We start from the raw sequence: 49,693 nt of genomic DNA on the forward strand, positions 1-49,693 counted from the left end.
AGAATGGACGGCGATAGCAGCAGCAGTTCGGCGCGCGCGCCGGCGTCGTCGATGGGCACAACGAATTCGTCGAACGGCAAACCGCTGAACTTTGCGAGCAACCAGCCTCTCAACGACCACGACGAATAGTTCTTGCTGCTGATGGTGAGCGTAGCTTTCGTCATATGAAGCTCCTCGGTTCGCGCGGCCACACGCGCAAAAATGCGCGACGGGTGCAGAGACGCACCAAAAGACGGCAATTTCAGCGCGTGTTCAGGAATGTCGCAAGGGATGTGCCACTTTCAGCGACGCCTAAGCTGGCACTGCATGTTGGCATATGTATTGCGTTGTTTTACAACATTCGACAATACGCGCTCAAGCGAAAGGCGATGAATCCATTCGCATACTCCGGCTATCAGGCGATGGCAGACCTCACGCTGCCGGTACGCCACGGCGCGGCACTGATCAATCATGCGCTCGATGCATGGCCGCTTATCGCCCAAACGCCTCAGGGCCGTTCACTGCGGGCCACATGCGACCTGCTGGCGCTTTCTGCGCTGACGCATAGCCGGCGCCCGTTCGCCATCGACTCGGTGGAAATGGACGGAAAAAGCGTGCGCGTGGTCGAGGACATCACCCTTGCCACGCCGTTCTGCTCGCTGCTGCATTTTGCGAAAGAAGGGGCGCCTAAACAACCGCGCGTGCTGGTGATCGCGCCAATGTCCGGCCACTTCGCCACGCTCCTGCGCGGCACGGTGCGCACCTTGCTGCCCGACCACGACGTCTATATCACCGACTGGACCAACCCTCGCGATGTCTCGCTGATGCAGGGCCGCTTCGGCTTTGACGAATACGTCCAGCACGTCATCGACTTTATTGTCGCGCTGGGTCCCAACACCCACCTGCTTGCTGTCTGCCAGCCGACCGTCGCCGCCCTCGCGGCCGTTGCGCTGATGGCCGCCGACGATCATCCGCTGCAACCGGCGAGCATGACGCTGATGGCCGGTCCTATCGACACGCGCATCAACCCGACCTCCGTGAATGTGCTGGCTAAAAGCAAGCCGATTGAATGGTTCGAGCGGAACCTGATCAGCGCCGTACCGTGGGGTTCTGCCGGCGCGGGGCGGCGCGTTTATCCGGGCCACACGCAACTGATGGCGTTCATGTCGATGAATCCGTCGCGTCATTTCGATGCGTTCGAAGACATGGTTTATCAGCGTGCCAAGGGCGACCCCGCCAAGGCCGAGGCGATCCGCATATTCTATGAAGAATACTTTGCGACGATGGATCTGACGGCCGAGTTTTATCTCGAGACCATCGACACGGTCTTCCAGCGGCACGCGTTGCCGCTGCACGAACTCGAAGTGCGCGGGCGCACGGTCGACCCGTCGCTGATCCGGCGCACAGCGCTTTTAACAGTAGAAGGCGAACGCGACGATATCTGCGCGGTAGGCCAGACGCTCGCCGCGCAGGAGCTATGCAACAAGTTGCGCCCGTACATGAAGACCCATCACGTGCAAACGGGCGTGGGTCACTATGGCGTGTTCAACGGCAAGCGTTGGGAACGCCATATCTATCCACGCGTGCGCGCAATGATCCACGACAACGAGCCAAACCCGGTGGTTATCAACGCACGCGCGCAGCCTTTGCAGTCGCTAGCGCCACTCACGCGACCCGTCGTACCGCGCATGGATATGAATGCGCAGTCCGAAGGGTCTTGATGAATTAACCGCCTAGGCCACGTTTCACGCAGGTTGCTGGCTCTTCCATGGCGTGAACGCTGGAACCTCGCATGGCCCCTCTACGTCGATGGTCGTGAAGTTGGCAGGACCGACTATCTCCAGATACTCCATGTCCTCGGAATAATCGAAGAGGTAATGCACGATTCCCGGCGCCTGATGAACGCAGTCACCGGTCGCGACCAGGGTCTCCTTGTCGCCGTACATGAAGCGCGCCCAGCCCTTGAGCATGATCACAATGTGGAATTCGGCCTCATGACGGTGCCAACCTGTGCCTTGCTCTGGTGCATTGTTCGCCTTGACGAGTTGCGCAACCACCTTGCCTCCGGTCGCGCCTGCAATGCCTAAATCACGATAAAGAAAAAAATCGCGCAACCCCTGATCCTCATAAGGGGTGTCTTGTGGCCGGATATGCGAAAAGCGAGTGGCAAGTTCGAACGTTTCAGTTGACATGGGCGCGCTCCGGTTGGGCAAGCAAAACCGTCGAATGGAAGGGCTAGCCACTTCGCTATGCATCAAGCGTTCCATAGCGCCGGGCTTGTTCCTTAGACAAAACCTAAGGAGTGCTCGCACCTTCAAAGTAGTACTTTAAAAGCACGTTTATCGGTTAGCAATCCACGATGAAATTCTTGGAAAGACATCGCCCATAAGCAATAGTGTGTTGCTAAACTTCGCTGCATGGCGGTGCGCAGCGCGAGCCATCCCGGGTACGTTCACTGGAGAAATCGACACATGTCCTACATCAGCGTCGAGATCAGAGCCTATGATGAAGCGCGAAAAGTGGTCACCGTCGCGTTCAGTGAAAAGTGGCCCGTCAAGCTGTCCTCTGCTGTCATTGCAGAGTTGACCCTTGAAGACTGCGACACCATCGGTCGCGACGGGGAATTGGCCGAATCCGGTTTGACCGATGACGAAGCATGCGTCCTTAAGATGCTGTTCGAGGACGAGGGAACGATTGAAGACTTCTTGGCTAATCCCGCCCGGCTGATTGGTTGCGCTAGCGAACTCGACGACTGAGCGAGATAGCTTGGCAAGACCAGGGATTAGCTCATTGACGGCCCTAAGCCTAAAGCACATGGATTCATGTTTTGCACGTTCAGGCAAGAACGCGCGAGGATCGGTCTATCGTCCAGGCATCGCATCATGGTCCCATGAAGGCTCATTCAGCACAGGAGCCAATGATGCAGAAAACATGGTTTATCACGGGCGCCAGTCGCGGCCTTGGCACGACTATCGCTAAAGCTGCCCTCCAGGCGGGTGACCGGGTAGTCGCCACGGCGCGCAAGCAGGAAGATATCGTCAAGGGTCTGGGCGCGGACAACGATCAACTGCTTGGCGTTGCGCTGGACGTCACGGACGCGGCCCAGGCACAAGCCGCCGTTCAGGCCGCCGTGTCGCGATTCGGATCGATCGATGTGCTCGTCAACAACGCGGGCTACGGCCATCTGGGATTCTTCGAAGAGAACACGATCCAGGACGCGCAGGCCCAGTTCGCCACCAATCTGTTCGGCGTCTTCAACGTGACCTGGGCGGCGCTACCCGTGATGCGCGCTGCCCGTAAAGGGCGGATTTTCAACCTCTCGTCGATTGCCGGCATTCTCGGCGTGGAATCGTGCTCACTCTACAGCGCCAGCAAGTTTGCGCTCGAAGGATTCTCGGAGTCCTTGTCCAGGGAAGTCGCGCCGTTTGGTCTCTTCGTGACGATCGTCGAGCCCGGTCCTTTTCGTACCGACTTCCTCACCGGCGAATCGCTCCGCTTCGGCGACACCGTCGTGGCCGATTACGACGACCGGCGCGATCAGCGGCGAGCCTATTTCGAGCAACGCAATGGTCAGCAACCGGGTGATCCCGCGAAGCTTGCTGAAGCGCTGGTGCGTCTGGCAAACGAGGCCGAGCCGCCGATGCGTTTTATCGCGGGATCGATGGCTGTTAATGCAGCGGATGCGAAACTCGCTGGCATGCTCGCCGAACTCGATCGCTGGCGGGCGCTTTCCGTCGGTACCGACGGTCACTACGCCGCTTAGCGAGCACCCTCTATCTGGATCAGGTCAGCGCCGCATCGAACGGGCGCTGACCCGCCTGCGTGGATAATCGGAACGTCTGCTTCCGAGCCACGCTGGCGGCGGGTGAACCCGTCCCCCAGCACGGCGGGGCCGCCTTCAAAGCACCCTATTTCGGCTTTGCCGGTTGCCGACACGTCGGCATGCAGCCGCCCACACGCCTCTCTCCCCGCACGCCCTGCCCAACGCAAGATCCGCCATCGCGGACCAAATCGTGGTCTCCTGCTATCCATGTCGCAGGCGCCCGGCGTACAACGCTAGTTTTTTTCCTGCCGACCACAATATTCCCGATTGTGAAACGTCTCCCTATGTATGGAACCGCCGCCGCCCACGAACCCGATGATCGATAGAAATAGCGACATCACCGCAACCGTCTTGCGTGAGCGTACGAAACTCGGAAATTTTATCCGGCGTCGCGTGCGTGACCCGAGCGACGCTGAAGACATCCTGCAGGATGTGCTTCACGAGTTCGTGCAGGCGTACCGGCTTCCTGAGCCTATCGAACAAGTGAGCGCGTGGCTGTTTCGCGTAGCGCGCAATCGCATCATCGACCGCTTTCGCAAGAAGAAAGAACAACCCTTGGCTGAAACCGCCGCGACCGACGAGAACGGCGAGCATGCCGAGCACGCTGACGACGAATATCGGCTGGATCTCACGCTGCCTGCACAGGATGCCGGACCGGAAGCCGCCTACGCCCGCTCGGTGCTCTTGGCAGCCTTGCAGCACGCGCTGGACGAACTGCCGGACAACCAGCGTGACATCTTCATCGCCCACGAACTCGAGGGGCGCAGCTTCAAGGAACTGGCTGCCGAGAGCGGCGTGAGCCTGAACACGCTGCTCGCGCGCAAGCGCTACGCGGTGCTGCATCTGCGCGCCCGCTTGCAAGCCGTATATGACGAACTGGATATTTAAAGGAGAAAGTAGATGAATTTCAGACTGAGATTCCTCCGCAAGGCACTGCTGGTTATTGTGGGCATTGCCGTGCTGGGATGGATGGTGATGACCTTATGGAACTGGGTTGTCCCGGCGCTGTTCGTCGGGGCCCGTGCGATCGATTTTGCGCATGCCCTGGGCCTGTTGATCCTGAGCCGGATCTTGTTCGGCGGATTCCGGGGACATGGCGGCTGGCGTGGACGCCAGCAGTGGCGCCGCTGGGAACAGATGACGCCCGAAGAACGCGAAAAGTTTTCGAAGGGTTCGATGTGCGGTCGCGGCAAGCCGCAAGGGGACAGTGTATGAGCGACACGTCTGCGTCCACTTGCAAGCAGGCACCGGGCGTGATCGCGCCGGTTGTGAACTTCAATCGATGCGAGGGCAAGGCCGATTGCACGGTCGTGTGTCCCGAGGACGTTTTCGAAATCCGCCGGATCGACACGGAGGATTATCAGCGCCTGGGTCCGCTGCAGAAATTCAAGCTGCGCGTGCACGGAATGAAGGTCGCGTACACGCCGAACGCGGACGCGTGCCGGGCGTGCGGCTTGTGCGTGACAGCGTGTCCCGAGCGGGCCATTACATTGGCCCGGATGAGTTGAGAAGAGGTTACCAAGCGGATGGCAAGCGCTCCGGCCGAGGCATGGGGGGCATTTTCCTGGTCATGCCGGTGCCCGCCGTTACCAGCCATGCTCACCCGGCGCTCGGCGGCCACCACGTTTTTCTTTTGTATGACCGCACCTTCGGCCGTGACGTTGCAAGCCGCCCGCAAGCGATCCACCAAACGATCGCCCAAGCGAATTAGTCTTTTAATCCAGGCATTTACGATGCATCCGCGTGGCACTCAGAATCACCCCGCCACGCGCTTCCCACGCACAAAAAACCCGCTTTTTTCAGGTTGCGATGCGAATCGCCGGGCCGGTACAGCCCTCTTGAAAGCAAAATCAGGCAAAATTCGATGGTTAACCCCGGTTTTCGACGCAGCCGGCGGCGCCCACCCACCTTTTTTTCTCGAGATAAGCGATGAGTACCGAGCAACCCACGATCATCTACACCCTCACCGACGAGGCTCCGCTGCTGGCGACCAGCGCCTTCCTGCCCATCATCCGCACGTTCACCGCGCCGGCTGGAATTCGCGTCACCACCAGTGACATCTCGGTGGCTGGCCGCATCTTGGGTGAGTTCCCTGAATTCCTGACCGAAGATCAACGGGTGCCCGACAACCTCGCCGAACTCGGTCGCCTGACCCTGCTGCCGGACACCAACATCATCAAGCTGCCCAACATCAGCGCCTCCGTGCATCAGTTGATCGGCGCGATCAAGGAACTGCAGGGCAAGGGCTACAAGGTTCCGGATTTCCCTGAAGAACCGAAGACCGACGCCGAGAAGGCCATCCGCCAGCGTTACTCCAAGTGCCTGGGCAGCGCCGTGAACCCGGTGCTGCGCGAAGGCAACTCGGACCGCCGCGCGCCCGCCGCCGTGAAGAACTACGCCCGCAAGAACCCGCATAGCATGGGCGAGTGGAGCATGGCTTCGCGCACCCACGTGGCCCACATGAAGCATGGCGACTTCTATCACGGTGAAAAGTCCATGACCGTGGACAAGGCGCGTGACGTGAAGATGGAACTGGTCACCAAGAGCGGCAAGACCATCGTGCTGAAGCCGAAGGTGTCGCTGCTGGACGGCGAGATCATCGACAGCATGTTCATGAGCAAGAAGGCGTTGTGCGACTTCTACGAAGAGCAGATGGAAGATGCGCGCAAGACCGGCGTGATGCTGTCGCTGCACGTGAAGGCCACGATGATGAAGGTCTCGCACCCCATCGTCTTCGGCCACGCGGTCAAGATTTTCTACAAGGAAGCCTTCGCGAAGCACGGCAAGCTGTTCGACGAACTGGGCGTGAATGTCAACAACGGCCTGGTCAACCTGTACGACAAGATCGAAAGCCTGCCCACCTCCAAGCACGAAGAAATCATCCGCGACATGCACGCGTGCCATGAGCATCGCCCGGAACTGGCAATGGTGGATTCGGCCAAGGGCATCTCCAACCTGCATGCGCCGAACGACGTGATCGTGGATGCATCGATGCCGGCCATGATCCGCATCGGCGGCAAGATGTGGGGCGCCGACGGTCGTCCGAAGGACACCAAGGCCGTGATTCCGGAGAGCACGTTTGCCCGCATCTATCAGGAGATCATCAACTTCTGCAAGACCAACGGCAACTTCGATCCGGTCACCATGGGTACGGTGCCGAACGTCGGGTTGATGGCGCAGCAGGCTGAAGAATACGGCTCGCACGACAAGACCTTCGAAGTGCCCGAAGCGGGCGAGGCTCGCATTGTCGACATCGCCACCGGCGAAGTCCTGCTTACGCAGAACGTGGAAGAAGGCGATATCTGGCGCATGTGCCAGGTGAAGGACGCGCCGATCCGCGACTGGGTCAAGCTGGCCGTCACCCGTGCCCGCAACTCCGGCATGCCGGCAATCTTCTGGCTGGACCCGTACCGTCCGCACGAAGCCGAAGTGATCAAGAAAGTCGAGACCTACCTGAAGGATCACGACACCACCGGCCTGGACATCCAGATCATGTCGCAAGTGCGCGCCATGCGTTACACGCTGGAGCGCGTCATCCGCGGCCTCGACACCATCTCGGTGACCGGCAACATCCTGCGCGACTACCTGACCGACCTGTTCCCGATCATGGAACTGGGCACCAGCGCCAAGATGCTGTCCATCGTCCCGTTGATGGCCGGCGGCGGCATGTACGAAACCGGCGCGGGCGGCTCGGCTCCGAAGCACGTCAAGCAGTTGGTGGAAGAAAACCATCTGCGCTGGGACTCGCTGGGTGAATTCCTGGCGCTGGCGGTATCGCTGGAAGACTTGGGGCTGAAGACCGGCAATGCGCGCGCCAAAATCCTGGCAAAGACGCTGGATGCAGCCACCGGCCAACTGCTCGAGAACAACAAGAACCCGTCGCCCAAAACCGGGCAACTGGATAACCGCGGCAGCCAGTTCTACCTCGCGATGTACTGGGCCCAGGAACTGGCGGCGCAAACCGACGACGCAGCCCTGGCCGCACAGTTCGCACCGCTGGCCAAGCAACTGACCGCGGACGAGCAGACCATCGTGGCCGAGTTGTCGGCGGTGCAAGGAGAGGCAGCAGACATCGGCGGTTATTACAAGCCTGACTTCGACAAGCTGGAATCCGTGATGCGTCCGAGCAAGACGCTGAACGCGACGCTAGCCGCGGCTCAAGGTTGAGCGGTTTAACTGCGTTATAGCGTTCGTGGGCACGCAACCCTTCCGGCTTTGGCTAGCAGCCAAAGCCGGAAGGGAGCGTGAACAACAGGCTGGTTTTTTTCTACCGGTCCCAGTGCGGACACACCAGGGCGATTCCGGCCCGACATCGCCGATACCAACAAGCAGGCCGACGACCCGCTGGTCGCTGAAGAATCATGCGGTTCTGCTTCGCAGAAGACGCGCCGGTCAGAGGCCTTCGCCTGATCCGGACGGATGGCACAGACCCCGCTGCGCAACTTGCACGCAACGGGGCTTCCTTCTTACCCAGGTGTCACAGCGTCACGAACAGAACCCCATGCGGATCCTGCAAGGCTGAGGCAGCTCCGACGCTCGTTACTACCGGCGTGAGGTGACCGGTCGTGGTATCCAACTGCATGACCTGTCCCTGCCCTGCACTATATGCATCGCCCTGTTTGAACGGTGCGTCCACGCGGTAGGTTGTGTTGCTTGCGTCGGTGAAGAGCATGAAGGTCTTCAGCGTTGGCCCGGCTGCGGGAACCCAGCGCGTGTCGTCGACCGGATAGATCGGACCATCCTTGTCGTTGAAGAGCGTCAGCGTCAGCACGCTGACTGTCTGGCTCGCGCCCGGATTATGGATAAACACCAGCTTTCCGTCCGCCTGGCTGTCAAGCATCAGGTTGCCGGATGGGTCGATGGCTTCAGAGTCCGGGTCGGTGAGGCTAAGCGTAACCGGCTGGTTGAACGTGGGATTCGCAGCACCACCGACCGATGGCGTGAGGTCAGTGGCTTGAGCGTTGCCGGCAAGCACCGGGGCAACGTCGAACGTGGTGCCGTTCGGATTCAGCGTCAACGAGACAACGGTGGGCGCCACGCCGGGTGTGGTCGGGTTGGAAGCACTAACATAGACGGTGCCGTTCAGGAGCTGCATGTCGTCGTACCCGCCGCCGTGGACGGTCGGATTAACCGTAGCCTGATACGTCTTTTGCGCACCGGACCCGAGGTCGATGATGGTCAGCTCGGGATTGGCGTCTTCATTCGACATGGCCCACAACGTGTTCGTATCGGTACGTGCCATCAGCCCATCGACGTGTCCGGGAACGGTGTAGCTTTTTAGTACGTTGCCATTCAGATCGTACTGGACCACCGTGTTGGTCAGGCCCGGCACCGAACCGTCCTTTACATCGCCGGACATCTGATAGCCGATAAAGACCGTGTTGTTGTATTGAACAATCGAGTCCGGTTTAGCTTTCGACGAAGGCGCAGTGGCGAACACCGATAAGGAATAACCCGAAGCTGTAGCGGTATTCGGCACCTGCGCCGTATTAACCGGCGCCGACCCAGGTATACCGGGGGAGCTGCTGCTGCCGCCTCCGCATGCGGTGAGCAGCACTGCAGCAGACATTACACTTAGCAAACATTTAATTTTCATATCGTTATCCTAAAGAAACGCAGTCCGCGATCTAAATTTTTTGTGGGGGCTGTAGACGTGACAAGAAAATAAAATCCAGTCGAAGGGACTCGACGGATGAAGCACGGTTACATGACAAGCGTATGCCGCGATTGTGTCCGTGTAATGAAATGAAATATATAGGAGTGTTTAGTAAGATGCGTTTCGCCTGTATGCACGAAAGCCATTGCTATGGACATGCGTGATGTGTCCATGCGGTCCAATCATCCATAATTTTGCATTGCTAACGAGCTCTCCATTTGAATGGAACCGCTCGCCAAGTCACGGCATGATCAGGTTAAATCGATAAGCGTGCACGGACCTTTCGCTCAAGCCGCTCTATTAAGAAAGCTTAAGTCGATAGGCCGCTGCCACTGAATGCGACAGAGCAGAAACATACCCTATCCTCAGCCGCCAATCCTTATGGCAAGCTTAAGAACAGCTTTGAAACGAAAAAAATTGGCGTTCGAGAATAGCTAAGCCGCACTAAACTACTGACCGGCTTTTCCCATCGACATAACGTATGGGAATCTTTTCGGGGTCGATCCCATGAACGCAGAACACATTCACGCTAAATACGTTCTCGTCCATGCGCCGCTGATGGAAGGTGTAAATCCCACATGTCGAGCAGAAGTAGTGGCGTGCTTTACCGGTATTCCATTGATACAAACTCAACGCGTCTTCACCGGAGATCTCGCTTGACCGCCCGAAGCCATCCGGCCGCGAAGGGGCCGCGAGCTTAGGCCTAAGCTCGCGGCTCCCATGCCAACTCCATGAATACCCGGCAGAGCGCCTCCATTCCTTTGGCATCGTCCGCGTCGAAGCGATCGATTGAAGGGCTGTCCACATCCCAGACACCGACCAGGCTGCCGTCCTTCGCGACAAGCGGCACAACGATCTCGGATTGCGATGCCGAGTCGCATGCAATGTGTCCGGGGAATTCGTGAACGTCTCGCACAACCTGCGTCAGCCGGGTTTGCGCCGCAGTACCGCACACGCCTTTTCCCAGCGCGATGCGAACGCACGCCGGCTTGCCCTGGAACGGACCGACGACGAGTTCCACGCCATCGAAGAAATAAAAGCCGCTCCAGTTCAGATCGGGCAGCGCGTGATACACGAGCGCCGAGAAGTTTGCGGCATTGGCGATGTGATCGGTTTCATCGCTGAGAAGCGAGCGTGCCTGAGCGATGAGCTCGTCATATTGCGCCGCTTTCGGACCGGTTGATTGATGGACGGTGAAGGACATGATCGCGATGGTGAGCCATGAGCGCCATGACCGTCTTGGTCATGGCAATTGAAAGAACGACGTCTTTGGACCATAGCACAGCGCGTTAAATCCGGCAGGCACTACAGCATCGCCGGTGTCTGGATCGTGCCTGGCGTTAGCTTGGCGGCTTAGGTGCCTGACATGCCCGAAGGCGCCTGTTGAGCATGCTCCCGTGCCAACGCATCTTCCTTCGCTTTCTTGGCCGCCATGTGATGGCCCACGATACAACCGCCTGCGGCGCCTAGTACTGCATGGCCTTTGCCGACATAGTGGCCAGCCACGCCGCCCACGACAGCACCCTTCAGGCATCCCGCCGCCTGGACCTGTGCAGCGAAGCTCACTGTTGCGAGAGCGAGCGCCAACATTGCCAATTTCACTTTCATCGAATATCCCATTCTTGGTTAGAGCGGCCCGTGAAGACCACTCGGTTTCCTGGCTAAGGCACGGCTAGCGTTCAAGGCTATGCACCTTTTTTGCAAGCTGGCCGTTGGCGTATTAACCCGGCGACCAATCCTGTTCCATATGGAACGTAACTCACCGACTAGCGCCTGACGCATGGGATATAAATTAAGTTCGTCCCTGCGACACGCTAATCAATGGGGTCGACAATTGTGCTTTTCAAGCCGGATCAAAACACGGTTGGCCGCTCACGCCGTGCGCGGCAAGCTCAAGGGGTAACGAGAACGACGCCCGTGGAAAGCCGACCGGCTCCGGCCGGCTTTTTTGCGTCGATATTGTCAGCAACGTACAAGGCAGTCATTCGCATCGGTTTCGAACCCATTCAAACCTGCGATAACACCCACTCGCGAAATTGCTTCAAAGCCGGCCGCGTCTCAATGCGCTCCGGAAAATAGCAAAGATAATGTCCTTGCTCAACATCAATAGGAGCGCGCAACGGTTCCATCAGCTTGCCCGTGGCAAGGTTATCGCGGACCAGGAACTGCGGTACAAGCGCGAGCCCGAGACCCGCCTGCGCCGCCTGAATCAACACCGAGTATTGCTCGAACCGTGGTCCCGCCAGTGCGTTCATATTGCACACGCCATGGAAGTCCGCCCACTGTCCCCATACCAGCCCAGCTTGCCCATGCAGAAGCGGCGCCGCATCGGCCACATCCTGCAAGCAGCGCAGCGGCCGCCGCGACTGATATTCGGGCGCACATACCAGCACAAACGTGCGGCCATCGATGTAATCGCAAACCACCCCATCCCACGTGCCGTCGCCGTATCGAATCGCCGCGTCCAAATCGAGCGGAAACGAATCGCCATGCGCCAGATGCCGGCTAAAGCTGATCGTGACCCCCGGCGTACTGGACAGAAATCCGGGCAATCGCGGAATCAGCCATTTCGTCGTGAACGTCGGCACGCTTGCGATTGTCAACAAATCGCTCTGCCCGCCCGCGCTCATCATCTCGAGCGACGCATTGCCTATGTCCCGCAAAGGGCCGGCGACGCGCTCGAGATAGCGGCTGCCCGACTGCGTAAGCGCAAGATTACGGCCGTCGCGAATGAAGAGCTGCACGCCAAAGAGAGTCTCAAGCCCCGCAATTTGCCGGCTGACGGCGCTAGGCGTCAGGCCTAGCTCGCGCGCTGCCCGGGAGAAATTCAAATGCTTGGCAGCACTAGTGAAAGCAAGTAATTCCGTGACGTTCGGGTAGTGATGTTTCATCGGCGGTCCAGCGGTTTGCGTCGAAGTGTTCCGAATGCGCACAGCGCAGTGCGAGCTTTGTACGTTTTTTTCATGACGATGCCATGTCGTATCTGCACACTTGCAAGCAATCCGAAACCTCCCGCCCAGTTAATTCAAGGCCCATAGGCTTCGATTCGCTTTCAGATAAGTGCTCACATGCAAACTCCCGTCTTACCGGCTACCCAGCCAGGTGTTCCCATTCGTCGCAGCTCCCGGCGCTCCGTATCGGCCGGACGTGTCGTACTTCAGCTCGTCGCAGTGCTTTTTTCGATCTACATGCTGCTGCCGATCGCACTGTTATTGATCGGCTCCTTCGGCGAAACATGGACGAACACCGTGCTGCCAACCGGCATCACGGGACACTGGTTCGCTGATCTTGCCGCCGATACGAGCTTCCGCCGCGCCTTCGGTGTGAGCCTGATGGTCGCGCTGGCCTGTTGCTGCGCGACTGCTGTGGTAGGCCTTCCGCTCGCTTATGCCCTGCACTATCGCTCGCTGTCCGGGCGCGGTCTGACCGCGCGGCTCGTCGCGTTATTACCTGTAGGCGTGCCTGGGCTCACGCTCGGTTTTGGTTACATCGCCATATTTAGTGGTGACACCTTGCCCTGGCTCGGATCGCTGCCGCTGCTGATCGCGGCCCACACTGTGCTCACGTTGCCTTATCTGACGCAGACGCTGCTGAGCGACCTGCGTCACCTTGATATAGAACGTCTCGAAGCATGCGCCGCCACGCTCGGCGCAACACCGCTGCGGCAGTTCGTAACGATCGTACTACCCAATCTCAGGCAGAGCTTGTTCTCGGGACTCGTGATGGTAGCAGCGCTGTCTATCGGCGAATTCCAGGTCTCCAATCTTATCGCGGGCTTCCGTTACCGCAACTATCCGGTGGTGCTGCTGCAGGCGTTCTATGGTGCGACCGGTATGGCATGCGCAGCCACCGTGGTGCTCCTGTGCCTGGCGGTCATCGCGACACTCGTGTCGGTCAACACTGTTCAAAGGCTGAAGTAAAACGATGAGCCTCCATTTGGAAAACGTGAGCTTTACGTATCCCGGTGCACAGCACGGTATTGAAGCGGTCACGCTGGCGGTTGAACCCGGCGAACTGCTGGCCGTCATGGGCCGGAGCGGCTCGGGAAAATCGACCATCCTGCGGTTGACTGCCGGACTCCTAAATGGTTACGAAGGTCGCATCTCGATCAACGGCAAGGACGTGGCGGGTGTTCCCGTATGGCGCCGCGAAGTCGGCATGGTGTTCCAGCAATATGCGCTTTTTCCGCATCTGAGCGTGGTGGACAATGTGGCCTACGGGCTGCGGATGCGCGGCATGAGCGCGGCGAAACGCCGGACGCGCGCGCTCGACATGCTGGAACGGGTCGGACTTACCGAACATGCCGGACGCCGCACCACGTTGCTTTCCGGCGGCCAGCAGCAACGCGTTGCACTGGCTCGCGCACTCGCGTTCGAACCGAAGGTGCTGCTGCTCGACGAACCACTTGCAGCCCTCGATGCCGGCATCCGCCAGCAACTACGCGACGAGATTCGTTCGCTGCAACGCGCATGCGGCGCCACCACGCTTCTGGTCACGCACGATCAAGACGAAGCGCTGAGCCTTGCGGACCGGGTGGCCGTAGTCGATGGCGGCCGAGTGCTGCAAGTGGATACCCCTGAGCGCCTCTACACCCAGCCCGTATCCACGCAGGTCGCACGTTTCGTCGGTCATTCGAGCGTGATGCCGGGACGTGTCGTGGGCACCGGCGCCGTCGATGTTTCCTTCGCCATGCTCTTCGCCGATACCCGTGCGTTCCGCCCGGGCGACAAGGTCGATGTCCTCGTGCGTCCGGAACATGTGCAGCCCGATCCGCCCGAAGCTGCGATCAACCGGCTGGGCGGACGCAGGACCGAGGTGCGTTACTTCGGCGCGACGTGCCGTTACGACTTCGTCCCGGATTCAGCGCAGCAGCCGCTGTTGTGCGAAGGGCGCCAGCTCGCTGAACACGCCATTGCCATTGCGCCCGAACATCTGCGTGTATTGGCGGCATAGACCCGTCGACTTTCCTCATTCACATAGCTTCACGGAGAACCACAATGGTTGCAAGGCTTGGTCTTTTGTCGCGAGTCCGGCTGGTCGCCGGATTCGTTTGCGCGCTGTCGGCGCTGAGCGCGGCGTCGGGTGTTCATGCCGCTCCCGCCGCACCGCTTTATCCCGGCGAAGAAGCGCTGTACGCAAAAGCTGCTGACGAGGGCCTCGTGGTCTCGTTCGACACCGGTCCCGAATGGGCCAACTGGAAGTCGCTGTTCGCCGAGTTCAAGAAACGTTATCCGAAGGTCGAGATCACCTACAACGATATTGGCTCGGCCGCGACCGTGGTGGCACTCGACAAGGCCCGTCGACGCCCGCAAGCCGATACCGCGTACTACTTCGCAGCGTCTGCACTGGACGCGGTCAACAAGGACGTCGTAGCGCCATTCAAGCCGCTTAACTTCGACAAGCTGCCGCCCGTGTTTCGTGAACGCGATGGCCGCTGGTTCACGGTGCATTCGCTGAACATCGCGTTCCTCGTCAACACGAAACTGGTCAAGGACGTGCCGCACGGTTGGGCCGATCTGCTCAAGCCCGAGTATAAGAATTCTGTGGTCTATCTCGACCCGCGTTCGACCGGCCAGGGACAAGTCGCGGTCTTCGCTGCAGCTTACGCGTTCGGCGGCAGCGTCGACAACCCGAAACCAGGCGCCGACTTCTTCGGCAAGTTGCGCGAAGCGGGCAACGTGATGCGCGTGGAAGGCACTACCCCTTACGCGAAGTTCGTCAAAGGCGAAATCCCGATTTTGATCGGCTATGAAAATGACGGGCTGAAAGCGAAATACACCGACGGCATGGGCGACGCGGCCGAAGTGGTGATCCCGAAGGAAGCCACGGTGTCCGCACCGTACGCAATGAGCCTGGTCAAGAACGGACCGAACCCGGACGCCGCGCAACTCTGGATGAACCTCGTGATGAGCGACGTCGGCCAGTCGCTTTTCGCGCAAGGGTATGTGCGTCCTTCCGTGCCGGGCGTGCCGCTGTCGCCGGAGATCCGCGCGAAGATGCCCGACGTGCCGCAGGTTCATCCGCTCGACGTAGTCAAGGCGGCCGAGAAAAAGGCCGAGGTCGACCAGTTGTGGGCGCAGGCCGCGCTCGCCAAGTAAGGGGCACGCAGATGGATGTTTCGTCGATGCGCGAAGCCGGCCTCGTGCGCCGTTTCGGCGCGGTCCCGGCCGGGCTTCTCCTCGCGCTGTTCTTTGCGCTGCCGCTCGGCGCGCTGGTGGTGTCGGCGGGGGCGGATCATGGCTCCGCTTTCATGCGGCTGGCACAGGACCCGCTGGTCATCAGCGCATTCGGCCACTCGCTTGCGCTCGCGCTGGGGGCCGGCACGGTGTCGCTTGCCATAGGCCTGCCGCTCGCGATGGTGCTCGCCGCGCAGTCGCCTGAACGCCGTCGCTGGCTGCTCGCCATGCTCGGCGTGCCGCTGGCATTTTCGGGGCTGGTGATCGCATACGGATTCATCCTTGCCTTCGGCCGCGCGGGGTTTGTGACGAGTCTCCTCGCGCATATAGGCGCCGATCCGGCCAGCGTGGGTTCGTTGATCTACACGACCGCGGGCCTCGTCATGGCTTACGCGTATTACCTGATCCCCCGCGTTGCGCTGATGCTGTTTCCGGCTATCGCCAACCTGGATCGCCGGCCGCTCGAAGCGGCGCTCACGCTGGGCGCGTCGCCGCTGCGCGCGCTTATCGACGTCTCGTTGCGCGAGCTTTGGCCGTCGATTGCCGCGGCGTGGTGTCTCGTGACATCGATCGCGCTCGGCACCTATGGCACCGCGCTCGCGCTGGCCGGAACGCAGATCAATATCCTGCCGCTCCTGATGTACCTGAAGCTGTCCGACGGACAGACGGATTTCCCGCTGGCTGCCGCCCTGTCGCTGGTGCTGACCGCCGGCTGTACCTGTGTTCTTGCGTTAGGGGAATGCCTTGCACGGCAACGAAGAAATTGATTGGTCAAACGAAACTTATCTCGCGCTGCAAAGGCTGGCCGCTCGCCAGACCGGTCCGGCACGGCATGCAACACCTGTGGGACTGATCGGCCCGCGCGAAGCGACAGCGGAGCAACTGACGGCAGCCAGGGGCATCGCGTATGTGTTGGCCAGCGCCGGCATGGCGCTTCTTTGCGGCGGCAAAGGCGGAGTGATGGAGGCGGCCGCTTATGGCGCGAAGGCGGCGGGCGGCGTGGTGATCGGATTACTGCCCGAAGACGACGCAGCCGCGGCCAACGAATATCTGACCGTGGCGCTGCCGACAGGGCTGGGGATAACACGCAACGCGCTGATTGCACGCGCCTCGGTGTGTTTGATTGCGGTCGGTGGCGGGCTAGGCACGCTGTCCGAAATGGCGCTTGGCCTGCAGTGGGGCAAGCCGGTTTTTACGTTGCTCGGCGCACCGCAGGTGCCGGGTGCAGAGGGCTTCGACAATGCGGACTCGCTTGCAATCAGGGTGGCGAACTGGCTGGCATCGGAGGGGAAGTAGACAGTAACCGTTGAAGGTTGAACCGGGTCTCGGACGCTCACCGAAGACCCACAGGCCTGCATCGCGGTATCCCGGCAGGACGACTATCCGAATCACGTTTTCGATCTTTACTTAATTAATAGGTATCCTAATCATGATGAAGAAAACAGCATTTGCATTCCTGGCGCTGAACAGCGTCTTTCCTGCCGCTTTTGCGCAGGGCAGCGTCACGCTGTACGGCATTGTCGATGCAGGTCTCGGCTACACAAGCGGCCAGCGCGTCGCGCAGTCCACTGGCGCGGCAGGCAAGCCGATCGTTTATGCAAATGCCTCCAACTATTCGTTCGCGAGCGGAACCTGGTCGGGCGACCGCTGGGGCCTCAAAGGCAAGGAAGAACTGGGTGACGGTCTCGCAGCCATCTTCCAGTTGGAGAATGGTTTTAATATCGGTACCGGTCAGCTCGGTCAAGGCAGCCGTGAGTTCGGCCGTCAGGCATGGATGGGTCTGTCGAGCACAAAATTCGGCAAGGTCACGCTCGGGCGCCAGTACGATCCGATCGTGGACTTCGTCGGCCCGATCAGCGCAGGAAACTTCCTCACGGGCATGGGCGCTCATCCGGGCGATCTGGACAACATCGACAACCAGGCCCGCGAGAACAACTCGATCAAGTACACCAGCCCTTCTTTCTCAGGTCTTCAGTTAGGCGCACTGTACGGTTTCGGCAATCAGGCCGGCAGCGTCAAGAACCAGAGCACGTGGAGTCTTGGCGGCCAATACGCGAACGGCCCGCTAGCCATCGGTGCGGCGTACATGCAGGCGAACAATACCTACGGCGCCAACAGCGGCGCGTGGACCGGTTCGTACGACGGCACGTTCTCGTCGTCGATCAACGAAGGGTTTGCATCGGCCAGGAACCAGCAGATCATTGCTGCGGCCAGCACATATCAGATCGGCTTGGTGACGCTCGGGCTGGCGTATAGCAATACGCAATACACGGCCGGCAGTTTCTCGCTGTTCAAGGGCAAGGAGACGTTCAACTCGGCGGGCTTGACGGTGTCGTATCAGGCAACACCGACGGTGCGTGTCGCCGCGGGTTACGACTACACGCGCGGCAGCTCGATCAACGGCGCGTCGGCTCCCAAGTACAACCAGTTCAACCTCGCCTCGTTCTATAGCTTCTCGAAGCGGACGTCGCTCTACGCACTCGTCGGCTATCAGAAAGCGAGTGGTAAAACGCTCGACGCATACGGCAATACGGTGAACGCGACTGCATCGGTTGGCGACGTCGGCAACGGTATCTCGTCTGCGACCAATACGCAGACGCTGGTACGCGTAGGTATCCGTCAGACGTTTTGATGTTCTGATTTAGCCCGCGCGCTCGCGCTTGCCCAACACCTGGCAACAAGCGCGATGCGCCGGGCGGCAACCCACAGGAAAACAAGCACACACTTAGTTGCCTTGCTAACTATTATGTGATTTAATCGCCCCATGTTCGATCACTGCCTTTACTTCAATTCTGCTGCCCTCGCCCGTCTCGTGGAGCGAGAGTGGACAGCTGTCTATGCAGAATTTGGACTGACACCGCCGCAGGGATTTGTACTTCGGGTTGTGCTGGCTTCCCCCGGCTGCCTCAGCAGTCAGGTGGCAGAGATCCTGGGCATAGCGCGCCCCACTGCAACAAGGCTGATTGACAGTCTCTGCGAAAAGCAATTAGTCGAACGCCGTCAAGCCAAGGAAGACGGCCGGGAGTGGACAGTTCATGCGACTCCAGCCGGTTTGGCACTTGATCGGCCAATCAACAATGCCAGCGCCAAGATTGCCCGGACGTTGCGCGCGAAGATCGGCCCGGAGATGTTCGAATCTGCGGTCACTTCCATGCATGGAGTGAGAAAGGCGTTGGTGTAGATCAACGGGTCTTTTCAAACACCAATAGTTGTCTTGCTAATTATTATGGAGACGATCAGATGAATAACGAGTCCCGCCGGATGGCAGCGATTGAAAAGCGCGCGCGGTGGCGAGGTTCGTCGGCACAAGCTGTCAACGCTGCTATCGCGGTCCTTGGAATAACACTGCTGCTGGTCGCGCTTGCCTGCTCTGTCTCAAGCACTCGCGCAAATAACACACGGTGTCTTCAGGCATTCGCAAGCGACCAACACCGTACTCTCGAAGCATTTCTTCGGGATCCGGCGCTGCAGGATTCGCTCGGTTCAGCGATCGATCACTGTTCGCGGTGAATGGTGGTCGATCTTCATCTGGCGCCTGACACCGCTCAACGATACCGGCTCAGGCGCTCACCAGGAAGTCGTCACGGTTTTTGTCGGCGATCCAGTGAGGAGCCCGACCGCGTCCGGACCAGGTCGCACCGCTCTCTGCATCACGATATTTTGGTGTAGCAGCCACCGCGGCAACCGCCTTTACCTGGCTGTTGTGCCCCATCAGTTCCGCGAGCGAGATCTTATATTCGCCCATCTTCGCGACTATTTCAGCGAGGACGATTTCGGCTTGACGTTGTCGAGCGACGTTCAATTGGTCTTGAAGCGCTTCGCGTTGCGCGAGCAGTTCTTTAAGGGTGGGCATTTCAGTTTGCATTATAAAAGTCGTTCTTTGAAGTTATATGGGTGTTCGATAAACGTATTGCTCGACAGAGGTCGGCACTGGGTGATCGCTTTTTAATGGCTTGTGCACTGCTGCGTCTCGTTACGCCTGTCCAATTAGGGAGCAGGTTGCGCATGCCGCAGCGATGGTTGCCGGATTAGCGGCATTCCGGTCAGCGCCCTTCGTCGGAGTTTTAAGTAGCAGTGACGCCATGGACGCACCATGCCACGTCCGTTGGCGATTGAAGAAGTGGTGTGTGCACGCGGGAGCTTCCCGACGGACCTCTTCACTGAAACAGCAGCTAGTGTACGCGCATCAAGCCGCGCGCACCGAGAACGATCATATCGCGGGTCGGCAGAACATAAAAGTTAGCTACACCCAGGACGGAAGGAAATTGAAAGAATGGGCCCCGATCGATGGCATTAAAGCGAACGGACTAACGAATTCACACGTTCGCCAATCGCTCGATAACCAGATCAAGCAGTGCTCTCAACCTCCCGAGCCGGCGCAGGTCGCGATGGTACCCGAACCAGACGTCGCGGCCAGGCGGCGTCTCTCCAAGATCAATACGATGTATGCCTGTCGTGTTGTCCCCGAGCGCACAAGGAAGAACCGAGAGGCCGCCGCCTTCCGCACACATTCTGGCTTGTGCGCCGCGGTTGTTACTGCCGAACGCCACATGAGCCTTCGGTAACACGCGTCTCACCCAGTCGACGTCAGGCAGCGTTCCAAATACGCTGTCCATTGTGACGAGCTTGTAGCCCTCGCCGTCGCCAGCCCGCGGGGGAACCATGTCGACGGGTCCGTACAACGCGTAGTCCATGTGCATGAACTTTCGTTGAATCACGTCGGCCTCGTCAAACTGCGTAATCCGGAACAGCAGGTCTGCGTCCCGCCTTGCCAGATTAAACCGGCGAGAATCGGTAACAAGCTCGATGCTCACCCGTGGATTTGCGCGCAGGAAATCGGCGAAGACTGGCGTCAAGACATGAATGCCAAACCAGTCCGACGATGAGACCCGAAGTACGCCAGTGAGATGCGGCTCCTTGCCGGCCAACGAGCGCTCGAACGCGAGCGCATCCTCCTCCATCCGCTCCGCGTGCATCAGCACGCCAGCTCCTTCGTCCGTGAGAACAAAGCCTTCGGTGGTGCGCTGAAACAGGGTCTGCCCTACCGCTGCCTCGAGGGCTCGCAGCCGCCGACCCATTGTCGGTTGTGTTTGACCGGTCTGTTTTGCAGCCGCGCCAAGCGAACCCGTGCGGGCGATCGCCAGAAAAATTCGAACATCGCCCCAGTCCATTTTCCCTCATGCAGAAACGTTTGGCCGTCGTGCAATAACGTCGATTGTCGTAATTTCCCGCATGGACGAAGATGAATCAAGCAAATTCGCTCGATCAACGGGATAAAGATCATGAACATGCAAGCGCTGGTTCTGCACCGCTATAACGGCCCGCTCGAACTCACGGAACTCTCTCGCCCGACTGCGCAACCCGGGCAGGTACTGGTCCGTATTAAAGCGAGCGGTCTGAACCCGCTGGACACGAAGATTCGCGCAGGCAACGCCGCACACGCCAGGCATCCGCTGCCGCTAGTGCTGGGTATCGATATGGCGGGAGTAGTCGAAACGGTCGGGCAAGGCGTCACTCACTTTAAAGTTGGTGATGAGGTGTACGGAATGACTGGCGGAGTCGGCGGCGTCCAGGGATCGCTCGCGCAGTTCGCAGCGGTGGATGCCCGGCTGATTGCGTTAAAGCCTTCCAACCTGTCGATGAAAGAAGCCGCGGCGCTTCCGCTTAGCTTCATCACTTCGTACCAGGGCATTGTGGACAGGGCGCAGTTGAAAGCAGGTCAAACAGTTCTTGTGCAAGGCGGAGCAGGTGGAGTCGGACACGTGTCCGTACAACTCGCGCAAGCCTTGGGCGCTCGCGTTTTTGCAACGGTAAGCGCGGGTGACGCAGAACTCATAGCGCGTTACGGCGCGACCGCAATCGACTATCGCGCACGGTCGGTGGAGCAGTACGTGCACGACTATACGGGCGGAGAGGGTTTCGACTTAGTGGCGGATACCGTTGGCGGAGCGACGCTGGACGCGTCATTTTCAGCGGTCAAACAATTCGGACACGTTGTAAGCGCGCTAGGCTGGGGGACCCATGCACTGGCGCCATTGTCATTTCGTGAAGCAAGTTACTCGGGCGTGTTCACACTCTCGCCGCTACTGACCGGCAAGCACCGCGAGCATCATGGAGAAATACTCCAGGTAGCAACACAACTGGCCGAAGACGGGAAACTCGTGCCTAAACTCGACCCGCGTAGCTTCGATCTGACCAGCGCCGACCTGGCTTATCAGGCCATTACAGCGGGAAATGCGAAAGGGAAAATGGTCGTCGACATTCAATAGTGGCTTAAGGGATGAGCATCGGAGATGGACAGCGTTACCGCAACACCACCCCATTCGCCGGCCGCGCGAACCGCTTGGCGCCGACCACGCAAAGAACCACGGCAGTCGCAACAGCAACCATCGACCAGCCGACCGGTTCGTGCAACAACGTCGCCGCAAGCACCAGCCCGAAGAAGGGCTGCAGCAATTGCAATTGCCCCACGGCGGCGATGCCTCCCTGAGCCAGGCCGCGATACCAGAACACGAAGCCGATCAACATGCTGAACAAGGACACGTAGGCCAGTCCCATCCATGCCGATCCGCCCACGTCGGCCCAGGACGACGGCATGGTGGCGAGCGCCAGCGGCGCCATGATGGGCAGCGACAATACCAGTGCCCAGGAGATCACCTGCCAGCCGCCAAGCTTGCGCGAAAGCCTGCCGCCTTCGGCATAGCCCAGCCCGCAGACCACGATGGCAGCGAACATCAGCAAATCACCGACAGGCGATGCGCCCGTCCCTTGCGCCAACGCGAAGCCGGCGACGAGCGCGGCGCCAAAGCCGGAAAACAGCCAGAAGGCCGGCCGGGGGCGTTCACCCCCGCGCACGACGCCAAAGATCGCGGTTGTCAGCGGCAGCAAGGCAACGAACACAACAGAGTGAGCAGCGGTGATGTGTTTGAGGGCGAGGGCGGTCAACAGAGGAAAGCCGATGACCACGCCGCACGCCACCACCGCGAGCGAAATCAGATCGCCTCGTTCGGGGCGCTTTTGCCGGAACACGAGCAGGAGCGCAAGTCCCAGCAAGCCCGCGATGCCCGCGCGTGCAACCGTCAGGAAGACCGGGTCAAAGGCGGCAACTGCAACGCGCGTCGCAGGTAACGATCCGCTGAAAATCAGCATTCCGAGGAAACCGTTCATCCATCCGCTTGCAGTCTTGTCCATCGTGTACCCCTGTTTTCAGCTTGCCAGTATCGGTCTGCCGAGCATGGCTTTTCCAGAGACAGTGCACTACAGTTAAGGAAAACTGTATGGGTTAAAGATCAGTACACATGGAAGACACTACACTCCTGGAAACAGAAGCCGGCACGCTGGTCGAGCGGGTCATGCAGGTCATCCGGCAGCGGATATCCGCGCGCACGCTGGCGCCGGGCGCCAAGGTCCCGTCCATCCGGGGTTTCGCTGAAACCTTGCAGGTGTCGAAATCCACCGTAGTCGAAGCCTATGATCGCCTCGCGGCCGAAGGTGTCATCCAGTCGCGCCGCGGCTCGGGTTTTTACGTCGCCGGACATCTGCCGCCGCTGTCGCTCGCTGAACTGGGCCCTCGCCTGGACCGCGTTGTCGACCCGTTCTGGGTGTCGCGGCAATCGCTGGAAGCGAGCGAGGATGCCCTGAAACCCGGCTGCGGCTGGCTGCCCGCGTCATGGCTGCCGGAAGCGGGGCTGCGCCGCGCATTGCGATCCGCCGCGCGCACCGACTTAACGGTGCTGGCCGACTACGGCACGTCGCTCGGACTCCCGGCGCTGCGGCAATTGCTTGCCCGGCGCATGGCGGATCGCGGCATTGAAGCGGCGCCCGACCAGATCATCCTCACCGAATCGGGCACGCAAGCCATCGATCTGCTATGCCGTTTGCTGCTCGAACCGGGCGATACGGTACTCGTCGATGACCCGTGTTATTTCAATTTCCTCGCGCTGTTGCGCGCTCATCGGGCGAAGATTGTCAGCGTCCCGTACACGCCGTCCGGTCCCGATATCGACCTGTTCGCGCAGGCGCTCGTGGAGCATCGCCCTCGCCTCTACATCACCAACTCGGCGCTTCACAATCCGACGGGGGCGACGCTGTCTCCGGTCGTTGCGCATCGGCTTCTGAAGCTCGCGGACCAGTCGGGCCTCACGATTATCGAAGACGATATCTTCGGCGACTTCGAGCACGAAGCCGCGCCTCGTCTGGCAGCCTTCGACGGTCTGGAGCGAGTCGTCCATATCGGCAGCTTCTCCAAGAGCCTCTCCGCGTCGGTGCGCTGCGGTTTTATCGCGGCACGGCGCGACTGGGTCGAGCGATTGATCGATTTAAAGATTGCCACCTCGTTCGGCGGGGGACGTCTTTCTGCCGAACTCATACTCAGCGTGCTGAAAGACGGCACGTACAGAAAGCATATGGAGGGCTTGCGCGAGCGCCTGTCCCGCTCGATGGGACAAACAAGCGCGCGGCTGGAAGCACTTGGCATCGAACCATGGATCGAGCCGCGCGGCGGCATGTTTCTCTGGTGCACGCTGCCCGAAGGACTGGACGCAGCGGACATTGCCCAACGCGCACTGGCCGAAAACGTCGTCCTTGCACCGGGCAATGCGTTCAGCGTCGTGCAGTCCGCCAGCCGCTTCCTGCGTTTTAACGTTGCACAATCGACGGACCCGCGCGTTTTTACTGTGCTGCAAGCAGCCATGGGCGAGTGTGGCTGAGCCGTCTTGATGCAGCTTCAATGCCTACGTCATCCGCGCCAGCGCTTCGCTGATCAACACCCGCGTCAGTTCGCCCGCGGGCAGTTCACGTCCAAGCGGCGCGGCCTGTCCCGACCACAGGCTCGTGAAGTCGCCCTTCCCTGCCTGCTCGGCCTTGGCCTTAAGCGGCGCAAGCGCGGCGCCGGCAAGCGGAAAGGCAGGTGCCACAGTGGACAGCGGACCTAGTTCACGAATCGCATGATTGATGATGCCGCGCGCCGGCCGGCCCGTGAATATGTTCGTCAACACGGTGGAATCATCCTGGGACTCGCGCAGCGCAATACGATGCACTTCGGGTAGCTTCGCCTCTGGGCAAAACAGATACGCGGTCCCCATCTGCACAGCCGCCGCGCCCAGCGCGAACGCAGCGGCGATTCCACGCGCGTCGGTTATGCCGCCTGCGGCGATCACGGGTACAGAGACGGCATCGGCTACTTGCGGCACCAGCGCAAACGTGCCGACCTGTGCAGCATAGTCCTGCGTCAGGAAATTTCCGCGATGCCCGCCTGCTTCAAGGCCCATCGCGATCACGGCGTCACACCCATGCGCTTCGAGCCAGCGTGCTTCCGCCACGGTCGTTGCCGACGCCATGACTTTCGCACCGGTCGCCTTCACGCGATCGAATAGATTTTTATCTGGCAGTCCGAAATGAAAACTCACGACCTCGGGTTTGAATTCCTCCACGACCGCGCAGAAGTCGCTGTCGAACGGGTGACGGGTTGCGGCGGGCGGCGTCACTTCGGGATCGAGTCCATACTCGACGTAATACTCCGCCAGACGTGCGCGCCATGCCATGCCGCGCGCTGCATCCACTTGCGGCGGAACATGACAGAAGAAATTGATGTTGATTGGGGCGCGCGTTTTAGACCGGATCAACGCGATGCCGTCACGCGCTTGCTCCACGTTGAGTAGCGCGCAAGGCAGCGATCCCAGGCCGCCTGCTTCGCATACGGCTATGGCCAGTTCGGGCGTGCCGGGACCCGCCATGGGGCCTAGAACAATAGGTGCTTCAATACCAAACAAGTCGAGAATCCGACGATCGCGCCAGGTGCCCATGCTCTTTTTCTCCTCGATGATGATCGCCGCTTCACTCTGTAAAAAGCGCGCCTCGAGACAGCGCGTTATCACGCGCTGTCAGCAGCACAAAGCTTAGCAAGCTTTCGCGGAGCGAACGGCGCTTTGATGTGATAATTGCTATCACTTTTCCCGATATCGAGAGTCGATATGGACGCCGCCGATTTACGCATATTCGAGTCGGTCGCGCGAAACGGAAGCATGAATCGCGCGGCTCTGGAGCTTCATACTGTGCAGTCGAACGTGACAGCGCGAGTTCGCTTGCTGGAGGAGGAACTGGGCGCACCGCTCTTTCACCGGCATCATCGGGGCGTGGAACTGACGGCTGCGGGCCGCAGGCTATTGCCTTTCTCCAGGCAAATGGCGCGCCTGCTCGACGACGCACGCAGCGCCGTCAAGGATGACGGCGTACCGCGCGGACCGCTGATCCTTGGCACGCTCGAAACCACCGCTGCACTGCGCATGCCCACCGTGCTCGCTTCGTTTGCGCTGGCGTATCCGCAGGTAGAGCTCGTGGTGCGCACCGGGACCACGGCGAGTCTTATCGACGACGTTTTGCAGTATCGGCTCGATGGTGCATTTGTCGCGGGTCCGGTGCATCACGAAGACCTCTCCACCGAGGCCATCTTTCGTGAAGAGATGGTGCTCGTGACTGCGCGTCATATCCGTTCGATCGCGGAACTTGCGCAGTCGGGCAACGTCAAGACCATCGTGTTCCGGTTGGGATGTTCGTACCGGACACGGCTGGATATTGTGCTGGCGCGACACGGCATGCAGGCCAGCACGCCGCTCGAATTCGGCTCGCTCGCGCCATGCTCGGTTGCGTGGCGGCGGGCGTAGGCGTGACGCTGCTGCCGAAGGGCGTGGTCGCCACGGCATGGCGCGAAGGCCGCGTGGCCGTGCATGACGTGGCGCCCGAAGATGCCTGTGTCGACACACTGTTCGTGCGTCGGCACGACGTGCACGCAAGCACCGCGCTTAGTGCCTTTCTCGACATTGCGCGTCCGGTTGCCTTACCCGCGCTGGTGCCTGCCTGAACCCGCCGATGAACCACACTAAACGCCATTACCGCCCACGGTCTTGACGCTTTTCCATTGCCCCTGCTGGACGACGAACAGCGTATAGGGCGGCTTGATCAAGTCACCGTACGGATCAAACGCGATCTTTCCGGTAACACCGGTCACGGTCGCCTTCGACATGCTGTCGAGAATCTTCTGGCGATCCAGTGAATTCGCGTCATGGATGGCTTTTATCATCACGAGCGCTGCGTCATAAGCAAACGGAGCATACAGTTCGACATCCTGATTGAATCGTGCCTTGTAACGCTTGCCGAACTCCTGCGCCGCAGGCAACTTGTCAAGCGCCGGGCCGGGCTCCAGATCCTGCGTGCCTTCGCCGGACGAGCCGGCAATCTGCAGGAACGCGTTGCTCTTCAACGCGCCCGCGCCGAACAACTGCGCCTGCATGCCCAGCGAACGCATTTGCTTGACGAGCATCGCACCTTGCTCGTCAAGACCGCCAAAGAAGATCACGTCCACATTCTTGCTCTTCAGCGAAGTCAGGACCGCGCGAAGATCGACCGCTTTGTCGTTCGTGAACTCACGGTCGACAACGTTGCCGTTCGCTTCCTTGACGCCCTTCTCGAAGGCGTCGGCCAGACCCTGCCCGAACGCCGTGCGATCGTCGATAATGCCGATCCGTTTCGCCTTGATCTGCTCGACCACGAAATGACCCGCCACCACACCGCCAATGCCGTCGTGACCCATGGTGCGGAACACATTCTTGAAGCCCTGTTTCGTCAATTGCGGGTTGGTCGAACCGGGCGTGATCATCGCGACATTCGCCTGATGGTAGACCGCGGATGCCGGAATGCTGCATCCGGAGTTGTAGTGGCCGATCACGCCCACGACGCCGTCATCGACCAGTTTCTGCGCGCCCTGAATTGCCACGCGGGGGTCGGCCTGATCGTCCTGTACATCCAGGACAAACTTGACCGGCTTGCCGCCGATGATCGGATTTTTCGCATTCTCTTCATCGAGTGCAAGTTGGGCGCCGTACTGCAAATCCTTGCCCACGCGTGCAACCGGCCCCGTAAGCGGACCCGCAAAACCGATCTTGACGATCTCCGGGTCCGCACCGTATGACGGCGCATGCGCGCATAGACCCGTCAGGGCAAGCGCGATAATCAGGTTTCGACGTTTCATGATGTCAGTCCTTGTTTCGAGAGGCTGCTGCGTGGGTTAAAAACGACTTGGGCTGTAAGGATTCAGATCGACCGGCGGCGTGCGGCCCGCCACCAGGTCTGCCACGACGCTGCCCGTTACGCCGCCTAGCGTGAGTCCGAGGTGCTGATGCCCGAACGCGTAGATAACGTACGGCGACGCGCTCGATGGTCCAATCACCGGCAGGCCGTCGGGCAGGCTCGGCCTGAAGCCGAGCCACGTGCTGTCGGGTTCGCGCAGCCCCGGCAGCGCTTGCTGTGCCGAGGCCGTCAGCAGCTTCAGCAGGTCCGGATTTTTCCGCGGCCCATAACCGCCGAGTTCGACCGTGCCCGCCGCACGAATGCCGCCTGTCATCGGCGTCATGTAGAAACCGCGCTCCGCCCAGCCGCAAGGGCGCGAAAGCAGCGCCGAGGTGCCCGGAAAACGCACGTGATAACCACGTTCCGTGTCGAGCGGCACACGGTCTCCACACTGCCTTGCGAAGCGCTTCGACAACGCGCCGGTGCAAACGATGACGTGTCCGGCGGTGTACGACCGGCCGGCTTCATCGACAAGACCTGCGCCGCTGCGTTGCGGCTTTATGGTGCTTATGGCCACTCGCTCGTGCTCGAGCCCGCCCGTGGTCATCGACCCATGCAGCGCCTGCAAGAAGCCGCGCGGGTCGGTGAGGAACCAACTGTCGTCGAACATCGTGCCGTGCTCGAAGATCGGCGCGAGATTGGGTTCGATCTGGCGAATGCCCTCGCTATCGAAGGTCCTGAACTGCACGCCGAGCGAACGGCGCAAGTCGAGCGACGCCTGCGCCGCCTTGAACGATGCCGGGTTCGAGTACAGGTACAGGCACTCCCGCTGCCGCACGAAGCTCATGAGTGCATCGGTCGCAAGCATCTCCCGATAACCTTCGAATGCACGCGACAGAAGGCTCGCCAGCGCCCTTGCACTGTGTTCGTAATTACTCTGCCTCGCGCTCAGCAAAAAGCGCACGAGCCACGGAGCCAGTTGCGGCATGTGCCCCCATCGAATCCGCAAAGGGCTCGTCGACGAAAGCAGGAAGCGCGACAGATTGCGAAACACATCCGGGTTGTTGACCGGGATGCACGCATAGTTCGCAAAGGTGCCGGGGTTGCCGTACGACGCGCCTTCGCCCGGGCCCTGAGGGTCGAAAATGGTCACGCGATGCCCTTCGCGCATCAGCCAGTAAGCGCACGACAAGCCGATAAAGCCGGCACCAAGAACCGCGACCTCGGCCATCACTTTTTCCCGTTGTCTGCTGTCGTGAACGGCGAGCGTCCGCCGCTTCGCGTATCGGACGAAACACGCGCCGGCGCGGACGATTGCTGCACCGGACGAGCCGGATAAGTTGATAACGATCGATCGGCCACAAGAGTCCTCTGTTTTTCTACCGCTCTGTGTCGTACCGGCGCTTCGCCGGCACACAAACCATAGAAACATCCTCACACAAAGTTTTTTTGTGTGCAATTAGTTTATCTTTGTGTGGACTTAGGTATTTTCCCGGCCATGAAAACGGCGTCTCGGGCGTGACGTGGCATCGTTCGGACTATAGAATCGCTGTGACGATCGCAAGCGGCGAGGCGCAGACGGCCGCGTCCACTGCACCACGGCGCGCAAACACCGGATTGCATGAGACCGGACAGGCTTTTGTATGGAGGTTGAGGCTGGATGAATACCGTTAAGAACCACACAAAAAACGACGCGGCACTTCAAACAAAGAGGCGTCAGGCGACCTACCTCGAGGTGTCGGGCAAGCTCGAAGAAAAGGTCCGCAACGGGTTTTATCCACCCGGCAGCCGGTTGCCGCCGCAACGCGACCTGGCAGTGGAACTCGGTATCAACGTGTCGACCGTTTCGCGGGCCTATAAGGAACTGCAGGCGCGCGGACTGATCGTGGCAAGCAAGCGGCGCGGATCGATGGTGACCGGTGGCGCGATGCCCTTCGTACCGGCCAGCCAGATCCGCACCGCAACGGGCGACGCTGCATCGAACGCGGTGATCGATCTGACCGTCAACCGGCCCGCCACGGGCGAATTCCTCGCGCAGTTGGCCCGGACCATGACGAGCGTCGCCCGTGATCCGAGATTCGCGCAAACGCAGGAGTATCAGCCGCCCCAGGGGCCCGACTGGGCGCGGGCCGCTGGCGCGCACTGGATGGCCGCGCCGGGCTTCACGCCAGCACCGGACAATATTGTTGTCACGAGCGGCGCGCAGCACGGTCTATATGCAGTATTGAGCAGCCTGATGGGACACGACGGCGTGATCCTGTCCGACCAGTTGACTTACTACGGGCTCAAAGCACTCGCGCCGGTATTCCAGTTCGAGCTGGTCGGCATTCCGAGCGATGGCGACGGCCTGTTGCCCGATCAACTCGAAGACGCATGCCGGCGCATGCGGGTGAAAGCGATTTTCACGGTGCCGAATCTACAGAACCCGACCGTCGTGACCATGAGTCTTGCTCGACGCGTAGCGCTCGTCGAGATTGCGCGGCGGCATCACATTGCGATCATCGAGGACGACGTTTACGGGCCGCTGTTGCAAACCCGCCTGCCCACCATCGCGAGCCTCTGTCCCGAACTGACGTTCCACGTTGCCTCGACCTCCAAGATCCTTGCGCCCGGCCTGCGGGTGGGCTTCCTTCTCACGCCGCCCAACGGCGCCGCGCTGGCGGCCGAGGCCGTGCGCACCACCGCTTGGATGCCGGCGCCGCTGTCCACGCTCATCACCACGCGATGGATAGAAGACGGCACGGCCCAGACCATTCTCAACGAGCAGCGCACCGAGTTGCGCGCACGGCAGGATCTCGCGCGCGACCTGTTGCCGGCTGAGCACCTGAACAGCGATCCAGCGTGCATGTTCGTCTGGCTGCGCGTACCCGCCCCGTGGCGCTCGGATGATTTCGCCGCGAACGCGCTCGCGCGCGGCGTCAACGTCATGCCTGCGTCGGCGTTTGCGGTCGACCGATCGACAACCGAGCATGGTGTGCGCATCAATCTCGCGTGTGCGTCCTCGCGCGAGCAGCTGGTCACCGCACTGCGGATTGTTGCGCAAACCCTGCGGGATAAACCGCGTGCGTTGTTCGGTACGATTTAAAGCCCCATCGATTGGCGACAGCATTGACGCCCAGGCTATATCCGATAAAAATCGCGGAAACGCTTGACTTAGAGTGCACTCGAAGTCCTACGATGCCTAACGTCGTAACGAGAACGCAGCCATGAAAATCGGTGACATCGCACAGCGCACAGGCCTTACAGCCCACACGATTCGATACTACGAGCGCATCGGGCTGCTTCCTTTCGCACCGCGAGACAGCACAGGCCAGCGGGTGTATGACGCGTCCGTCCTCACGTGGATCGAGTTCCTGGGTCGCCTCAAGACGACCGGCATGTCGATTCAGGAGATGCTGCGTTATGCGCAATTGCGCGCGCAAGGCGAGGCTACCGAGGCTGAGCGCGCTGAACTGCTGGCGGAACATCGCGACCAAGTGCGCATCCGGGTGACTGAACTTCAAGCCTGCCTTCTCGTCCTCGACACCAAGATAGCTAACTATGCCGCCGCTCAATCGAGGACTGAAAAATGCAAAACGCAATCGAACACCAAGCGCATCAGGAAAGCCGCTTAGAACGGGGCAAACGAGTCCTGTCCGAGATCGACGGGGAAGCCGGTGAGAAGGTCATCAATTCGCTTGCGGATATCGCGCCCGACTTTGCGAAGTACTTGCTTGAATTTCCATTCGGCGATATCTATTCACGGCCGGGTCTCGATACGCGTTCCCGCGAGATCGCGACCATAGCGGCCTTAACCACGATGGGCAATGCAACACCCCAGCTTAAAGTCCATATTGCCGCCGGGCTTAACGTGGGGCTTAGCCGCGACGAGATAGTCGAAACGATCATGCAAATGGCCGTGTATGCGGGCTTTCCTGCTGCCCTTAATGGCTTGTTCGCCGCGAAGGAAGTCTTTCAAAACCATCAACTGTAATAGCGAATCGTACAACCTGCGCAAATAATGAGAACACTCACCTTGCGTCATCTTCGAACCGCTGCGGCCCTCACGCTAATGCTTGCGGCGTATGGGTGTGCCGCGGTGAGGGAAACCACTTGCGCACCCGGCCAGGAGCGCTCCGTCAACGACGTGATGTACTTCGGCACGGCCAAGTCGGTTGGCGTCGTTACGCCTGGAGAGTGGACGGAATTCTTGCGCACGTCGGTCACGCCCCGGTTTCCTCAGGGGCTGACAGTGTGGCAGGCATCGGGGCAATGGAAGGGTGCTGACGGCGCCATCGTTCACGAAGGCTCGTTTGTGCTCAGCCTCGTGCATCCTGACAACGAGCCTAGTGAAACCGCGGTCCGCGCAATCACCAGCGAATACAAATCGCGCTTTGACCAGGAGTCCGTGCTCCGGGTCAAAAGCCAGGCTTGCGTTTCTTTCTAAGCGGCGTTGTCGCTTGGATCTATAGGCGGCGTGGGATATCGCCGCTCAAGCGCCGCATGATCGACGCGGAAAACGATTTTCGCGGCGTCGAGCGTGCAGAACAGGAGCAAGCGGGATAAGGTCAGGTTTGCGACCCCATTGGGATTTCACGCATATCGATGAAACCTTCGACGAAAACGACGTCCCCAGGAAGACGACGTCTTTTGCAACTCGCGGCCGGGCTCACGTTGTTTCCCGGCGTCTGGAATGCGATGCTTGCACCGGCGCGTGCAGCAGCCTCATCCGGTACGCGTGCTCGCGTGCGTCCCGGCGATGCGGGCTGGCCATCCGAGACGCAGTGGAACGAACTCCGCAAGCAAGTAGGCGATGCACTAGTCAAAGTACAGTCGCCGCTGACGACATGCCTCAATGCACCCGATAGCGCCGACTGCCAGCAACTGTTCAAGGCGCTCAAGAATCCCTATTTTCTCGGCGACGAGGTCGGACTAACGCAATCGCTCGGCTGGGTCGATGCGTGGACATCGATGCCCAGCGTCTATGCGGTGGCCGCGCGCAATACAAACGATGTCGTCGCCGCCGTCAACTTCGCATACCGAAACAATTTGCGCCTCGTGGTGAAGGGTGGCGGTCACAGTTATCAGGGCACGTCTAATGCACCGGATTCGCTGCTGGTCTGGACGCGCAAAATGGACGACATCACCTTGCACGACGCGTTTGTCGGCGCGGGATGCGAGGGGCGTATCGCGCCGATGCGGGCAGTCACGGTTGGAGCCGGCGCAATCTGGGCGCACGTGTATGACGCCGTCACCACGCAGGCGGGCGGTTACGTGCAAGGCGGCGGCTGCATGACCGTTGGCGTGGCCGGCCTCATCCAGAGCGGCGGTTTCGGCAGCTTTTCAAAGGCGTACGGACTCGCCGCTGGAAGCCTGCTTGAAGCCGAAGTCGTCACGGCGGATGGTGTCGTGCGAATCGCCAACGCCTGCACGAATCCAGACCTCTTCTGGGGACTGAAAGGTGGCGGTGGTGGCAGTCTGGGCGTGGTCACGCGGCTTACGCTGCAGGTCCACGACTTGCCCGAAATCTTCGGCGCGGTGAACATGACAATCAACGCGACATCGGCGTCTGCATTCCGCCGGTTGATTGGCATGATCGTGGACTTCACTAGCCGGAGCCTGTTGAATCCGCATTGGGGCGAACAGATCAGCTTTCGTCACAACAACGTCCTCAAGATTTCGATGGTGTTCCAAGGGCTCAGCCGCAGTGAAGCGCAAGCGGTCTGGCAACCGTTCATGGACACGCTCGACGATGCACCAGACGATTTCAAAGTCGAGTTCTCACCACTAAAGATAGTGGCAATCTCGGCCCGTAGTTTCTGGGCTCCGACGATGTTCAAGAAACTCCTCGGTTTCATCAGTACCGACGACAGGCCGGGGGCGCCCAAGGACAATGTCTTCTGGCCGGGTAATCGGGGAGAGGCGGGACAAGTGCTGCACGGCTACGAATCGGCCTGGCTTCCGGCGGCCTTACTGCACGACGACCAGCGTCAGTCCCTCGCCGACGCGCTGTTTGCCGCGAGCCGCCAGTGGCGCGTGTCGCTGCACCTCAACAAGGGCCTAGCAGGCGCGCCGCCCGAGGCCGTCGCTGCTGCCAGGGACACTGCCATGAACCCGGCTGCGCTCGATGCCTTCGCGCTGCTTATCTGCGGGGCAGAGGGACCGCCCGCCTATTCTGGCATTCGAGGCCATGAGCCCGATACCGCAACGGCACACCGGAACTCGCAGGCCATCGGACGCGCGATGGACGAAGTGCGCAAACTGGTGCCGAACGCCGGTTCGTACGTGGCGGAAAGCAATTTCTTCGACGCGGATTGGCAGCGGTCTTTCTGGGGTTCGAACTACGGCATGCTGCTCGCCGTTAAGGACCGGTACGATCCCGATGGCTTGTTTTTCGTGCATCACGGCGTCGGGAGCGAACGCTGGAGCGCCGACGGTTTCACGAAACTGGCATAGGCGGCGAAAACCAACCGAATGACTTTCGCAGGGCGATCGGCCAAACTACCGGTGCGGGTGGTTTCGATCTTGCAATTCCCGCCTCCCCTTTAGAGAGTTATCCAACGATGCCGCCTAATACCACTCAGCCGTCATGCGGCGAAGCACAAGAGCCCAAGCCGCCGCATCGCCGGCTATCGCTCGACGAGAATCGCCACGTCGTGACGCACGGCCTCAAGACCTACTTCTGGCAAGACATTTATCACATCGCACTGACGGTCGGATGGCCCATGTTCTTTGCGGTGGCTGCGCTGCTCTTCCTGCTGCTCAACTTCGGGTTTGCATTGCTGTACCTGCTGGGGCATCACGCGATCGCGAACCAGTCGCCTGAAGGTCTGCTAGGCGCGTTTTTCTTCAGCGTGGAGACACTTGCAACGGTCGGTTACGGCGACATGCATCCGGATACGATCTACGGCCACACCATTGCCACGTTCGAGATCTTCGTGGGCATGTCGGGCATTGCACTGACAACCGGCATGATCTTCGCGCGGTTTTCGCGGCCGCACGCACGCATCCTCTTCGCAAGACGCGTGGTGGTGCGTCCTATTGACGGCCGCATGACGCTCATGGTCCGTGCCACCAATGCGCGCCAGAATGTGATTGTGGAAGCGAAGGCGCGCATGCGCCTGATGCGCTCGGAGACCAGTCCCGAAGGGTTCTTTCTTCGCAAGGTGCATGACCTCCCGCTGATCCGGGACCAGCATCCGATCTTCCTGCTGGGCTGGAGCCTCATGCACGTCATCGATGAAGAAAGCCCGCTCTTTGGCCAGACGCTCGAGTCGCTCAAAGCGAGCGGGGCCGAATTGATGTTGATGGTGGAAGGCCTGGACGAAACCACGGCGCAGCCTATGCAAGCGCGTTATGCATGGCCGCCTGAATTGATTCTTTGGCAGCATCGGTATGTCGATTTGATGTACGAGCGGGACGGCGAAACGCATCTCGACTATGGGAAGTTTCATGATGTCGTGCCGCTTTGAAGCGGGTTGGGTTCGCGGGAATTGACCCGGTGGCTCAAACAACGACTGTATATGTCCCGCCGATATCTTCGCGAATAAGCTAAGACTTTATTGTGCCAGCTGGTTGTGCCATTCAATTCATATCGTGGAAGGAACCCATGACTGCCGCTAACAGAACCGTCCGAATGTTGACCCGCTACAAAGCCTGGGCCAACGATCTCATTTTCTCCATGCTGAGGAATATGCCCTACGAAGAGGTTATCCGGCCACGGCAAACACGCTTCGGAAACATGGTTCACACGCTGAACCACATCTACGTCATAGACGCCGTGTTCCAGGCGCATCTTCAGGGACGCGAGCACGGTTATTCGGCGCGCAATACACCTAGTCATCCGCCTTTGGATGAACTGTGGAACTCAGTACGAACGCTGGACCAGTGGTACGTTGATTTCGCCGAGGGTTTGTCGGCCGAGGATCTGGACCGGTCGATCCACTTCAAGTTTATCGGTGGTGGCGAGGGTGTCATGACCTGCAACGAAATGATCCTGCATGTGGTCAATCACGGCACCTATCACCGGGGGTTCGTCGGCGACATGATGTATCAGGCAGGGGTCACGCCATTGGCAACCGATCTTCCAGTATTCCTGCGCGACGTCCCGCAAGACGCCTAGCGTCTGCTTAGCGGCTCCGGCTTAGGAACCCTCCCCCAACGCGCCGGCCGTCGCTCGCCGGTCCTGGCGCGGCGGACGTTGAAAGCGGTTCTTATAACAGCGCGCAAAATAAGAGGACGATTCGAAACCGCAAGCCAGGCTGACTTCCATCACGGAGAGGTCGGTTTGCTGCAGCAGTTGGCGCCCTCTTTCCAGCCGCAGGTTCAAATAGAATCCGGCCGGCGACTCGCCCATGCCGGTGCGAAAAAGTCGCTCGAGTTGCCGCCGGGTGATGCCGACATTCGCCGCGAGCGGATCGATGGCCAGCGGCGTTTCAATGTGCTGCTCCATCTGCGCAATAGCCGACAGCAGCTTCGTATTGTTCACGCCATAACGTTCACCGAGTGGGGAGCGCTGCAGGTTCTTCTGCGGACGGATCTGCCCTAGCACGAACTGCTCGGCCACGCGAATAGCGAGGTCCCGCCCATGACGTCGCGCGATCAACTCGAGCATCAAGTCCATCGACGCCGTGCCACCGGCAGAAGTGATCCGCCGACCGTCGATCTCGAAGATCTCATGACTGATGCGTAACGCCGGATAACGCTCGATAAACGCAGCGATCGTCTCCCAGTGAACGGTGACGCGGAACCCCTGCAGCAACCCCGCTTCCGCTAACACAAAGGCACCGGTGTCCACGCCGCCAAGCGTGATTCCAGCGTTTGCCTGCCGTTTCAGCCAGTGCTTGAGTGTCCGGTCGACACGCGCAAGCGGATCGTACGCCGCGACCACATACAGTATGGAGGCCGCTTCGAGCGTTGCCAACGGTCCGTCCACTGCCATCGACATGCCATTGCTCGCTGAAACGGGATGGCCGTCCGCGCTCAGTACCTTCCACCGATACAACTCGCCACCGAGCCGGTTGGCAGACCTCAGCGGCTCGGCTATGGCCGCGAAATCGAGCAGCGAAAAACCGGGCATCAGCAAGAAAACGATGAGTTCGCTCATGGGCTGTGAACTCCAGGGAGACAAGTGCAAGCGTTCAGAGAGGATCGCGTACAGGGTTATCGCTCGAAAGCGATTGTCGCAAAATTAGCAATTTACGTCGCATTATTCTTGTTTATCTTGGTCGAGGATCCGTAAAGTGAGCCAGGCAGTCTGGACAAGCCCACCGGCATCGCCCGGAGCACACCATGGAGATCAGATGAACGAAATCGCGAGCCCGGCCAATGACACTTTCTCCGCGGACTGGAGAAACTTTGCATCGACGCATCGACTCAAGACGGCAAACGTCCTGGCCGATAGCCTGGAGGTAAAGTGGGACGATGGCCGGATCAGCCACTACCATTTCCTATGGCTGCGAGACAATTGCCCGTGTCGCGAGTGTGTTCATCCCGGTACTCGCGAACAGATGTTCGAGGTCGTCGATGCTCCCGACGACCTGGTTGCCGCAAGCGTTTCCCTGGGCGCCATGGGTGCGCTGGATGTGCATTGGAGCGATGGACATCGCAGCGCGTATGAGCCCGGCTGGTTGCGCTCGCATGCCTACGATGAGACATCCCGAAGCGAGCGGGCGGAACGCCTGCGCAGCGTTCGGCCCTGGGAAAGCAATCTGAAGATTCCGACGTTCGACTACGCGTCCGTGATGTCGGCCGATCGCGGTTTGCTTGACTGGTTGCTTGCAGCGCGTGACGTTGGATTGACCATGCTCACCGGCATGCCTGCAACCGACGAAGCTATCGAACTGGTGGCGAGACGCATATCGTTTATCCGCGAGAGCAATTTCGGCGTCACCTTCGAAGTTCGCACGAAGGTCGAGGCGGTCGACAGCAATGCGTACACGTCCCTGCCATTACCGGCGCATACCGACCTGCCGACGAGGGAGCTGCAACCCGGTTTGCAATTCCTTCATTGCCTGATCAACGACGCGACCGGCGGCGAAAGCACCTTCGTGGACGGATTCGCGATTGCGGCGGCTCTTCGCGCGGATTCACCTGAGGACTTCCGCCTGCTGTGCGAGCACCCGGTCGAGTTCTGGAATAAATCGCCGCAGAGCGACTATCGCAGCTTCGCATCGGTCATCGGTCTCGACGCGCGTGGAGAGGTGAGTGAAATCCGGCTGGCGAACTGGCTTCGCGCGCCTTTCAATTTGCCGGCGGCGGAAATGGGCGCTTTCTATCGCGCGTACCGGCACTTTTGCGCACTCACCCGGGATTCGCGCTTTATTGTGAGTCGCCGGCTGGAGGCCGGCGAAATGTGGTGCTTCGACAATCGCCGGACGATGCATGCTCGCAAAGCCTTCGATCAAGCTAGCGGAAAGCGCTTCCTGCGAGGCTGTTATATGGATCGGGACGAACTGCTTTCGCGCATTCTCGTATTGCAACGGAGTTATCCGGAAGCGACTTTGGCTTGATCCGTTGGGAGCCGCTCGATCCACGCCGCTTAGCGAACGCTCACGGTTTCACTCAGCTTGCTTCGACGGTGCGGCGGCCCATCTGCGCTGCATCGCTTCCACAAGATGCCGCCACAGAAATTCAGCCGCGGGCGAGAGGCGGCGGCCAACGCGCCGTATTACCTGGCTGCTGAATTCGCGTGCTATCGGGTGCTCCAGTTCCAGCGCAAGCAGCCTTCCCGCTTCCAGGTATTGCCGCGCAGCATCGGTCGACATGAATGCCACGCCTAGCCCTGCGGCAGCGATAGCCTGGGCAGCGGAGAAAAGATCGCAGCGATAAGACGGCGTCAGGTTCAGCCGCTCTGCACGAATGATGGCATCGAGATATTGCTGCGCGCCGAAGCGCTCGGGCATGAAGATGAGTCGCTGATCGCGCAACTGGTCGAAGCGGATACGCCGCTCGCCCGCTAAGGGATGGTGCGGGCTGACAAGCGCGCAGAACTGCGCGGCCCGAAAGGTGCGGGCGCGTATGGCGGGGTCGCTGCCGCCGCCCGCGCATAGACCGAGATCGACGTCGTCGTTGCGAACCATCGCGATGATTTCGGATGTCGCACCGCTGCGCAATTCCACCACGATGTCAGGAAACTGCAAGCTGAAACGCTCGAGCACGGTGGCCAGCAGATTCTCGACGAAGCCCTCACCGACGCCAATCCCCAATCGTCCGCGCCGCAAGCTTCTAAAATCCTCCAATTGAGCCAGCATGTCTGCATCGCGGCGGCTACTCTCGCGATAATGTTCGACGAGGCTTAGCCCGATCTCGGTAAGCACCGCGCGCCGGCCGCGCCGCTCGAGCAGTACGACGCCGTGGTCGCGTTCGAGCTGCGCTACTTGCCGGCTGATCACGGAGCCGTTGATGGCTAGCGCGTCGGCGGCGGCACGCACGCCGCCATGCAGGTCGATTTCATGCAGATAGCGCAGGCTCCGGGCGCTAAGCAAGTTCTCTCGGGCAGGCGTATTGTCTTTGGCCATATCGTGGTCTGTTGACATGCAGGTCAACATTATCGGCTAAGGAACGTCATTGATTAGCGGATTTTGCAGCAGAATACTGCCCCCTTCCATTTCATTTCTTACGCACAGACAATAGCGATCATGGAAAATACCCAAGGCTTTTGCTCCCTCGACGACACGACAGATCTCCGCGATGAACTAAGCGAGATCCGTCATCGCCTGCATCAGAATCCGGAGCTGGCCTACAAGGAGTTCCAGACCTCCGACCTTGTTGCGCAGAACCTCGAAAGCTGGGGTTACAAGGTGACGCGCGGCCTGGGCGGGACGGGCATGGTCGCGTCGCTCACAGCGGGTACGGGATCGCGCGCCGTGGCCGTGCGTGCGGACATGGATGCACTGCCGATCGCCGAAGAAACCGGGCTGCCGTACGCCAGCCGCAACGCGGGCCTGATGCACGCCTGCGGCCACGACGGCCACACCACAATGGTCCTGGGCGCCGCGCGCCACCTTGCGCGCACACGTGCGTTCAACGGCACGGTTCATCTCGTGTTCCAGCCTGCCGAGGAGATCGGTGCGGACAGCGGCGCCATGCGAATGATCGCCGACGGCCTGTTCGAGCGTTTCCCCTGCGAGGCCATCTTCGGTTTGCACAACCATCCCGGCTATCCGACGGGTACGTTCATGTTCCGCAGCGGCCCCTTCATGGCGGCATCCGACACAGTCAACATCACCATTCACGGTCGCGGCGGCCACGCAGCGCGCCCGCATCTTGCCGTGGACCCGGTGGTGATCGGCGCGGCGCTGGTGACTGCCTTGCAAACGGTCGTCGCGCGCAGTATCGACCCGATGCAAACGGCCGTCGTAACGGTCGGCGCCTTTAACGCGGGTCATGCCGCCAACGTGATTCCCGAGTCGGCGCGTTTGCAGATCAGCGTGCGTTCGTTCGACGCCGATGTCCGCAAGCTGCTCGAAGCACGTATCCGCGCGCTCACGGACGCTCATGCTAGCGCGTATGGCGCACGGGTGGAGATCGAGTACGTCCCCGGTTATCCGGTTGTGATCAATAGTCAGGCCGAGACGGAACTGGCGCTGCAAGTAGCGCGCGAACTGGTCGGCGACGACCGCGTTGTCGATAACTTCGGCCCGATTGCAGGCAGCGAAGACTTCGCTTATTACCTGCAGAAGAAGCCGGGATGCTTCCTGCGCTTAGGCAATGGAGAAGGCGCGCCCATGCTTCATAACGCGTCCTATGACTTCAACGACGACAACCTCACCGTCGGCGCGGCCTACTGGACGCGCCTGATCGAGCGTTTCCTCGCGCAATAAGCTTTAAGCGCATTAATCGATAGAAACAGACCCTGTGCACTGTGCGATGCCCCGGCATCGCGCTTAGCCGTGCGCACGGCCCACGCATCCACGGGACTTCCATGTCAGTCATTACAGCCCAGCCCGCTAAAGCTGTTGCACAAAGCAAGATCGTGATTGCCGCGATCATCGGCAACCTGCTCGAGTTTTTCGACTTCACGGTCTATAGCTTTTTCGCGCTCACGATCGCCAAGCTTTTCTTCCCGGCGCACGACCCGGTTGTCTCGACGCTGCTCGCGCTATCGGCATTTGCAATCGGCTTTGTCTCGCGGCCGGTGGGCGGCTTCGTGCTTGGCCACTACGCGGACAAACGAGGCCGGCGTGCCGCGCTGACCCTGACCATTTTCCTGATGGCGATTGGCTCGGCCATGATCGGCCTTGCGCCGACTTACGCGAGCATTGGCTTAGCCGCTCCGGCCTTGATCATCTTTGCTCGCCTGCTGCAGGGATTCGCGCAAGGCGGCGAGTTCGGCGCCGCTACCGCGACGCTGCTCGAGACTGGTTCAGCTAAAGGCCGTGGCTTTCGCGCCAGTTGGCAACTCGCGAGCCAAGGCGCCGCTGCGCTGATGGGCTCCGGTATCGCGGCACTGCTTACTTACCACTTGAGCAGCGAGCAACTGCTCGACTGGGGATGGCGAGTGCCGTTCCTGATCGGCACGTTGATCATGCCGGTCGGCGTGTATCTGCGCCGGCACATTGTGGAAGAGCCGCCGAAGCAGGCCAAGGCAACAAAGTCCAGTCTGGAGCCGGCCCTGGTGCGCAAGTGGTTCCTGACCGTATTTGCCATCATGGGCATGACGGTCGCAACCTACGTTCTCATGTACTACATCCCGACTTATTCGATTCAGTATCTGAAGATGCCGGCGAAGCTTTCCATGCTGGTGTCGATCTGCGCGGCCATCGTTTCGCTGACGCTGTGTCCGGTCTGGGGTGCGCTATCGGACAAGATGCAACGCCGCAAGCCGCTGATCCTCGTTGGACGCATTGTGCTGATCGTGCTGCTCTATCCCGCGTTCTGGCTGATGAACCAGTTTCCTTCGTTGCCGGTCATGGTGGGATTGATCGTGCTTCTGATGCTGTTCTACACCATGGGTTCGGCGCCCGCTTATGCCCTCATGCCGGAAAACTTTCCGAAGCATGTACGCGCCGGTTATCTGGCGAGTGCGTATGCGGTGGCTGTGTCTGTGTTCGGCGGCTCGGCACAACTGGTTGTTGCCTGGCTTATCAAGGTTACCGGCAACACGATGGCGCCCGCGTGGTACATGATCGTATGCGTGGTCATTTCGCTGATCGCCGTTTCGATGCTGGAGGAAACCGGTGGACGCGAACTGACCTGACGTTCGTTTGCAAACGTAAGGCTGAACGCTCCCGCGTTCAGCCTTTTTCCGTGAAATGACCGCCGATCACGTCAACGCTTCGCCGGCATCGAAGCGAATATCCGCGGTCGCAACTGCCTGTATGGTCGGACCGAAACTTTCGATCCCCGCCAAAGTCGCGTTGTGATGCTCGACAATCCATGCAGCCTTGGCGTGGTTCTTGTCGTGCGTGGTGTGAGCGTCGGCCACGAGCGTTACGTCGTACCCGAGAGCGGCAGCGCGACGCACCGTTGTATCGACACAGAACTCCGTGGCGTAGCCACATACGACCACGTTGGACACGCCGTTCCTTTCAAGGATCGATCCAAGGCTCGTCCTCAAGAACGAGTCCGATGTTGTCTTCCGCACTATCTCGTCGGATGCCTGCACCTGCAACTCTTTGGCGAGGGCCCAGCCCGGCGTGCCATATTCAAGGTCGTCCGTTGCGCTTTCATGCTGGACGAAAATCACCGGAACGCGGGCGGCACGCGCCCGCGATGTCAGTTCGTTGATGCGGGCGAAAACACTTTCGGACGATGCCGGTGAAGGAGTCGGCCGGAACAGTCCCTCCTGCACGTCGACCACGATCAGCGCTGCTGCCATGTCTATTCTCCTGAGAAAACCGTAGTCTAGCTTGCACGCCTTACATGACCTGCGCGCCCTGTGACTTTTACTCACAGACTCAATATTTTTCGTGCATTGTCGCGCCCTTTTGCCCGGTGCCTAATCCACTCGAACCGTCGCTCAATGCGCGCATTCAAGGGACAACATGGACACCGGTGTGCTCAAACCTGCAATCTCAGACCCGTTGATGAAGCGAATCGCCTGGCGGCTCGCCCCGTTGATGATCCTGATGTACATCGCGAATCAACTGGACCGCGCGAACATCGGTTATGCCGCGCTGACAATGAACGCCGAGCTCCATATGACGGCGGCGCAATACGGCCTGTCCGCCAGCCTGTTTTTTCTGGGCTACATTCTCTTCGAGGTGCCGAGCAACCTCTGCATGCATCGCTTCGGCGCGCGCCTCTGGATGACACGTATCCTGCTTAGCTGGGGACTGCTTTCGTCGCTGACCAGCTTCGTGCCCAGCGCGCACTGGCTGTTTGTCGCGCGTTTCTTTCTGGGTGCGTTCGAAGCCGGCCTGTTTCCCGGGATGGTGTATTACCTCACGCTCTGGATGCCCGCGCGTAATCGCGTATGGGTCATGTCGCTGTTCGTCACCGCCATTCCGCTGACCGGTGTGCTCGGTGCGCCGGTTTCCACGTGGCTCATGGCGCATGCAAACGTGTTCGGCATCACCGGCTGGCGCGCGATGATCCTGCTCGAAGGGCTGCCTGCAATCATTCTTGGTGTCGTCGCTTATTTCTGGCTGGCCGACGATCCCTCGCATTCACGCTGGCTATCGGCGGCGGACAAAAGCGAGATTGCAGCAGCGCTTGCCGCAGAACAGGCTCAGGCCGCTGCCGCAACCTCGCCGTCGAGCGCCTTGAATGCCCTTAAGAACGCGAAAGTCTGGGCGCTAGGCGTCGTTTATTTCGGCACCAATGCCGGCATCATCGGCTTGCTTTATTTCCTGCCGCAAGTGGTCAAGACGTTTGAAGTGACGTTCGGCGTGAAATACAGCATCACGGACATCGGCCTCATCACGGCGATCCCGTTCGGTGTCGCAGTCATTGCAACACTCATTTGGGGACGCCTGGTCAGCCGCAGGCAAATCACCGCGGCGCATGTAGCGGGACCACTCCTGGTGTGCGCGGCATCGCTCTCCGTGGCGCTGTTGTTGAGATCTCCCTATCAGACCATCATCGCGCTCGCGATCGGCACGTCGGCGTGCTTTTGCAGCATCACGACCTTCTGGCAACTGCCGAGCCGCATCCTCACCGATCGTGCCGCCGCAGCGGGCATCGCGTTGATTACAAGCATTGGGGTGTCGTCGGGATTCTTGCTGCCGTATTTCATCGGCTGGGTGAAAGATGCGACGGGCACGTTCGTGCTCGCGTTCATCGGCATTGCAGTGGCAATGGTGATCGCGTCCGCCGTGGTCGTGTTGCTCGAAGCGGGGCGGAACAAAATCGATGCGGCCGGGCTTGCCAGCGAGTGAGATTATGTGGCGTTATCATCGGCGCATGCGGGTTTGTTCCTCTTGATCCAAAGGATTGCCGATGCGTCGCGGAGTGCCCAGTCTCAGTGCGCTGCAAGCGTTTGAAGCAGCCGCGCGCCATGAAAGTTTTTCGAAGGCCGCGCTCGAGCTTTCGCAGACGCATGGTGCTGTCTGCAAGAAGGTCAACGAGCTCGAAGCGCATCTCGGCATCACGCTATTCGAACGGGTCCGCCAGCGGCTGGTATTGTCCCCGGCGGGCGCGGAATACGCGCGGCGCATCCGGGTGCACCTCGACCAGATTCGTCGCGACACGCTCGACGTCGTACGCAAGCAGAGCGAGGTTCCCGTCCAGCTCGCCGTCGGGGTGACCTTCGCGGCGCAGTGGCTGATTCCGCGCCTGCATGATTTCTACGAGCGTAATCCGGACCTGCAACTCCATATCATGGGCCGCGACCAGCCCACTTTCTTCGACGACTCCAGCTTTGACGCCGCGATCTATTTTGGCCAGGGTCTGTGGCCCGCCATGCCGGGCCAGCCGCTAGTCAGCGATGACAAGATCCTGGCCGTCTGCGCGCCAGCCCTGGCTAACGGATGCGTCGGCTTAAGCGCTGCGGAGATCGGCACCCTGCCGTGGATTCACACTCGCGACTTGCCGCGTGCGTGGCTGGCGTGGTCCGAAACAGCGGGTCCGCGAGTGATCGAACACAGTGCGTCGAACCAGCATTACGACATGTTCATCATGGCGATCAACGCCGCAATCTCAGGATTGGGCGTGGCGTTGCTGCCGCGCATTCTTATCGATCGTGAACTGCGGGCGGGCACGCTGGTTCAAGTTCATCCGCACGCCATTCCGAATCCAGAGACCGTCTATTACTCGTTCCCCGAGCAGAAACGCGACTGGGAGCCGCTCAAGCGTTTCGATGGATGGCTGACGTCGGCCGTGCGCGAGTATCGCGACGGCTGGGGTCGGCGCGAACGCGCGGACATGACCGAAGCCACGTTCTCGCCGACCTGAATACGCTTGTGTTCAGAGGTACTCGCGCAAGTCCGGGCTGTCGCGCAGGAGTTGCTGGTAGAGCCCTTGAAAGCCGAGCCACGCTACATAATCCGAGCCTAATTGTTCACGCGTTTCCCGCGCTTCGGCTTCGTTGAGCGGCTCGATCGGGCCAGCTGCTTCGGCCAGCAACTGCACCTGGCAGCAGCGCTCCATCGCGATGAAGCGATACGCCGCTGCGTCAACCGACGAGCCCACCGTCAGCAAGCCATGATTGAGCAGGATGGCGGCTCGTTTGGCCCCCATCGTCTCTGCGATGCGGCGGCCTTCGTCGGCGGCCAGCACGACCACGTCGCCGCGAAACAGGACGTGGTCTTCATAGAAAAGACAGGCTTCCTGGTTGAGCGGCGCTAGCAGCCGCGAGCGCGCGGAAAACGCGCGACCGTAGGTGGTATGCGTGTGGGCGGCCGCCACGACATCGGGATTGGCGCCGTGAATACCGCAATGGATGGCTGCCGCTGCCGCGTTGACGGGACCCGTGCCATGGTAGACGTTGGCGTCCTCGTCGATACAGACGAGGTCGTCGGGACGAATCAAAGAAAAATGCTGCGCGTAGGGATTGACCCAGAAGCGGTCGTGGAACTCCGGATCGCGCACGGTGATATGTCCCGCGATACCTTCGGCCAGCCCGAAGCGCGCGAAGATGCGAAACGCCGCAGCGAGTTTCAGCTTGCGATACCGGCGCTCATCGTCGACGCTGGAGAATACCGGTGGCTCCGGTAAATCCCCGCCTATCGGCTTGGGAATTCGACGCTCCTGGAACTCCGCATGACCCATCACGCCCCCTACCTTGCTAGTGATCGAAGGTTCGATTTTCATGCGGGCGCATAACACCGTCTATCGACGATATGTCACAGGATTGCGTCTCGTGCTCACAACGCATCAGGTTGCGGGTTTTTATATCGCTAGCGATATAAAAGTCATGCCCCTTTACAGGCGTGGCTTTCATGGGCGGAATAACGGTGAATCAGTTCGCAAGCCTCATGTCAGCGACCTATAATTTTCGCAAGCGCTATAGGTTGAGGAATGCGTGGCGCTAACTCGGTTAACCCCGTCGATCAACTCCGTATTACGTAATGGGGAATGACGCCATGACCCGCAAATACATCGACTGTCGCGAGTTTCCAAGCGAGATGAATTGCACCGTCGCGCTGTCCGCGGACTCTGACCAGGAACTCCTGGATGCGGCCGTCCAGCACGCCGTGTCCGTCCACAAACATACCGACTCTCCCGAGCTGCGTTCACAGCTGAGCGCGCTGTTCCACCAAGGCACCCCGCCGGTCGATTCCCCGCGAGCCGGATAACTTGCTGCCAAGCAATTAAAAGCGCATTTCCGCGCAGTGGCGCCGACACATCGATAAGTATGACGAACAGATTGTTCGTTCGACGCCGTGCATTTCAACCAGGGTGCTTTTAAGGGAGCGCATCATGGCAGTCGACCAGTCAAAACTCGATGCATTCATGGGAGGTTTTGTCCACGATCTCGGCGCCGTGATGCATGCGGCCACCGTAGTCGTGGGCGATCAGCTTGGGCTTTACAAGGCGCTCGCCGCCAAGCCGTTACGCGCGGACGAACTCGCCCAGGCAACCGAGACCGACGCGCGTTATGTTCGCGAATGGCTAAGCGCGCAGGCCGCGAGCGGCTATGTCAACTACGATCCCGCGTCGGAACGCTTCAGCCTCAGCGAGGAACAGTCCTTTGCGCTCGCCGAGGAAGGCAGTCCGGCATTCATACCGGGAGCGTTCCAGATTGCTGTCGCCCAGTTCAAGATCATCCCGAAGATGGTGAAGTCGTTCAAGACCGGGCTGGGGGTTGGATGGCACGAGCACGACGTCTCGCTCTTTCATGGCACGGAGCGTTTCTTCCGTCCGGGTTATGCCGCGTATCTCGTGAGCGACTGGATTCCGTCGCTTGGCGGCATCGAGGCGAAGTTGAAAAACGGCGCACGCGTAGCCGATATCGGCTGCGGGCACGGTGCGTCCACCGTCATCATGGCGCAGGCCTATCCGCAGTCGACGTTCGTCGGTTATGACTATCATGAGGCGTCTATCGAGCACGCCCGGGAGTCGGCAGCAACTGCCGGCGTGGGAGACCGGGTGAGTTTCGAGGTCGCTTCCGCCAGCGATTACCCGGGACGCGACTACGACTTCGTCACCATGTTCGACTGTCTTCACGACATGGGCGATCCGCTTGGCGCATCGCGTCACGTGTTTGAAACTTTAGACAGCGATGGCGCCTGGATGATCGTCGAACCGTTCGCCAACGACACGCTTGAAGGGAACCTGAATCCGGTTGGGCGGATCTTTTACTCGGCGTCTACGCTGATCTGTACGCCGGCTTCGCGAGCACAAGCGGGTTCGATGTGCCTGGGCGCGCAAGCGGGCGAGCGGCGGATTCGCGATGTGGTCACCGAAGGGGGTTTCACGCAGTTTCGCCGGGCCACGGCGACGCCGTTCAATCTCGTTTTTGAAGCGCGGCGATAAGACGTGAGTGAGGTGGTTCCCGGGCGTTTCGCGGCGGGAACCACCCTGCGTGGATCTTACTTTTTCGCCGAAGCCGTCGTACTCTTGCGGGCAGCGGTTTTTTTTGCCACCGCCCGCGCGACCGGCTTCTTGCTCCCGCTCGATTCGCGCGCGTTCGCAAGCACCTCGTTACTCGCCTCGTTACTCCATTGTTCAAGCAAAATTCGAGTCTGCGCGCGTACCGTCGCCTTGAGCAATTCGCCCTTCTCTGCGTCGATCTCGGTCCATCCAAGCAACGCAAGCGTCGTGCGCGGCGCAACATGGAACATCAACAGTTGTCCGTGCAAACTCAGCATCCGGATCAACGCAAGCGGATCGTCGGGTTTCGTACCGGTGATTCGTGCGATCAACCTCGAGCCGACATCGTTTAAAGGCTGTCGCAAGCGCCGCGTCAAAATCTCCGATGCGATGGAGGGCTCATGCCCTGCCTGTTCACGCGCGAAAAAGAGCCGTTGGTTAGTCGGGCCGCAAGCCTTCAGGAACATGCGATCCGCAATCGCTTCCTGAATGCGGATGAACGCATCGATCAGCACCGGCGTGTCGCTGTCGTTGCTCAACACCTCGGCCGCGTGAGTCACGACTGGCTCGAAGGTCTCCCAGGAAGCGTCGGCGATGTATTCCGCGCACGCGCGATAGACCCCCTCTTTATTCTCGAAGTAATACTGCAGCGCGGGTGCATTGACGCCAGCGCGCGCGGCGATGTCACGCGTGGACGCGCCCTCGAAACCATGCTCGCCAAACGATTCGATCGCCGCCTCGATGATTCGCAGCCTTGTCTCGTCGCCTCGCACATATCCACCGGCCGACGGACGGCGTAGCCGTTTTGTGTCGTTCATCCACGCTTCTCCCTTCAACATTACAAAATATATCACTTGACACAATTTTACCAACTGGAATAATTGTTCCGATTGGAATAATTTGGATCAAAGATGTCAACAACAGCAGGATCGCCGCAGGAAATGCCTCAAGATTCCGCCGCTTCGCCCGCGCGGCGATCGGGAAAACGCCTGATCCTCGTTCTGCTCGGGATCGTTGTGCTCGTCCTTGCGGGAATCTGGCTTGCGCGCTGGTGGACAGTCGGGCGCTTTATCGAAAGCACCGACGACGCTTACCTGCAAGCCGATAGCGTCACGGTCGCACCCAAGGTCAGCGGCTACGTGACCGACGTCTATGTAGGCGACAACGCCATGGTCAAGGCAGGCGACCCGCTCGTGCGGCTCGATACCCGCCAGTACCAGGTTGCGCTCGATCAGGCCCAGGCGACCATCGCGGCGCGCGCCGCAGACATTCAACGCGCGCAAGCCGATATCCTGCAGCAGCACGCCAATATCGAACAGGCAAAAGCACAGCAGCAAGTTGCCCGTGTGAGCGCCCAGCATGCCCGCGATGAAGTCCAGCGCTATGCGCCGCTCGCGGCCACCGGCGCCGAAACCAGCGAACGGCTGGCTGAGTTGACCAGCACGCGCGATCAGGCGCTGGCGACGCTCGCGGCCAACGCCGCGGCCGTTGATGCCGCCGAGACACAGATCGCCGCCACGACCGCTCAGATCGCCCAGGCACGTGCCCAGCTCGAGGCAGCGGAGGCGAGCGCGCGGCAAGCGCACCTCGACTTGCAGGACACGGTCGTGCGCAGCGCATTGGCCGGCAAGGTCGGCGACCGCTCGGTCCGGGTCGGTCAATACGTCCAGCCGGGCACACGAATGCTGTCGGTCGTGCCGGTGCAAAGCACCTATCTGACCGCCAATTTCAAGGAAACGCAGGTCGGCCACATGCGTGTCGGTCAGCCCGTGATCCTGCATGTGGATGCGCTGCCCGGCACGGATCTGCACGGCGTGGTCGACAGTTTTGCACCGGGCACCGGTGCGCAGTTCGCGCTGCTGCCGCCCGAAAACGCCACCGGCAATTTCACCAAGATCGTCCAGCGCATTCCCGTGCGCATTCGCATTGAGACGGGTCCGGAAACACGCAGCGTGCTGCTGCCGGGCTTGTCGGTGACGGCCGACGTCGACACGCGGTCCTCGCGCGAGGGCGACAAGCGCATCGAAGCCGAGAATAACCATGGCTGAGGCGACCGCGTCGTCGCCTGCAGCGCCCGCACCGGAGGCTGAGCGCGCGAGC

The 49,693-nt window shown here is 60.2% G+C and carries 47 protein-coding genes and 2 pseudogenes; 32 read left to right on the forward strand and 17 right to left on the reverse strand.

The genetic code is table 11. The features are described 5' to 3' along the window. A pseudogene (locus EOS_RS20195) lies at window positions 1-164 on the reverse strand (glutathione S-transferase); the annotation flags it as partial. Window positions 165-368: 204 nt separating this feature from the next. Between EOS_RS20195 and EOS_RS20200 the strand changes: the two are divergent. Next, a complete protein-coding gene (locus EOS_RS20200; RefSeq protein ID WP_047848512.1) occupies window positions 369-1,700 on the forward strand; it encodes a polyhydroxyalkanoate depolymerase in 1,332 nt (443 codons plus the stop codon). Window positions 1,701-1,724: 24 nt separating this feature from the next. Here the strand turns inward: EOS_RS20200 and EOS_RS20205 are convergent, their stop codons facing one another. After that, window positions 1,725-2,171: a cupin domain-containing protein gene (locus EOS_RS20205; protein ID WP_047848469.1), complete on the reverse strand. Its 447-nt coding sequence runs from the start codon at window positions 2,169-2,171 to the stop codon at window positions 1,725-1,727. 279 nt (window positions 2,172-2,450) lie between these two features. Here EOS_RS20205 and EOS_RS20210 point away from each other — a divergent pair, with 279 nt between their 5' ends. The 6 genes from EOS_RS20210 (at window position 2,451) to EOS_RS20235 (ending at window position 7,969) form a co-directional block, all read left to right on the forward strand. Continuing rightward, window positions 2,451-2,735 carry a hypothetical protein gene (locus EOS_RS20210; protein ID WP_047848470.1) on the forward strand — a complete coding sequence of 95 codons (285 nt, stop codon included), beginning with the start codon at window positions 2,451-2,453 and terminating at the stop codon, window positions 2,733-2,735. A gap of 161 nt (window positions 2,736-2,896) precedes the next feature. Beyond that, entirely contained in the window at window positions 2,897-3,742 is an 846-nt protein-coding gene (locus EOS_RS20215; protein ID WP_326972941.1) for an oxidoreductase, read from the forward strand. Between the two features lie 348 nt (window positions 3,743-4,090). Then, on the forward strand, window positions 4,091-4,690 hold the full coding sequence (locus tag EOS_RS20220) for an RNA polymerase sigma factor (RefSeq protein WP_047848472.1): 600 nt from the start codon (window positions 4,091-4,093) through the stop codon (window positions 4,688-4,690). A 12-nt stretch (window positions 4,691-4,702) separates the two neighbouring features. Beyond that, entirely contained in the window at window positions 4,703-5,017 is a 315-nt protein-coding gene (locus tag EOS_RS20225; RefSeq protein WP_047848473.1) for a hypothetical protein, read from the forward strand. Beyond that, complete coding sequence (locus tag EOS_RS20230) at window positions 5,014-5,310, forward strand: 4Fe-4S binding protein (RefSeq protein ID WP_047848474.1); 297 nt, start codon at window positions 5,014-5,016, stop codon at window positions 5,308-5,310. The genes EOS_RS20225 and EOS_RS20230 overlap by 4 nt, the downstream gene beginning before the upstream one ends. A 421-nt stretch (window positions 5,311-5,731) precedes the next feature. Then, window positions 5,732-7,969 (forward strand): NADP-dependent isocitrate dehydrogenase, encoded by a 2,238-nt coding sequence (locus EOS_RS20235; protein WP_047848475.1) that lies wholly within the window; start codon window positions 5,732-5,734, stop codon window positions 7,967-7,969. Between the two features lie 310 nt (window positions 7,970-8,279). On the opposite strand, the gene EOS_RS20240 is transcribed toward EOS_RS20235, so the two are convergent. The 4 genes from EOS_RS20240 to EOS_RS20255 form a co-directional block, all read right to left on the reverse strand. Then, window positions 8,280-9,398 carry a hypothetical protein gene (locus tag EOS_RS20240; protein WP_047848476.1) on the reverse strand — a complete coding sequence of 373 codons (1,119 nt, stop codon included), beginning with the start codon at window positions 9,396-9,398 and terminating at the stop codon, window positions 8,280-8,282. 763 nt (window positions 9,399-10,161) lie between these two features. After that, window positions 10,162-10,662, reverse strand: a complete 501-nt coding sequence (locus tag EOS_RS20245; protein ID WP_047848477.1) for a GAF domain-containing protein — start codon at window positions 10,660-10,662, stop codon at window positions 10,162-10,164. 149 nt (window positions 10,663-10,811) lie between these two features. Further along, window positions 10,812-11,066: a hypothetical protein gene (locus tag EOS_RS20250; RefSeq protein WP_407639164.1), complete on the reverse strand. Its 255-nt coding sequence runs from the start codon at window positions 11,064-11,066 to the stop codon at window positions 10,812-10,814. Window positions 11,067-11,464: 398 nt separating this feature from the next. Further along, entirely contained in the window at window positions 11,465-12,349 is an 885-nt protein-coding gene (locus EOS_RS20255; protein ID WP_047848478.1) for a LysR substrate-binding domain-containing protein, read from the reverse strand. 177 nt (window positions 12,350-12,526) lie between these two features. On the opposite strand from EOS_RS20255, the gene EOS_RS20260 reads away from it, so the two are divergent. From EOS_RS20260 to EOS_RS20290, 7 genes are all read left to right on the forward strand, one after another. Then, a complete protein-coding gene (locus EOS_RS20260) occupies window positions 12,527-13,378 on the forward strand; it encodes an ABC transporter permease (protein ID WP_047848479.1) in 852 nt (283 codons plus the stop codon). Window positions 13,379-13,382: 4 nt separating this feature from the next. After that, window positions 13,383-14,411 (forward strand): ABC transporter ATP-binding protein, encoded by a 1,029-nt coding sequence (locus tag EOS_RS20265; RefSeq protein ID WP_047848480.1) that lies wholly within the window; start codon window positions 13,383-13,385, stop codon window positions 14,409-14,411. A 44-nt stretch (window positions 14,412-14,455) separates the two neighbouring features. Beyond that, a complete protein-coding gene (locus EOS_RS20270) occupies window positions 14,456-15,556 on the forward strand; it encodes an extracellular solute-binding protein (RefSeq protein ID WP_047848481.1) in 1,101 nt (366 codons plus the stop codon). An 11-nt stretch (window positions 15,557-15,567) separates the two neighbouring features. Next, window positions 15,568-16,401 carry an ABC transporter permease gene (locus EOS_RS20275; protein ID WP_047848482.1) on the forward strand — a complete coding sequence of 278 codons (834 nt, stop codon included), beginning with the start codon at window positions 15,568-15,570 and terminating at the stop codon, window positions 16,399-16,401. Then, the gene (locus EOS_RS20280) at window positions 16,379-16,930 is read left to right on the forward strand and encodes an SLOG cluster 4 domain-containing protein (RefSeq protein WP_047848483.1); all 552 of its coding nucleotides are present in this window, start codon (window positions 16,379-16,381) and stop codon (window positions 16,928-16,930) included. The genes EOS_RS20275 and EOS_RS20280 overlap by 23 nt, the downstream gene beginning before the upstream one ends. A 136-nt stretch (window positions 16,931-17,066) precedes the next feature. Then, entirely contained in the window at window positions 17,067-18,266 is a 1,200-nt protein-coding gene (locus EOS_RS20285) for a porin (RefSeq protein ID WP_047848514.1), read from the forward strand. A 132-nt stretch (window positions 18,267-18,398) separates the two neighbouring features. Continuing rightward, entirely contained in the window at window positions 18,399-18,815 is a 417-nt protein-coding gene (locus EOS_RS20290) for a MarR family winged helix-turn-helix transcriptional regulator (protein ID WP_047848484.1), read from the forward strand. A 378-nt stretch (window positions 18,816-19,193) separates the two neighbouring features. Here the strand turns inward: EOS_RS20290 and EOS_RS20300 are convergent, their stop codons facing one another. Together EOS_RS20300 and EOS_RS20305 are read right to left on the reverse strand one after the other, a co-directional pair. Further along, window positions 19,194-19,499, reverse strand: coding sequence for an H-NS histone family protein (locus EOS_RS20300; protein WP_235442890.1), 306 nt, complete (start codon window positions 19,497-19,499; stop codon window positions 19,194-19,196). 451 nt (window positions 19,500-19,950) lie between these two features. Then, window positions 19,951-20,805 (reverse strand): LysR family transcriptional regulator, encoded by an 855-nt coding sequence (locus EOS_RS20305; protein WP_047848487.1) that lies wholly within the window; start codon window positions 20,803-20,805, stop codon window positions 19,951-19,953. 111 nt (window positions 20,806-20,916) lie between these two features. On the opposite strand from EOS_RS20305, the gene EOS_RS20310 reads away from it, so the two are divergent. Then, window positions 20,917-21,903, forward strand: a complete 987-nt coding sequence (locus EOS_RS20310; protein WP_047848488.1) for a zinc-dependent alcohol dehydrogenase family protein — start codon at window positions 20,917-20,919, stop codon at window positions 21,901-21,903. A 34-nt stretch (window positions 21,904-21,937) separates the two neighbouring features. On the opposite strand, the gene EOS_RS20315 is transcribed toward EOS_RS20310, so the two are convergent. Next, window positions 21,938-22,825, reverse strand: coding sequence for a DMT family transporter (locus EOS_RS20315; RefSeq protein WP_047848489.1), 888 nt, complete (start codon window positions 22,823-22,825; stop codon window positions 21,938-21,940). A 107-nt stretch (window positions 22,826-22,932) separates the two neighbouring features. Between EOS_RS20315 and EOS_RS20320 the strand changes: the two genes are divergently transcribed. Then, window positions 22,933-24,342 carry an aminotransferase-like domain-containing protein gene (locus tag EOS_RS20320; RefSeq protein WP_047848490.1) on the forward strand — a complete coding sequence of 470 codons (1,410 nt, stop codon included), beginning with the start codon at window positions 22,933-22,935 and terminating at the stop codon, window positions 24,340-24,342. 24 nt (window positions 24,343-24,366) lie between these two features. Here EOS_RS20320 and EOS_RS20325 read toward each other — a convergent pair whose 3' ends face one another. Further along, entirely contained in the window at window positions 24,367-25,437 is a 1,071-nt protein-coding gene (locus EOS_RS20325) for an NAD(P)H-dependent flavin oxidoreductase (RefSeq protein WP_047848491.1), read from the reverse strand. 219 nt (window positions 25,438-25,656) lie between these two features. On the opposite strand from EOS_RS20325, the pseudogene EOS_RS20330 reads away from it, so the two are divergent. Next, window positions 25,657-26,492: pseudogene (locus tag EOS_RS20330) on the forward strand (LysR substrate-binding domain-containing protein). An 18-nt stretch (window positions 26,493-26,510) separates the two neighbouring features. Here EOS_RS20330 and EOS_RS20335 read toward each other — a convergent pair. Together EOS_RS20335 and EOS_RS20340 are read right to left on the reverse strand one after the other, a co-directional pair. Next, complete coding sequence (locus tag EOS_RS20335; protein WP_047848492.1) at window positions 26,511-27,659, reverse strand: branched-chain amino acid ABC transporter substrate-binding protein; 1,149 nt, start codon at window positions 27,657-27,659, stop codon at window positions 26,511-26,513. Window positions 27,660-27,695: 36 nt separating this feature from the next. Then, window positions 27,696-28,928 carry an NAD(P)/FAD-dependent oxidoreductase gene (locus EOS_RS20340; protein WP_047848493.1) on the reverse strand — a complete coding sequence of 411 codons (1,233 nt, stop codon included), beginning with the start codon at window positions 28,926-28,928 and terminating at the stop codon, window positions 27,696-27,698. A gap of 429 nt (window positions 28,929-29,357) precedes the next feature. Here EOS_RS20340 and EOS_RS20345 point away from each other — a divergent pair, with 429 nt between their 5' ends. The 7 genes from EOS_RS20345 to EOS_RS20375 all read left to right on the forward strand — a co-directional run bounded on the left by EOS_RS20345 (window position 29,358) and on the right by EOS_RS20375 (window position 35,798). Then, the gene (locus tag EOS_RS20345) at window positions 29,358-30,782 is read left to right on the forward strand and encodes an aminotransferase-like domain-containing protein (protein WP_047848494.1); all 1,425 of its coding nucleotides are present in this window, start codon (window positions 29,358-29,360) and stop codon (window positions 30,780-30,782) included. 121 nt (window positions 30,783-30,903) lie between these two features. Next, window positions 30,904-31,311, forward strand: a complete 408-nt coding sequence (locus EOS_RS20350; protein WP_047848495.1) for a MerR family transcriptional regulator — start codon at window positions 30,904-30,906, stop codon at window positions 31,309-31,311. Beyond that, window positions 31,266-31,670: a carboxymuconolactone decarboxylase family protein gene (locus EOS_RS20355; RefSeq protein ID WP_047848496.1), complete on the forward strand. Its 405-nt coding sequence runs from the start codon at window positions 31,266-31,268 to the stop codon at window positions 31,668-31,670. Before EOS_RS20350 ends, EOS_RS20355 begins: the two co-directional genes overlap by 46 nt. Before the next feature lie 27 nt (window positions 31,671-31,697). Continuing rightward, window positions 31,698-32,123 carry a DUF3574 domain-containing protein gene (locus tag EOS_RS20360; RefSeq protein WP_053063986.1) on the forward strand — a complete coding sequence of 142 codons (426 nt, stop codon included), beginning with the start codon at window positions 31,698-31,700 and terminating at the stop codon, window positions 32,121-32,123. 203 nt (window positions 32,124-32,326) lie between these two features. Further along, window positions 32,327-34,132 (forward strand): FAD-binding protein, encoded by a 1,806-nt coding sequence (locus EOS_RS20365; RefSeq protein WP_235442891.1) that lies wholly within the window; start codon window positions 32,327-32,329, stop codon window positions 34,130-34,132. A 107-nt stretch (window positions 34,133-34,239) separates the two neighbouring features. Then, window positions 34,240-35,148, forward strand: a complete 909-nt coding sequence (locus tag EOS_RS20370) for an ion channel (RefSeq protein ID WP_047848499.1) — start codon at window positions 34,240-34,242, stop codon at window positions 35,146-35,148. Between the two features lie 164 nt (window positions 35,149-35,312). Beyond that, the gene (locus tag EOS_RS20375; protein WP_200908674.1) at window positions 35,313-35,798 is read left to right on the forward strand and encodes a DinB family protein; all 486 of its coding nucleotides are present in this window, start codon (window positions 35,313-35,315) and stop codon (window positions 35,796-35,798) included. A gap of 21 nt (window positions 35,799-35,819) precedes the next feature. On the opposite strand, the gene EOS_RS20380 is transcribed toward EOS_RS20375, so the two are convergent. Then, the gene (locus EOS_RS20380) at window positions 35,820-36,782 is read right to left on the reverse strand and encodes a GlxA family transcriptional regulator (RefSeq protein ID WP_047848501.1); all 963 of its coding nucleotides are present in this window, start codon (window positions 36,780-36,782) and stop codon (window positions 35,820-35,822) included. A gap of 196 nt (window positions 36,783-36,978) precedes the next feature. Here EOS_RS20380 and EOS_RS20385 point away from each other — a divergent pair, with 196 nt between their 5' ends. Next, entirely contained in the window at window positions 36,979-38,187 is a 1,209-nt protein-coding gene (locus tag EOS_RS20385; protein WP_047848502.1) for a gamma-butyrobetaine dioxygenase, read from the forward strand. Window positions 38,188-38,235: 48 nt separating this feature from the next. Here EOS_RS20385 and EOS_RS20390 read toward each other — a convergent pair whose 3' ends face one another. Further along, complete coding sequence (locus EOS_RS20390; RefSeq protein ID WP_087881977.1) at window positions 38,236-39,195, reverse strand: LysR family transcriptional regulator; 960 nt, start codon at window positions 39,193-39,195, stop codon at window positions 38,236-38,238. 120 nt (window positions 39,196-39,315) lie between these two features. On the opposite strand from EOS_RS20390, the gene EOS_RS20395 reads away from it, so the two are divergent. Together EOS_RS20395 and EOS_RS20400 are read left to right on the forward strand one after the other, a co-directional pair. Then, complete coding sequence (locus EOS_RS20395) at window positions 39,316-40,500, forward strand: M20 aminoacylase family protein (protein WP_047848503.1); 1,185 nt, start codon at window positions 39,316-39,318, stop codon at window positions 40,498-40,500. A 101-nt stretch (window positions 40,501-40,601) separates the two neighbouring features. Further along, a complete protein-coding gene (locus EOS_RS20400; protein ID WP_047848504.1) occupies window positions 40,602-41,876 on the forward strand; it encodes an MFS transporter in 1,275 nt (424 codons plus the stop codon). A gap of 66 nt (window positions 41,877-41,942) precedes the next feature. Here the strand turns inward: EOS_RS20400 and EOS_RS20405 are convergent, their stop codons facing one another. Next, on the reverse strand, window positions 41,943-42,497 hold the full coding sequence (locus EOS_RS20405; RefSeq protein WP_047848505.1) for a cysteine hydrolase family protein: 555 nt from the start codon (window positions 42,495-42,497) through the stop codon (window positions 41,943-41,945). Window positions 42,498-42,705: 208 nt separating this feature from the next. Here EOS_RS20405 and EOS_RS20410 point away from each other — a divergent pair, with 208 nt between their 5' ends. Together EOS_RS20410 and EOS_RS20415 are read left to right on the forward strand one after the other, a co-directional pair. Further along, complete coding sequence (locus EOS_RS20410; RefSeq protein ID WP_235442892.1) at window positions 42,706-43,998, forward strand: MFS transporter; 1,293 nt, start codon at window positions 42,706-42,708, stop codon at window positions 43,996-43,998. Between the two features lie 61 nt (window positions 43,999-44,059). Beyond that, a complete protein-coding gene (locus EOS_RS20415) occupies window positions 44,060-45,013 on the forward strand; it encodes a LysR substrate-binding domain-containing protein (RefSeq protein WP_235442893.1) in 954 nt (317 codons plus the stop codon). A 12-nt stretch (window positions 45,014-45,025) separates the two neighbouring features. Here the strand turns inward: EOS_RS20415 and EOS_RS20420 are convergent, their stop codons facing one another. Continuing rightward, the gene (locus EOS_RS20420; protein ID WP_235442894.1) at window positions 45,026-45,871 is read right to left on the reverse strand and encodes a class II aldolase/adducin family protein; all 846 of its coding nucleotides are present in this window, start codon (window positions 45,869-45,871) and stop codon (window positions 45,026-45,028) included. Between the two features lie 272 nt (window positions 45,872-46,143). Between EOS_RS20420 and EOS_RS20425 the strand changes: the two genes are divergently transcribed. Beyond that, window positions 46,144-46,356: a DUF1059 domain-containing protein gene (locus EOS_RS20425; RefSeq protein WP_047848508.1), complete on the forward strand. Its 213-nt coding sequence runs from the start codon at window positions 46,144-46,146 to the stop codon at window positions 46,354-46,356. A gap of 124 nt (window positions 46,357-46,480) precedes the next feature. Continuing rightward, complete coding sequence (locus EOS_RS20430) at window positions 46,481-47,536, forward strand: class I SAM-dependent methyltransferase (protein ID WP_047848509.1); 1,056 nt, start codon at window positions 46,481-46,483, stop codon at window positions 47,534-47,536. Between the two features lie 56 nt (window positions 47,537-47,592). Here EOS_RS20430 and EOS_RS20435 read toward each other — a convergent pair whose 3' ends face one another. Continuing rightward, complete coding sequence (locus EOS_RS20435) at window positions 47,593-48,411, reverse strand: CerR family C-terminal domain-containing protein (RefSeq protein WP_047848510.1); 819 nt, start codon at window positions 48,409-48,411, stop codon at window positions 47,593-47,595. A 93-nt stretch (window positions 48,412-48,504) separates the two neighbouring features. Between EOS_RS20435 and EOS_RS20440 the strand changes: the two genes are divergently transcribed. After that, window positions 48,505-49,641 (forward strand): HlyD family secretion protein, encoded by a 1,137-nt coding sequence (locus EOS_RS20440; RefSeq protein WP_047848511.1) that lies wholly within the window; start codon window positions 48,505-48,507, stop codon window positions 49,639-49,641. Window positions 49,642-49,693: the final 52 nt, after the last annotated feature.

It is taken from the genome of Caballeronia mineralivorans PML1(12), from assembly GCF_001028175.1.
Lineage (GTDB): Bacteria > Pseudomonadota > Gammaproteobacteria > Burkholderiales > Burkholderiaceae > Caballeronia > Caballeronia mineralivorans.

Coding starts and splice junctions, on each gene's coding strand:
- EOS_RS20200 (WP_047848512.1), top strand. CDS start 369: ATGAATCCATTCGCATACTCCGGCTATCAGGCGATGGCAGACCTCACG.
- EOS_RS20205 (WP_047848469.1), bottom strand. CDS start 2,171: ATGTCAACTGAAACGTTCGAACTTGCCACTCGCTTTTCGCATATCCGG.
- EOS_RS20210 (WP_047848470.1), top strand. CDS start 2,451: ATGTCCTACATCAGCGTCGAGATCAGAGCCTATGATGAAGCGCGAAAA.
- EOS_RS20215 (WP_326972941.1), top strand. CDS start 2,897: ATGATGCAGAAAACATGGTTTATCACGGGCGCCAGTCGCGGCCTTGGC.
- EOS_RS20220 (WP_047848472.1), top strand. CDS start 4,091: ATGGAACCGCCGCCGCCCACGAACCCGATGATCGATAGAAATAGCGAC.
- EOS_RS20225 (WP_047848473.1), top strand. CDS start 4,703: ATGAATTTCAGACTGAGATTCCTCCGCAAGGCACTGCTGGTTATTGTG.
- EOS_RS20230 (WP_047848474.1), top strand. CDS start 5,014: ATGAGCGACACGTCTGCGTCCACTTGCAAGCAGGCACCGGGCGTGATC.
- EOS_RS20235 (WP_047848475.1), top strand. CDS start 5,732: ATGAGTACCGAGCAACCCACGATCATCTACACCCTCACCGACGAGGCT.
- EOS_RS20240 (WP_047848476.1), bottom strand. CDS start 9,398: ATGAAAATTAAATGTTTGCTAAGTGTAATGTCTGCTGCAGTGCTGCTC.
- EOS_RS20245 (WP_047848477.1), bottom strand. CDS start 10,662: ATGTCCTTCACCGTCCATCAATCAACCGGTCCGAAAGCGGCGCAATAT.
- EOS_RS20250 (WP_407639164.1), bottom strand. CDS start 11,066: ATGAAAGTGAAATTGGCAATGTTGGCGCTCGCTCTCGCAACAGTGAGC.
- EOS_RS20255 (WP_047848478.1), bottom strand. CDS start 12,349: ATGAAACATCACTACCCGAACGTCACGGAATTACTTGCTTTCACTAGT.
- EOS_RS20260 (WP_047848479.1), top strand. CDS start 12,527: ATGCAAACTCCCGTCTTACCGGCTACCCAGCCAGGTGTTCCCATTCGT.
- EOS_RS20265 (WP_047848480.1), top strand. CDS start 13,383: ATGAGCCTCCATTTGGAAAACGTGAGCTTTACGTATCCCGGTGCACAG.
- EOS_RS20270 (WP_047848481.1), top strand. CDS start 14,456: ATGGTTGCAAGGCTTGGTCTTTTGTCGCGAGTCCGGCTGGTCGCCGGA.
- EOS_RS20275 (WP_047848482.1), top strand. CDS start 15,568: ATGGATGTTTCGTCGATGCGCGAAGCCGGCCTCGTGCGCCGTTTCGGC.
- EOS_RS20285 (WP_047848514.1), top strand. CDS start 17,067: ATGAAGAAAACAGCATTTGCATTCCTGGCGCTGAACAGCGTCTTTCCT.
- EOS_RS20290 (WP_047848484.1), top strand. CDS start 18,399: ATGTTCGATCACTGCCTTTACTTCAATTCTGCTGCCCTCGCCCGTCTC.
- EOS_RS20300 (WP_235442890.1), bottom strand. CDS start 19,499: ATGCAAACTGAAATGCCCACCCTTAAAGAACTGCTCGCGCAACGCGAA.
- EOS_RS20305 (WP_047848487.1), bottom strand. CDS start 20,805: ATGGACTGGGGCGATGTTCGAATTTTTCTGGCGATCGCCCGCACGGGT.
- EOS_RS20310 (WP_047848488.1), top strand. CDS start 20,917: ATGAACATGCAAGCGCTGGTTCTGCACCGCTATAACGGCCCGCTCGAA.
- EOS_RS20315 (WP_047848489.1), bottom strand. CDS start 22,825: ATGGACAAGACTGCAAGCGGATGGATGAACGGTTTCCTCGGAATGCTG.
- EOS_RS20320 (WP_047848490.1), top strand. CDS start 22,933: ATGGAAGACACTACACTCCTGGAAACAGAAGCCGGCACGCTGGTCGAG.
- EOS_RS20325 (WP_047848491.1), bottom strand. CDS start 25,437: ATGGGCACCTGGCGCGATCGTCGGATTCTCGACTTGTTTGGTATTGAA.
- EOS_RS20335 (WP_047848492.1), bottom strand. CDS start 27,659: ATGAAACGTCGAAACCTGATTATCGCGCTTGCCCTGACGGGTCTATGC.
- EOS_RS20340 (WP_047848493.1), bottom strand. CDS start 28,928: ATGGCCGAGGTCGCGGTTCTTGGTGCCGGCTTTATCGGCTTGTCGTGC.
- EOS_RS20345 (WP_047848494.1), top strand. CDS start 29,358: ATGAATACCGTTAAGAACCACACAAAAAACGACGCGGCACTTCAAACA.
- EOS_RS20350 (WP_047848495.1), top strand. CDS start 30,904: ATGAAAATCGGTGACATCGCACAGCGCACAGGCCTTACAGCCCACACG.
- EOS_RS20355 (WP_047848496.1), top strand. CDS start 31,266: ATGCAAAACGCAATCGAACACCAAGCGCATCAGGAAAGCCGCTTAGAA.
- EOS_RS20360 (WP_053063986.1), top strand. CDS start 31,698: ATGAGAACACTCACCTTGCGTCATCTTCGAACCGCTGCGGCCCTCACG.
- EOS_RS20370 (WP_047848499.1), top strand. CDS start 34,240: ATGCCGCCTAATACCACTCAGCCGTCATGCGGCGAAGCACAAGAGCCC.
- EOS_RS20375 (WP_200908674.1), top strand. CDS start 35,313: ATGTTGACCCGCTACAAAGCCTGGGCCAACGATCTCATTTTCTCCATG.
- EOS_RS20380 (WP_047848501.1), bottom strand. CDS start 36,782: ATGAGCGAACTCATCGTTTTCTTGCTGATGCCCGGTTTTTCGCTGCTC.
- EOS_RS20385 (WP_047848502.1), top strand. CDS start 36,979: ATGAACGAAATCGCGAGCCCGGCCAATGACACTTTCTCCGCGGACTGG.
- EOS_RS20390 (WP_087881977.1), bottom strand. CDS start 39,195: ATGGCCAAAGACAATACGCCTGCCCGAGAGAACTTGCTTAGCGCCCGG.
- EOS_RS20395 (WP_047848503.1), top strand. CDS start 39,316: ATGGAAAATACCCAAGGCTTTTGCTCCCTCGACGACACGACAGATCTC.
- EOS_RS20400 (WP_047848504.1), top strand. CDS start 40,602: ATGTCAGTCATTACAGCCCAGCCCGCTAAAGCTGTTGCACAAAGCAAG.
- EOS_RS20405 (WP_047848505.1), bottom strand. CDS start 42,497: ATGGCAGCAGCGCTGATCGTGGTCGACGTGCAGGAGGGACTGTTCCGG.
- EOS_RS20410 (WP_235442892.1), top strand. CDS start 42,706: ATGAAGCGAATCGCCTGGCGGCTCGCCCCGTTGATGATCCTGATGTAC.
- EOS_RS20415 (WP_235442893.1), top strand. CDS start 44,060: ATGCGTCGCGGAGTGCCCAGTCTCAGTGCGCTGCAAGCGTTTGAAGCA.
- EOS_RS20420 (WP_235442894.1), bottom strand. CDS start 45,871: ATGAAAATCGAACCTTCGATCACTAGCAAGGTAGGGGGCGTGATGGGT.
- EOS_RS20425 (WP_047848508.1), top strand. CDS start 46,144: ATGACCCGCAAATACATCGACTGTCGCGAGTTTCCAAGCGAGATGAAT.
- EOS_RS20430 (WP_047848509.1), top strand. CDS start 46,481: ATGGCAGTCGACCAGTCAAAACTCGATGCATTCATGGGAGGTTTTGTC.
- EOS_RS20435 (WP_047848510.1), bottom strand. CDS start 48,411: ATGAACGACACAAAACGGCTACGCCGTCCGTCGGCCGGTGGATATGTG.
- EOS_RS20440 (WP_047848511.1), top strand. CDS start 48,505: ATGTCAACAACAGCAGGATCGCCGCAGGAAATGCCTCAAGATTCCGCC.